At 41.1% G+C, this 57671-nt stretch carries 50 protein-coding genes (1 of these 50 running past the window's edge); 30 read left to right on the top strand and 20 right to left on the bottom strand.

What is annotated here, in order from left to right; translation table 11 throughout:
- The 7 genes from AY607_RS10695 to AY607_RS10665 form a co-directional block, all read right to left on the bottom strand.
- A protein-coding gene (locus AY607_RS10695; RefSeq protein WP_081408815.1) for a Shedu immune nuclease family protein crosses the window boundary here: on the bottom strand, nt 1-988 show its 5' portion. Its footprint begins 152 nt before the window's first position; 988 of the gene's 1140 nt are visible here — the first part of the coding sequence; its start codon is at nt 986-988; the stop codon falls past the left edge of the window.
- A gap of 232 nt (nt 989-1220) precedes the next feature.
- Nucleotides 1221-3230 carry a helix-turn-helix domain-containing protein gene (locus tag AY607_RS10690; protein ID WP_064102509.1) on the bottom strand — a complete coding sequence of 670 codons (2010 nt, stop codon included), beginning with the start codon at nt 3228-3230 and terminating at the stop codon, nt 1221-1223.
- 4 nt (nt 3231-3234) lie between these two features.
- Nucleotides 3235-4173: a TniB family NTP-binding protein gene (locus tag AY607_RS10685; RefSeq protein ID WP_064102508.1), complete on the bottom strand. Its 939-nt coding sequence runs from the start codon at nt 4171-4173 to the stop codon at nt 3235-3237.
- The gene (locus AY607_RS10680; RefSeq protein ID WP_064102507.1) at nt 4166-6052 is read right to left on the bottom strand and encodes a DDE-type integrase/transposase/recombinase; all 1887 of its coding nucleotides are present in this window, start codon (nt 6050-6052) and stop codon (nt 4166-4168) included. The genes AY607_RS10685 and AY607_RS10680 overlap by 8 nt, the downstream gene beginning before the upstream one ends.
- Nucleotides 6053-6054: 2 nt before the next feature.
- Entirely contained in the window at nt 6055-6726 is a 672-nt protein-coding gene (locus tag AY607_RS10675; RefSeq protein ID WP_064102506.1) for a TnsA endonuclease N-terminal domain-containing protein, read from the bottom strand.
- 173 nt (nt 6727-6899) lie between these two features.
- Nucleotides 6900-7094: a hypothetical protein gene (locus AY607_RS10670; protein ID WP_064102505.1), complete on the bottom strand. Its 195-nt coding sequence runs from the start codon at nt 7092-7094 to the stop codon at nt 6900-6902.
- 129 nt (nt 7095-7223) lie between these two features.
- Entirely contained in the window at nt 7224-7706 is a 483-nt protein-coding gene (locus AY607_RS10665) for a hypothetical protein (RefSeq protein WP_064102504.1), read from the bottom strand.
- Nucleotides 7707-7874: 168 nt separating this feature from the next.
- Between AY607_RS10665 and AY607_RS10660 the strand changes: the two genes are divergently transcribed.
- Nucleotides 7875-8087 carry a helix-turn-helix domain-containing protein gene (locus tag AY607_RS10660; RefSeq protein ID WP_004281769.1) on the top strand — a complete coding sequence of 71 codons (213 nt, stop codon included), beginning with the start codon at nt 7875-7877 and terminating at the stop codon, nt 8085-8087.
- Between the two features lie 89 nt (nt 8088-8176).
- On the opposite strand, the gene AY607_RS10655 is transcribed toward AY607_RS10660, so the two are convergent.
- The 3 genes from AY607_RS10655 to AY607_RS10645 all read right to left on the bottom strand — a co-directional run bounded on the left by AY607_RS10655 (nt 8177) and on the right by AY607_RS10645 (nt 11351).
- Nucleotides 8177-8431, bottom strand: coding sequence for a hypothetical protein (locus tag AY607_RS10655; protein WP_064102503.1), 255 nt, complete (start codon nt 8429-8431; stop codon nt 8177-8179).
- A 74-nt stretch (nt 8432-8505) separates the two neighbouring features.
- Complete coding sequence (locus tag AY607_RS10650) at nt 8506-9933, bottom strand: argonaute/piwi family protein (protein ID WP_064102502.1); 1428 nt, start codon at nt 9931-9933, stop codon at nt 8506-8508.
- A complete protein-coding gene (locus AY607_RS10645) occupies nt 9930-11351 on the bottom strand; it encodes an SMEK domain-containing protein (protein WP_171255302.1) in 1422 nt (473 codons plus the stop codon). The genes AY607_RS10650 and AY607_RS10645 overlap by 4 nt, the downstream gene beginning before the upstream one ends.
- Nucleotides 11352-11680: 329 nt before the next feature.
- Between AY607_RS10645 and hsdR the strand changes: the two genes are divergently transcribed.
- Genes hsdR through AY607_RS10620 form a run of 5 tightly spaced genes read left to right on the top strand, consistent with a single transcriptional unit; the run spans nt 11681 to nt 20975 of the window.
- Nucleotides 11681-15196, top strand: a complete 3516-nt coding sequence (gene hsdR, locus AY607_RS10640) for a type I restriction-modification system endonuclease (protein WP_155858360.1) — start codon at nt 11681-11683, stop codon at nt 15194-15196.
- Nucleotides 15197-15215: 19 nt separating this feature from the next.
- Complete coding sequence (locus AY607_RS10635) at nt 15216-16778, top strand: N-6 DNA methylase (protein ID WP_064102500.1); 1563 nt, start codon at nt 15216-15218, stop codon at nt 16776-16778.
- Entirely contained in the window at nt 16778-18178 is a 1401-nt protein-coding gene (locus tag AY607_RS10630; protein ID WP_064102499.1) for a restriction endonuclease subunit S, read from the top strand. The genes AY607_RS10635 and AY607_RS10630 overlap by 1 nt, the downstream gene beginning before the upstream one ends.
- Nucleotides 18178-19848: an AAA family ATPase gene (locus AY607_RS10625; protein ID WP_064102498.1), complete on the top strand. Its 1671-nt coding sequence runs from the start codon at nt 18178-18180 to the stop codon at nt 19846-19848. Before AY607_RS10630 ends, AY607_RS10625 begins: the two co-directional genes overlap by 1 nt.
- Nucleotides 19848-20975, top strand: a complete 1128-nt coding sequence (locus AY607_RS10620; protein WP_064102497.1) for a hypothetical protein — start codon at nt 19848-19850, stop codon at nt 20973-20975. The genes AY607_RS10625 and AY607_RS10620 overlap by 1 nt, the downstream gene beginning before the upstream one ends.
- Before the next feature lie 229 nt (nt 20976-21204).
- On the opposite strand, the gene AY607_RS10615 is transcribed toward AY607_RS10620, so the two are convergent.
- From AY607_RS10615 to AY607_RS10610, 3 genes are all read right to left on the bottom strand, one after another.
- Nucleotides 21205-22488: a ribonucleotide-diphosphate reductase subunit beta gene (locus AY607_RS10615; protein ID WP_064096468.1), complete on the bottom strand. Its 1284-nt coding sequence runs from the start codon at nt 22486-22488 to the stop codon at nt 21205-21207.
- Nucleotides 22489-22628: 140 nt separating this feature from the next.
- Nucleotides 22629-22757, bottom strand: coding sequence for a hypothetical protein (locus AY607_RS15325; RefSeq protein ID WP_004645881.1), 129 nt, complete (start codon nt 22755-22757; stop codon nt 22629-22631).
- A gap of 129 nt (nt 22758-22886) precedes the next feature.
- Complete coding sequence (locus AY607_RS10610; protein WP_064102496.1) at nt 22887-25724, bottom strand: ribonucleoside-diphosphate reductase subunit alpha; 2838 nt, start codon at nt 25722-25724, stop codon at nt 22887-22889.
- Between the two features lie 567 nt (nt 25725-26291).
- Here AY607_RS10610 and bfmR point away from each other — a divergent pair.
- On the top strand, nt 26292-27008 hold the full coding sequence (gene bfmR / locus AY607_RS10605; protein WP_004280782.1) for a response regulator transcription factor BfmR: 717 nt from the start codon (nt 26292-26294) through the stop codon (nt 27006-27008).
- Between the two features lie 42 nt (nt 27009-27050).
- Nucleotides 27051-28724 carry a sensor histidine kinase BfmS gene (gene bfmS, locus AY607_RS10600; protein ID WP_064096466.1) on the top strand — a complete coding sequence of 558 codons (1674 nt, stop codon included), beginning with the start codon at nt 27051-27053 and terminating at the stop codon, nt 28722-28724.
- A 66-nt stretch (nt 28725-28790) separates the two neighbouring features.
- Here the strand turns inward: bfmS and AY607_RS10595 are convergent, their stop codons facing one another.
- A complete protein-coding gene (locus tag AY607_RS10595) occupies nt 28791-29147 on the bottom strand; it encodes a hypothetical protein (RefSeq protein WP_064096465.1) in 357 nt (118 codons plus the stop codon).
- A gap of 573 nt (nt 29148-29720) precedes the next feature.
- On the opposite strand from AY607_RS10595, the gene AY607_RS10590 reads away from it, so the two are divergent.
- From AY607_RS10590 to AY607_RS10510, 17 genes are all read left to right on the top strand, one after another.
- Nucleotides 29721-30266 (top strand): NADH-quinone oxidoreductase subunit A, encoded by a 546-nt coding sequence (locus AY607_RS10590; RefSeq protein ID WP_064096464.1) that lies wholly within the window; start codon nt 29721-29723, stop codon nt 30264-30266.
- 6 nt (nt 30267-30272) lie between these two features.
- Nucleotides 30273-30953: a NuoB/complex I 20 kDa subunit family protein gene (locus AY607_RS10585; RefSeq protein WP_064096463.1), complete on the top strand. Its 681-nt coding sequence runs from the start codon at nt 30273-30275 to the stop codon at nt 30951-30953.
- A gap of 91 nt (nt 30954-31044) precedes the next feature.
- Nucleotides 31045-32832, top strand: a complete 1788-nt coding sequence (nuoC, locus tag AY607_RS10580) for an NADH-quinone oxidoreductase subunit C/D (protein WP_064096462.1) — start codon at nt 31045-31047, stop codon at nt 32830-32832.
- A 14-nt stretch (nt 32833-32846) separates the two neighbouring features.
- Nucleotides 32847-33356 carry an NADH-quinone oxidoreductase subunit NuoE gene (gene nuoE, locus AY607_RS10575; RefSeq protein WP_004280775.1) on the top strand — a complete coding sequence of 170 codons (510 nt, stop codon included), beginning with the start codon at nt 32847-32849 and terminating at the stop codon, nt 33354-33356.
- Entirely contained in the window at nt 33353-34684 is a 1332-nt protein-coding gene (gene nuoF / locus AY607_RS10570) for an NADH-quinone oxidoreductase subunit NuoF (protein WP_064096461.1), read from the top strand. The genes nuoE and nuoF overlap by 4 nt, the downstream gene beginning before the upstream one ends.
- An 11-nt stretch (nt 34685-34695) precedes the next feature.
- A complete protein-coding gene (gene nuoG, locus AY607_RS10565; protein ID WP_064096460.1) occupies nt 34696-37374 on the top strand; it encodes an NADH-quinone oxidoreductase subunit NuoG in 2679 nt (892 codons plus the stop codon).
- A gap of 3 nt (nt 37375-37377) precedes the next feature.
- On the top strand, nt 37378-38385 hold the full coding sequence (gene nuoH / locus AY607_RS10560; RefSeq protein ID WP_064096459.1) for an NADH-quinone oxidoreductase subunit NuoH: 1008 nt from the start codon (nt 37378-37380) through the stop codon (nt 38383-38385).
- Nucleotides 38386-38401: 16 nt separating this feature from the next.
- Nucleotides 38402-38944, top strand: coding sequence for an NADH-quinone oxidoreductase subunit NuoI (gene nuoI, locus AY607_RS10555; protein ID WP_064096458.1), 543 nt, complete (start codon nt 38402-38404; stop codon nt 38942-38944).
- Complete coding sequence (nuoJ, locus tag AY607_RS10550; protein ID WP_171254965.1) at nt 38944-39462, top strand: NADH-quinone oxidoreductase subunit J; 519 nt, start codon at nt 38944-38946, stop codon at nt 39460-39462. The genes nuoI and nuoJ overlap by 1 nt, the downstream gene beginning before the upstream one ends.
- The gene (nuoK, locus tag AY607_RS10545) at nt 39462-39770 is read left to right on the top strand and encodes an NADH-quinone oxidoreductase subunit NuoK (protein ID WP_004280769.1); all 309 of its coding nucleotides are present in this window, start codon (nt 39462-39464) and stop codon (nt 39768-39770) included. Before nuoJ ends, nuoK begins: the two co-directional genes overlap by 1 nt.
- Nucleotides 39767-41662 (top strand): NADH-quinone oxidoreductase subunit L, encoded by a 1896-nt coding sequence (nuoL, locus tag AY607_RS10540; protein ID WP_064096456.1) that lies wholly within the window; start codon nt 39767-39769, stop codon nt 41660-41662. The genes nuoK and nuoL overlap by 4 nt, the downstream gene beginning before the upstream one ends.
- Before the next feature lies 1 nt (nt 41663).
- Complete coding sequence (gene nuoM / locus AY607_RS10535) at nt 41664-43277, top strand: NADH-quinone oxidoreductase subunit M (protein WP_064102495.1); 1614 nt, start codon at nt 41664-41666, stop codon at nt 43275-43277.
- A gap of 3 nt (nt 43278-43280) precedes the next feature.
- The gene (gene nuoN, locus AY607_RS10530; protein ID WP_064102494.1) at nt 43281-44825 is read left to right on the top strand and encodes an NADH-quinone oxidoreductase subunit NuoN; all 1545 of its coding nucleotides are present in this window, start codon (nt 43281-43283) and stop codon (nt 44823-44825) included.
- 124 nt (nt 44826-44949) lie between these two features.
- Nucleotides 44950-45585: a uracil phosphoribosyltransferase gene (gene upp / locus AY607_RS10525; protein WP_064096453.1), complete on the top strand. Its 636-nt coding sequence runs from the start codon at nt 44950-44952 to the stop codon at nt 45583-45585.
- 84 nt (nt 45586-45669) lie between these two features.
- Nucleotides 45670-45963 carry a cold-shock protein gene (locus AY607_RS10520; RefSeq protein ID WP_064096452.1) on the top strand — a complete coding sequence of 98 codons (294 nt, stop codon included), beginning with the start codon at nt 45670-45672 and terminating at the stop codon, nt 45961-45963.
- A gap of 202 nt (nt 45964-46165) precedes the next feature.
- Nucleotides 46166-46525 carry a hypothetical protein gene (locus tag AY607_RS10515; RefSeq protein ID WP_064096451.1) on the top strand — a complete coding sequence of 120 codons (360 nt, stop codon included), beginning with the start codon at nt 46166-46168 and terminating at the stop codon, nt 46523-46525.
- 170 nt (nt 46526-46695) lie between these two features.
- On the top strand, nt 46696-47418 hold the full coding sequence (locus AY607_RS10510; RefSeq protein WP_064102493.1) for a cold shock domain-containing protein: 723 nt from the start codon (nt 46696-46698) through the stop codon (nt 47416-47418).
- A gap of 41 nt (nt 47419-47459) precedes the next feature.
- Here the strand turns inward: AY607_RS10510 and gigC are convergent, their stop codons facing one another.
- On the bottom strand, nt 47460-48338 hold the full coding sequence (gene gigC / locus AY607_RS10505) for a LysR family transcriptional regulator GigC (RefSeq protein WP_064096449.1): 879 nt from the start codon (nt 48336-48338) through the stop codon (nt 47460-47462).
- Between the two features lie 85 nt (nt 48339-48423).
- On the opposite strand from gigC, the gene AY607_RS10500 reads away from it, so the two are divergent.
- Complete coding sequence (locus AY607_RS10500; RefSeq protein WP_064096448.1) at nt 48424-49185, top strand: ferredoxin--NADP reductase; 762 nt, start codon at nt 48424-48426, stop codon at nt 49183-49185.
- A 71-nt stretch (nt 49186-49256) separates the two neighbouring features.
- On the opposite strand, the gene AY607_RS10495 is transcribed toward AY607_RS10500, so the two are convergent.
- The 5 genes from AY607_RS10495 to AY607_RS10475 form a co-directional block, all read right to left on the bottom strand.
- Complete coding sequence (locus tag AY607_RS10495; RefSeq protein ID WP_171254964.1) at nt 49257-49982, bottom strand: amino acid ABC transporter ATP-binding protein; 726 nt, start codon at nt 49980-49982, stop codon at nt 49257-49259.
- 14 nt (nt 49983-49996) lie between these two features.
- Nucleotides 49997-50680, bottom strand: a complete 684-nt coding sequence (locus AY607_RS10490; RefSeq protein ID WP_064096446.1) for an ABC transporter permease subunit — start codon at nt 50678-50680, stop codon at nt 49997-49999.
- Nucleotides 50680-51423 carry an amino acid ABC transporter permease gene (locus AY607_RS10485; protein WP_064096445.1) on the bottom strand — a complete coding sequence of 248 codons (744 nt, stop codon included), beginning with the start codon at nt 51421-51423 and terminating at the stop codon, nt 50680-50682. The genes AY607_RS10490 and AY607_RS10485 overlap by 1 nt, the downstream gene beginning before the upstream one ends.
- A 62-nt stretch (nt 51424-51485) precedes the next feature.
- The gene (locus tag AY607_RS10480) at nt 51486-52418 is read right to left on the bottom strand and encodes a transporter substrate-binding domain-containing protein (RefSeq protein ID WP_064102492.1); all 933 of its coding nucleotides are present in this window, start codon (nt 52416-52418) and stop codon (nt 51486-51488) included.
- A 277-nt stretch (nt 52419-52695) separates the two neighbouring features.
- Entirely contained in the window at nt 52696-53118 is a 423-nt protein-coding gene (locus AY607_RS10475; RefSeq protein ID WP_064096443.1) for a hypothetical protein, read from the bottom strand.
- 149 nt (nt 53119-53267) lie between these two features.
- On the opposite strand from AY607_RS10475, the gene eat reads away from it, so the two are divergent.
- From eat to AY607_RS10455, 4 genes are all read left to right on the top strand, one after another.
- Nucleotides 53268-54710 (top strand): ethanolamine permease, encoded by a 1443-nt coding sequence (gene eat, locus AY607_RS10470; RefSeq protein WP_064102491.1) that lies wholly within the window; start codon nt 53268-53270, stop codon nt 54708-54710.
- 25 nt (nt 54711-54735) lie between these two features.
- Nucleotides 54736-56121, top strand: a complete 1386-nt coding sequence (locus AY607_RS10465) for an ethanolamine ammonia-lyase subunit EutB (RefSeq protein ID WP_064096441.1) — start codon at nt 54736-54738, stop codon at nt 56119-56121.
- A 9-nt stretch (nt 56122-56130) separates the two neighbouring features.
- The gene (gene eutC, locus AY607_RS10460; protein ID WP_064102490.1) at nt 56131-56946 is read left to right on the top strand and encodes an ethanolamine ammonia-lyase subunit EutC; all 816 of its coding nucleotides are present in this window, start codon (nt 56131-56133) and stop codon (nt 56944-56946) included.
- Nucleotides 56947-57085: 139 nt separating this feature from the next.
- On the top strand, nt 57086-57412 hold the full coding sequence (locus AY607_RS10455) for a hypothetical protein (protein ID WP_064096439.1): 327 nt from the start codon (nt 57086-57088) through the stop codon (nt 57410-57412).
- Nucleotides 57413-57671: the final 259 nt, after the last annotated feature.

Genomic DNA, 57671 nt, shown 5'->3' with positions numbered 1-57671 from the left:
CAATAATTAATATTGTTTTTGAATCGTAAGAGTTCTGTGCGATTGTTTCACCATTATTATTATAGTTAACTGATCCCATTTGAAGTTTAATTTGCCCACATGCTTTATGTTCTAGTATCTGAGAATGTGCATCATATAAATCAGAAGAAAGTCTCCAGCACCCTGAGCGATTCAAACTCTTGGCAAAAAGTTGAGTATCAGGTCTTTTGATTTCAACAAAAGTAGTAAATTTTTTATCGCCAAGCAAGAAGTCTGCTAATACTGCATTTGTTTGATCTAAACAAGGCGTATTTAGATGTACTTCCCTTTGAAGAATTGCTTGAAATTTATAATCTAAGCCATATCCAAATATCCATTCATTGGTTTCAAAAAAATGTTGCCAAACTTTTTCTAAATTTGATTTTTCTAAATTATTATCCTTCTTATAAATTTGGATATACTCTTTATCATTCAAAAGTTTTTCAAATTTTTGCAATGCTAATTTACGATAGCCTGTATTTACTAAATCGCGATCTGAGATTAAACCTTCTTCTAAAAAATGTTGGATTAATTCTGCTTGATCTGTAGAAATCAAACTTTTAGTGATTAGATTGGTAATAGATGTTTTGGGGTTATTATCTGAATCTAATTTTAAAGAAATTTTACGTTGACTGAGTTCAGCAATATTGAGTGCTTTTAGTATCTCTAGAAATTCAATGATATGGCTTAAAGTAAAAGAGGAAAGGAGTATTTCACCTTTTTTCAATCCATTATTATAGGTAGTTAAAGTTAAACCTTTTACGTCATTTTTACAGTAAGCAAGTTTTAGTCGTATTCGGGGACTTATTTGAAACATTAAATCTTCTGAATTTTTTTCGGGAAAAATTATACTTAAAAGTTTACCTGGTTGATTTGTAAGATTTGCTTGATATAAGGTAAATAAATCTGAGCTATGTACATATTCATCATCAGTGGTTTTTAGTGAGCTCATAAATGGTTCATATTTCATAAATTCATCTCATTTATTTGATTTATATAAAAATATTTTTTTAATTTGAATCACAATAAAAAAGGGAGGGATAAACCCTCCCTTTTTTTAGAAATAAATCTACGTTAAATGACAAATAATATGAGATTTATTTAATTAAATAAATCAGTTGTTTATTGGTTCTTTTGACATTCAATCTTAACGAGGTTTTTACACATAAGTTAAGATTTTCTGAGAATCTCTGACACATAAGTTAAGATTTTTTTTGATTACTTTTATAGCCATAACCGGCTTCGAGTAATTTCTCAACGTCCTCCCGTAAGAATAGTCTGATGGAATAATATTTATTTCCTAGAAAAAGAGGCTTAATTAATCCCTGACTTACTAAATTAGTAATGTGAGTTCGATGCATACCTAAATAGTCATTAGCCTCTGAAGCTGTAAAATACTCTTGGTGAATCTTCAAGGCCTTATCAAACTCAGTTTTGGAGAAGGACTGCCAATATCCTATGCGTCGGGGGGTCAAATAACCTGTCATAATCCAATTTTTTTGTAGTTGGTTGTATGAACAATTTAGTGCATGGAGCACCACCTCTACATCAACATAGGTAGGGTCATTCTTTTGCTGAATTAATTTATCGATACTTCTTCTCGGAATACGATAAGGACGTATCTCTAAATTTTCTACTTGAAGCCATTTATGTTGAATAAGTTGAGCAGTTTGAGATGGGGAAATACCCAGAAGTTGAGCTGCTTCATTCAAGCTTACATAAGCATCACTTTTCCTCTTATCTATAGTTCCAGCTTTTTTACGCCCTAAATTATTTTTATAAGTAACTATATTTTCAATCATTGATTTATCCAAATGCTGAATATCTTTCCGCACATAATAGGATGGATAAATTTTATTAATATATATTGGTTCAATTTTTAAACTAGAAAGCTTATCTCTAAGTGTAAGATGAGAAACGCCCAAGTATTTAGCAAGTGGACCTAGAAAAATATATTTTTTATGAAAGTTATTAACAAATTCTTTTGCAAGACAAGACTGTGTATAACGATGGACATATTTTTTTGTCGCTGGAATATCTGGTATTTTAAGAAATAAGCGTGCATTGCTAATATTAATATTTAGTTTTTCCATAATTTCTGGAATAGTAAAATAATCATTAGATTCATCAGCTTGTGGTGGTGGACGATGATATGTATAGGTGCCATTAATATTTTTCTTTTCATTGATTAGCCATTCTTCAAGTATGGAGGCAGGGAAATTAGTTCTATCACTTACACTTAGTTGATCATGATATAACACTCCTGCCTTCAGTCTTTTATGAAATGCTGCAAAACTAACTCCAAGTATATGAGTAGCTTCTTTCTTGTTAAATTTTCGTTTAATACATTTTGAGGCAGGGAGTTTATAATCACTAAAGTGATTTAGAATTTTATCTAGAATAGATTTAAATCTAGATTTATTTTCTAAAAAGGGAAGAAGTTGAATTCTTGGATGAGCATAATCTAGGTTGCTTTTGATTTCATTTATAAGGCTAGAAATAAATTTATCCTCATTATGAAAATATTCATGGGATAAATTTAAAATATAAGATCGGTTTTTAAATATTTCTAAGTTAGAAAAGTACTCGCATAAAGCTATCCAGATATCAAAAAAAATTTCATTAAAAGTTTTATCAGTCCCTTGAAAGCTATCTAAGAACCATGTATTAATCTGGATATCTTCTAGTGTAGATTGCTGCTTTTGGCTCTTACGTAAATCAAAAGTACAAGTTGAACATTCAAATAGTGATTTTCGGCTAGTCTCTAATGGATTATCGCATTCAGGGCATTTTTCTATCAAATCAATATGGTGATCTAGACAAACTGTTAAGGGGGTTAATAACCAATTTTTCTTCCAATAACCCTTATCTTCTAAACAGGATGAGCAAAATTTATGGAGGCCAATATTAAGTAATTTACGATGAATTACTTGAGTTTTTGTCCAGAAGAAATTTTGAAATGTTGGAGGAGTCTTTTTTATTACCAGATCTAGTAAGTCATCTGAAAGTCCCAACTGTTCAATAACTTCTTTAAACTTATCTTCATTGGTAAATAATGCCTCGTAAGATTTTTTATATATGGAAATACCTGCGCTGTTTAGCATTTGTTCAGGAAATTCATAGCCATTTATATATGAAGCTCTAAGGAGAAAGCTTGCTAAAAATTCATCAGAAAATGGGATTGGAGTATGAGAAAGAGATAATTTTTTCATGATATTAAATTAAGATTTCAGTAATTTGAGAGGGATTAAGTAAAAAAAGATCTTTGTTAGTCATGGGTTTATATAAGATACTTTTTAATGCATAAGCTTTATGAAAGTCATTCATTGAAACAACCGTACGATTATCGCTTAGTGCATTCAGACAGCTTTGATGTATCAGCTGCATGACATAGGCTTGGAAGCCACTAGTGGCTAAAAATATGCGCTTAGATAAATCTTTTGAGAAAATTTCGGGATCAAAGCTAAGATTGAAGTTCTTTGCTATGTATAGAGAGGTCTGTTTCAAAAAGGGCATAAGTGTCCCAGATTGATCATATTTATTTAAGGTCAAAGGATTGAGTTGTAAGACACAAGAAAATCTGCGTGCTAGTTGACTGTCAATAAAAAGATTATCTTGAATAGTAGGTAACCCGACCAAACATATAGATATTTTAGTTTCATCAGCTAATGTTTTAATCCAGTTGGCTACATTTTCAGATGTTTTATTCTTTTGGGCACTCGAGCTATAAATATGATGAAATTCATCCAGCATGATAAGTTGTGTCTTACATTCTTTTAAGAGAATGCGTAATCGATAGTTTAATTGCTCACTTGTACCTCTATGATCTGTACATCCTAGCTCTTCAAGCATTCGAATGGCTAGGCTTTTAATAGTGATTGGTGAAGGAACAGGAAAGTAAAAAGCCGGTACTATTAACTTCTCAAAGTTATCCTCTATACATTTATAAGGCTTATGTCTGCTTTTAATAAGCTTACATATAGTAGATTTACCTACACCCCCTGCACCAAGTAACAAGGAGCCAATAGGTCGATTTTCCATGTAACTCATTTGCATGCACTCATCAATAGACGTTAAAGCTTTTGAGAAGTCTGAATGATGACAAATGAAGTTCCGTAACTTAGAGAGAGTTTCAATGTTTTTATTACTATTCATCAAAATTTACCTCCTCATAGAAAAAATCAGTTAAATCTGGAGGTAAATTGTCAAATGTAAGGGAAGGGGTTGTTTTTGAGTTGCACTGTGTTTTGATAGCTTTATCTTCCTCACTTAATGTTACTAAATTTAAGTGTCTTTCAAAGCTCGTAATCATTGAAGGCAGATCATTCTTAACCTGTCTAAAACGTTTATTTCTTCGATTAAGCTTTTGTATTTTTTCTAGAAAATTTAAACGAGCAAGATATAAAATTTCTTCATTTTTAATCTCATCAGGGTTACATTTATACTTCTCTCGCAATATTTCCTTAGCTTCTAACCATTCAGCTAAAGTTAAATCTTTAGTAGCCTCAGGATATATTGAATCTGCTTGAATCAGATTATGTTTATCAAATGGGTCTTGTATATAAACAGAGCTTAAATCTAGTTGATTAACATAAATCGTGACTTTATCTTTGAAATAATAATTTAATGTGGCGAGGGCTTGAGATTTATACCTTAGACCTTTTAAGTTTATTTGCCCTTTGCTGATTCTATATCGGAACACAGTCCGACATTTTCTTTCAATTTCTAATTCAGGAATGGTTAAAACAGGAAATATTTTAGACGCTTCTTGCCACATTTTTTCAGGTCTTTGATTTGTCCCTGAATGAATTCGCTTATGATATATGTTCTCAATCCATTCATTCACTAAATCTCTTAATGTATCTAATGTATAACAAGCATTTCCTACAGAATCATAATCTCCTCTATGGACTGGTGATGAGTATGTAGTACCCTTAAGTTTATGAATAATGCTCATATTTAATGACCTAAAAAAACTTTCAATATGAGCTTTATTATTGGGAGAGTAAGGCTGTGATTCTGACTTAGTAATATTAAAATTATTACAAAAATTAGCTAAAGCATTATTATTAAACTCGCAACCATTGTCTGGGATTATTACTGTTGGAAGTCCTCCTATTTTTCCGAGATGAGGTCTCATCAACATATTTTTAAGTGTAAGTAATGTTTTTGTTGCTGAGGGAGGTAACATACACAAGTGCCAACCTACTATACCTCGAGTATAAACATCTATCGCAATGCAAAGTTGTGGTCTACCAAGTACATTTCCGCTTTTATCTAATATGATGCAATCAATCTCATGTGTATCGATTTGAACTATTGCAAGTAAACCAGGCGATACTAAGCTCCGACCAGATGCCTTAAATTGTCTATTTGCTTCTTTTGATCCATTTTTATTCTTAACTACAATATAGGGATCAAGTCTCTCAAAACGCCGAGATATAGTTCGTTCAGATGGTATTTTAGCGTTTAGATTAAGTGATAATATTCGATCTTTAATAATTAAATGAGCATCACTTGGACTGAAGTTTTCTCTTTCTTTAATGAAATCAAAAATGACTTCATTAATAATTTCTTCAATTTCAATCGAGAATCTTAAACTTCTGTTTCCACCAGTTCCTTGATAAAAATCATGAAAGGAATTTGAGTTATCACGATATATCTTTATATACCTCGCCAAAGTGCTTGCAGATATTTTTCTAAGTTTAGGATTTTCTTTAGTTATATTTATAATTGCAACTTTCAAATGCTTGATCGAACATGGAATTTTGTTTGAGAAAATGTAGTTAAGATACTTGAAAATTTCCTCAATTGTCAGAGCCTTATTTTTGTGAAATTGCGGAATGCTTAAATTAGTTAACTTTATATCTCCATTTAAGATTTTCTGAATTAAATCATCTCTTGTTATGAAATACATATTTCCACTAATGACATTAGAGTAGCGGATAATTTCATTTTCTATGTGGCATATTTCATAAAGTTCATCACGATATTTAAATCGATCACCAATTTTTAATTTAGTGTTATTTCTCATAATTAAATCCCTAAAATTTTTTTATAAAAAATGAAATAATCAGAAATCAGTGGGTCTAAATTGTTGAAATTCATTAAATTATATAGATCTATTTTATTTTTGAATTTATTTTTTCTAATAATAGTGTCTGCTTTTTCTAAATCAATTTTATTTATTTTTTTATAATTTGCTCTTTGATAGCTGATACTTAAGAAAAGGTATTCTTGTTTTGAAAGAAGAGTAGTACGGTCAAAAGTTTTAAATTTAATTGAATAACTATTTAAAATGTTTTTAGCTAATTTAAATCTTGTAATATTTTTTTCTGAAAGTGTTTTTAAATTAGGTTTAATTTCATGAACTTCATATCCATTCAACGTTTTTATAATGAAGTCTGGAATAATAAAGTGTCGATCATTAATAAAGATCTGAACAGCTTGCGTTCTGTATTGAAGTATATCTTCATTACGCTCCAAAGCTATAGCATGGGCTAGTTCCAAATTACTCTCAAGACATATTAATCCTTGATTTTTGACACTTGGAAAGAGTGATACACGACTACCTATACGTGACTTTACTCTACGTTCACCAATGAATTTGGATGATACATGAGTCTGTTTTTGAAAAGCATCTTCAAATTTTCCTAATAGGTTCTGATTGAGGAGCTTAGTTTTCTGTTCTAGATAATTGGATTGCATTGCTGTTCTCACATTTTTTAGGATGAGATAAAGCTTTGAGCAATTTGATTTTATTGCTCAAGACTTGACGGAACATTGCAATCAAGAGATACTAAAAATACGACTAGTTAGCTTTCTCTTGATTGCAAACGGGTAGAGCGGATTCTATGAATCCGCTTTATTTTTTTTCTAAATCATTTTGCTTTCTCCTCCTCTGTAATTAATCCAAGCGCAATAGCAATTCTTTTACTCTCACCACGCTTGGGCAAACGATTTGTATTGAGAATTCTATAAACTAAATCTCTAGAAAAATTATGTTTTAAGCTCCAATCGGAAATGCTAATTCCAGCTTGCTCAAAATCATCTTTAATTTGCTGATTGGTTTTCATGATAGTAGTAAAAATAATTAGAAATTAATCTAAAAATAGAGGTTTTTTTTAGTTTTGCAAGCACTTATTATAATGGATTAATTTTTTTTATTTTAATTAATAAAACGTTAAGATAATATTTTATTTATTTTAATAAACTAATAAATCAATGTCTTTAATAATATTAGATATAATTTTTTTCTTATTTTGTATTTTTGATATTAGGTTGTTTCGGTCTCTTATATAGTTTTTGAAGCAATAATTAATTTCCGGTAATTGTTTGCATAGTTCATTAGTTTCCTGTATTTCCAAGTTTTTTTCTAACTCCTCTTGTTTAAGTAAGCTTAATTTTTTAGTTAATACTTTCACCGCTTTTTCTTTACAGTGAGTAATTCTAAAATCAGTTAATTTATCAGTTTCTGAATAAAATTGATTTCCTTCATCATCATATTCTTTTCTTAAGTAGCCAAATTTCAATAATTGTTTAATTAACGAATATGTTTGCCATTTTAGTGAATCAGGAGCACCTTTAAAGCGTATCCAAAGATCTTTAGGTTTGAACAAGAATAAGAGAATGTCATTCTCAATAACTACAAGAAACTGCTCTTTTAGAGGGTGCTTAATTTCAATCATTTAAAAGTAATACGTAAAAATAAAGGGGATTATAATCCGTTTTTCTGTCTTATTTAAGGTTTTATTTTTAAATATAAAATTTTAAAATCTAATGCTTATGAGGATTATAAGCCGTGGATACTTAGTCCTCAAAAATGAATAGTTCTATTCTTTATAGGAATAGAACTTATGAACGATTTAGCACAGAAAATTGGACATGCTATTCGGAATTGTCGAATTGAGCAGAAAATTACTCAAGAAAAATTAGCATTACTTTGCAATATCGATCGTAGTTATGTGGGACGTATTGAGCGAGGAGAAGTAAATATCACGGTACTAAAGCTCTATGAGATTGCACAAATTCTTAAAGTTGCACCACATGATTTGCTGCCTAAAGACTAATGAGGCTTCTAGCTATTTCTTAATTTACTATTATTTTTATAATTATCTATCTTGAAGACGGATAGTATGCGTTCAAAGATAGACTACTATTAGGTAATAAAATCATTATCACGTTTTTTAATTTTGTAAGTCCCTCGGCCAGCAAACCTTTTCGCAAGATCCGGATTGCGTCCAGATAACTTTTTAACCAATACAGGTTCGCTATTGGGAGCTTTGCTCCATACAATATCATTCTCTACATAGAGTACTGTTTTAGTACGTGCAACTTCAATAAAGCGTTTTTGAAGTATAAGAGCTGCTGCCTTAGCTATTTCACGTTCATTTACTAAGTCTTCAATTGTCATAATTAAAACCTTTGCTTGATTTAGTTGATATATTGTTTATGTGATAGATAATTTAACCTTAATATCAACTTGTTTTACATATAAAAACTGTAATTCACCTGAGGTTTTTCATGAGGAGGAATGTATTTAATGATATCTCCAACTTTTTGAGCACATTCTAAGGTGATAGGGAGTCGGCCATCTAGTTGGGTATTATTCCAATTCATTTTCGTTAATCCTAAAACCTCTTTGCATAATTCTTCTAAGGAGGAATCATTCTCGTAAACTGAAACTAATATTGGATTTGGGATATACATTCCAGGATAGGTTTTATAGAAGTCTACAAACCCCTTGGTATACAGTATAGCCGTATTATCATCGAGAGACATAAGAGTTCCTCTGTGAGGAGGGTAATGTCCTTCTCCGAAAAGTCTAATACTAGTATTTGTAATTGATACGAAATCTTTAGATCGAATTCCTTTTTCCTGAATTGCTCTAGAAAATCCTTTAATTTCAGAATCCCTAAACTTACTAGATTTATGAATAACAATTCTTGCTGGCATTTGATGTAAGGCGCGATCATATTCTGTTAGTGCATTCAACAATAGTTCATATGCTTGTTCTTCATTCATGTATGGACGCTTATTATCTTTATCTAATGATACAGGGCTACCTCGAAGAATAACTCCGTGTCCAAACTCATCAAAAACTTGTGCTAAGCTTGTAGAAACAGTTTCTCTATCACGGCTATAGTAAAATCCTACCCCTATATAGCATGTCTTAGGTTTGTATTTATCTTCTACTAATCGCCAAGGAACAGTTCTATTGCCTTTGTAATATAGGGCTGTGCAAAAATTCCAAGCTCTAGTAGCAACATCTTGACGACCAGCTAACTTGTCTTTGTCGAGGCTATTTTCCTGGGCAAGCTGTAATGGTATACCTAAATGCATGCATTTAGCCTTTAATAATCGACGAAAGTTAAATTCAATTTCTTCTTGATTATTGCTCTCATTTTTATTAATTGGTTCAGTTGAGAGAGTTTCCTTTGTAAGAGCTTTATACAAATCGTCTGGAATTGCACAAATAATTACATCAATCGAGCGATTCTCAGATAAGAATCTAATTTGATCATAATAAAGTTCAACACAACTTTGTATCCGTTCATTCTGAGTAGGCAAATTTATTACTTTCAGAATTTCAGTACGTTGAATTGTTCTAGAAAATTGTGGAGAGCGAATTAGACGAGTATAAAATCCATAAGTTTGGTTAATTCCTCCAAAACCACGAAATAAATTGGGATATGATGTTTCAGCCTTACCGAGAATTGCATGTGTACAATAATCAAGCCAGACATCAAGTTTGTCGATACCTTCACCACGGCCTACCATACCAATACGTAGCTCATTGCGTCTTAGTTCATCTTTTTTATCGTAAACACCTTGAGTTTCAATACCAGCTTTAGGGCAAATATGTACGCCATTTCCAAACTCAAGACTTGGCTCATCTAAAATTTTAAGTTTCATTCTATACCCTCCCAAATAGTTTCTTCAGTCTCTTCAACGGCTAATAGAGCATCTGTTAAGATTGCTCCTGTCTCACTTGTCATTTCTAAGAGGTTTTTATAAGTTATTTCAGTATCTTTATTAGGATCATCATTAGCGAGGAAATAGGCTAAAAATCTTACTAAATTTTTTACGGATTGATTATGTTCAAGACGTTTCTGTTTAGAAAGTAGATCCTCATGAAAACGTGATTTTTTATAACCGTTATATGTATAGAGCCAACTAGGAATAATATTACCAAACCATTGGTCTTCAATATTAATGAAGGATAGTGAAAAGCTGAGATGTTTATGATGGGAAATTTTAGTAGGATCTTTTTTAGATAAAACCTTTTCATAAACAGTACGAGTAGCTTTCTTCTTTCCAATCCATGTTTCTAATCTATTCTCTTGTTCAGAAGTAAAATAGAAATTTTTATTTTCTTGACTCCAACGTACATTTCTAAGTTTGAGTCTTTCAATAGTTGCTTTATGAAGTAACTGTTTGAAAATATTTAGATTATCTAAACTAGTACTAAGATAAAGATCTTGTGATGACAAGATCTCTATATTGTTCTGGTCAATTATTCCGCTAAATATACTAGAATCTTTTTCTAAGTTGATAAAAGTGAAGAGTTTATTTTCATAACAAACCCAAGCATCTGAAGATTTGTTGGCTAACACTAATGCAAGTTTTACGATAAGGCTCTTGTTAGCTCTAGATTTTTTAAAATTAAGCTGTGCTCTAGCTTCCTTAATGATTTCTTTATCATCAATAATTAAGTCAGCAACATAGATGTTTTTAGGAAATTCAATAGATACAAGATTGCTTAGTAAATTATGAGTTTTTTCTTCGTTATCTATTAGGTAAGCTATTTTTGAGTCTATTTCTCCCAAAATTAGTTTAAATTCATTAAGTATTCTTTCTTGAGTTGGTATTCGTAAGCCTGTGATGCGTTCAAGTAAGTCACCTAAATCAATAATATGTTCAGCGGTTTTAAAACTAAATAAATCTTCTGTTATTTGGTCAATAGCACTTTGGCTATAAGAAGATTGTTTTTTAGTAAGCATTAAAATAAATAATTCATCAAAGGAGTTATAGAATTTTTTATCCTTAAATTGAGTTATTGTCTTTTTTACTTTTTCTAAGTTAGTACTTGATGTGATTTGGAATGCTACTCGATCAAACTCATCTCCAAGATCGATACCAGGATAATTTTTTTGTTTACGATTAAGATTTACAAGGTTACTTAAATTAAAAATTGATTTAAGAATAGGAATAAATGCATCTTCGAGTGCTAAATTAATGTCATATCTATTTTGTTTGGTGGATAGTTCTACTTGAGTAATAATTCTACTTACAACATCTCTTAGTTCATTTTCTATTACCAAAATTTGCAAGTGGCACCCCTGGATATAAGTAAGCGTTGAGTAAAAATTATTAAAATATATTTTGTTGATATATTAGCCTTTTAGAATCTTAACTCGATCTTATGCTTTGTCTAGATTTAAAAATGATTTAACTAGGGTAATCTAAAATTTGTACGACATCTTGTGTCGTAAGGTGACCTCTATAATTTGTAGAAATATTTATAATTTATTGATCTACATAAGTCATTGTTGGGCTAATATAAAAGAAGATAGTTACTAAGCATAGGTCATCAGATTATGGGTTAATGCTTGAGTAACGGATTATTACTTTTGACAAAAATAAGACAGAGAGGCTTAACGTGCCACCTGAATCAACAAATTTTGATTTTTTAGCCGAGTACGACCCTTTATTTGTTGAACTGGCTGGGACTGCGGAAAGAGCTTTTTATAGTGATCCAAATATAACACTTATCAAACTTCGTCAATTGGGTGAAGCTATAGCTCAACACATGGCTGTGAATCTGGGCATTGAGTTTGATGAAAAAACTACGCAGGCTGATTTGATCTATAAGATAAGTAATGAGCTGAAGTTAGATAAAGTTGTACGTGACTTATTTCATACTTTAAGAATTGAGGGGAATAAAGCCAATCATCAATTTAGAACAAAACATAAAGAAGCGATAAGTGGTTTAGTTATAGCGCGAAATCTAGCAATTTGGTTCCATCGTTCTTTTGGTAAAGCTGGGCCAGACTTTAAACCTGAACCTTTTGTGCCTCCTGTTGATCCTAGTCAACAATTGCGAGATTTACAGGCTGAAATATCGGAATTACGAAATGATCTGCAAAAAGCCAATGTTCAGCTAGATTCTAGCCAGCAGTTAAATGATTTAATTGTTAAGGAAAAGTCAGAATATGAAGCATTAGCTTTAGCAATGGATGAAGCTGCTCAGAAATTTTCGGCTCAAGCTAAAGTACATGAAGAAGCTCTTGCAAAGCAACAACGAGAATATGACGAGAAGGTCAAGGAGTTACAGCAACAACTTTCAAATCAGAATGAAAAAGATGTTTCTGTTAAACGTCAACAAATTGGTCGCAATGTAAGGGCTGCAAGTCAATCTATTGTATTAGACGAAAAGCTGACTCGTATTTTGATTGATCAGCAATTACAAGAGGCTGGTTGGGAAGCAGATACACAAGAACTGGATTATTGTAAAGGTGCTCGTCCTGAAAAAGGGCGGAATATGGCAATTGCTGAATGGCCGATGAAGGGAAATTTTAACGGTCAACGTGCTGATTATGTGCTCTTTATAGGATTAACTCCAATTGCTGTAGTTGAGGCAAAAAAAGAAAATCTGAATGTAGCTGGTGCAATCACACAAGCTGAACGTTATAGCCGAGGGATAAGCATTGAAGCCCCATTGCAAGGAGCTTGGTTATTTGAAGGACTATCACAACCTTGGTCTGACGGTGTTGATAGCTTCTATCGTATTCCATTTGCATATTCTTGTAATGGTCGCGAGTATTTTAAACAATCGGCAGAACAGTCTGGAACTTGGTTTAGAGATGTACGCAATGTGAGTAACACTAGACGTCCATTACAATCCTTTCATACTCCAGAAGGTTTATTAGATATACTTAAACGAAGTAAAGAAGAGGCACAGCAAAAATTAAAAGATGAGCCATTCGGTTATCTAAAAGTTCGTGATTATCAACAAAAAGCTATTATTGCTGTTGAAAATGTCTTGGCCCAAGGGGTGAGATCTGCCTTGTTAGCAATGGCAACTGGTACAGGAAAAACTCGTACCATCATTGGATTAATGTACCGTTTTTTAAAAGCTGAACGTTTTAAGCGAATTTTATTTTTAGTGGATCGTACAGCATTAGGGAATCAGGCTTTAGATGCGTTTAATGAAGCACCTTTAGAGCAAAACTATACTTTATCAAAAATTTATAATGTAGCTGAACTGGGTGACATGGTGGCTGAGGCTGAAACTCGGGTGCAAGTTGCAACTGTTCAAGCTATGTTTAAGCGAATTTTTATGAGTGATAACCCGCCGCCAGTTGATCAATTTGACTGCATCATCGTCGATGAGGCTCACCGTGGTTATAACCTTGATCAAGAAATGACAGAAGGTGAAATTGCCACTCGAGATGTAGCTCAGTATCTATCAAGCTATCGTAGAGTATTAGAGTATTTTGATGCTGTTAAGGTCGGTTTGACAGCCACTCCCGCAAAACATACCAGTGAGATTTTTGGTAAACCAGTTTATACCTACTCATATCGTGAGGCTGTTGCGGAGGATTGGTTGATTGATCATGAACCTCCTATTAGATATGAAACTTTATTAACTAAAAATGGAATCAAATTTAATAAAGGCGCAAAAGTTAGTGCCATTAATACACAAACAGGTTCAATTGAAAGTGCGGAATTAGAAGATGAACTGAAGTTTGAGGTGGAATCCTTCAATCGTCAGGTCATTAATGAAAACTTTAACCGAGTGATTTGCGAACAACTGGCACAAGAGATTGATCCGTTTGGTGATGAAAAAACCATGATCTTTTGTGCCACTGATTCCCATGCTGATATGGTGAAGCGTCTTTTAGATGATGCTTTCAAAGAGATTTATAGCGATGAATATAATCAGGCTGCTGTCGCAAAAATCACTGGTAAAAGTGACAAGGTAGACTTACTCATTCGCCAGTATAAAAATGAAAGGTATCCAAATATAGCGATAACTGTTGATTTACTAACTACAGGAATAGATGTTCCTAAAATCTGTAATCTAGTATTCATGCGCCGTGTAAAGTCAAGAATTTTATACGAGCAAATGATTGGACGTGCAACCCGTCGTTGTGATGAGATTGGTAAAACTGTTTTTCGTATTTATGATCCAGTTGATATCTATGCGGCTTTGCAGGAGGTCAATACGATGAAACCTCTTGTGAAAGACCCTAACATTACGATCGAACAACTGGTAAATGAACTAACAGACCCTGAATTATTAAATAAATCTTTGAAAATTTCAGGAGAACAATCAGGGCAAACTCATGCCCATCTCGTTCTTGATCAACTTAGTCAGAAGTTGATGAGAGTATTACGTAAAGCTGATAAGAAAGCTGAAAGTAAGCTTGTATTAAAACAAAAGTTAGATGAACTTCAACAACAATGGGGTATAGAGCCTAAATTATTACACCAACATTTGCACAAAATTGGTCCTAAGAATGCAGCTAGGTTTTTAGTACAGCATGCAAATTTACTTACTCAGATCGCAAGTATTAACGAGCTAATAGGATCTGAAAGGAAACCAGTAATTTCCGAGCATGCTGATGAATTACTAAATAGAGAACAGACTTATGGACAATATAAGAAACCCGAAGATTATTTAGACCAATTCAATCAATTTATTCGTGATCAGTTAAATCAGTCAGTTGCTTTAGCTGTAGTAGTGAACAGACCGAAAGATTTAACTAGAGAACAGTTGAAAGAAGTTAAGTTGTTACTAAATAACAATGGCTATAATGAAGCGACTTTAAGAAGTGCAGTACTAAAGCAAACGAATCAAGACATTGCTGCGAGTATTGTCGGCCATATCCGACGAGCAGCTTTGGGTGAGGCATTGATTCCTTTTGAACAACGTGTTTCGCAAGGTATGCAACGGATTTATAATCTGCACTCTTGGACACCTGCACAACGTAAGTGGTTAGAGCGGTTAGCAAAACAACTTGTACATGAAGTCATTATTGATCGTGAATTTGTAAATAACCGTTTTAGTGATCAAGGTGGTGCTAAGCAAATGGATAAGTTGCTTGGCAATCAACTTGATACTGTATTAAATCAATTAAGTGAGGCCATTTGGCTTCCTCACAGCGCATAAATTATTTATTGGATAGACCATGACCAACAATGACATTGTTCAAAAACTTTGGAATCTTTGTGATGTATTACGTGATGACGGGATTAATTACTCAGATTACGTGACTGAACTCGTGTTATTGCTGTTTATAAAAATGGTTCATGAGAATACAGAGGCTGGAATATTAAAGAAGCTTCCTTTACCAGAAGGTTGTCGCTGGACAGACTTGCAAGGTAAATCTGGTTTGAATTTGTTGAACGATTACAAACGTATTCTTCTGAGTTTATCTACGGGTAAAGATCATGAGGGTAAGCAAATTCATGAAGATCCACTCATTTCAGCAATTTATGCAAATGCGCAGACACGTTTGCGTGAACCACGTCATTTAGAACAAATGATTAAAACACTAGATAAGATTGATTGGTTCAGTGCACAAAGAGATGGTTTAGGTGATTTATACGAAGGCTTACTAGAAAAAAATGCAAGTGAAACAAAGTCTGGTGCAGGGCAATACTTTACTCCACGACCATTAATTAACAGTATGGTACGTTGTTTAAAACCTCAAGCTGGTGAGACTATCCAAGATCCAGCAGCAGGTACAGCAGGATTTTTAATTGCAGCAGATCAATATATTAAAGAACAGACAGACGATTTATTTGAGTTAACCAGTCAGCAGCAGCAATTCCAAAAAAATAAAGCTTTCATTGGTGTTGAACTTGTTCCAAGTACGCGTCGTCTAGCATTAATGAACTGTTTACTACACGGCATGGAAGGTGATAACGAAGGTGTTGTTCATTTGGGAAATTCCCTTGGTCAAGTTGGAGAAAAACTAGAGAAAGTAGATATCATTCTTGCTAACCCACCTTTTGGGACATCTAAGGGGGGCGAGGCAAGTATTACGCGTGATGACTTAACTTACCCAACCAGTAACAAGCAATTGGCCTTTTTACAGCATATTTATCGTGGTTTGAAACCAGGTGGACGAGCAGCAGTAGTTCTTCCAGATAACGTTTTATTCGAAGCTAATACAGGCACGGATATTCGTCGAGATTTGATGAATAAATGTAACTTACATACGATTCTGCGTTTGCCAACGGGCATTTTTTACGCGCAAGGTGTAAAAACGAATGTGTTGTTTTTCACTAAAGGTAGTCCTGAAGATAAATACCAAGAAGAAAATTGTACCAAGCAAGTTTGGATCTATGATTTGCGTACTAATATGCCAAGTTTTGGTAAGCGTACACCATTTACGGAGCAACATTTAAAACCATTTGAAGATGTTTATGGAGATGATCCTAAAGGACTAAGCCTACGACAAGAAGATGAATATAGTTTTGATGCTTTATCGGTAGAGTTAGCGAATGATGATGCAAATCGAAATGTAAATAAAGAGTTAGCGCATAGTCGCTGGCGTTGTTTTAGCCGTGAATGGATTGCTGAGAATAAAAATGATTCATTAGATATTAGCTGGCTGAAAGATAAAGATAGTGTAGATGCTGCGAATTTGCCTGAACCAGAGGTTTTAGCACGTGAAGCTAAAGAGGAGCTTGTAGCTGCATTAGCTGAGCTGGATTCGTTATTAGCTGCTTTAGGGGCTAATTGATGAGTCAGTTTGAATTGCCAGACAGCTGGGCTCTTGCAACTATTTCAGAAGTGGCAATAAAGGGTGATCAGAGAGCACCGGATCAAGACGAAACATTTACGTATGTCGATATTGGCAGTATTGATCGTGTTTTAAAGAGAATTAGTGACCCTCAAATCTTGATGGGTAAGAATGCCCCTAGTCGAGCACGAAAAGCTATCAGAAATGGTGATGTGCTTGTGTCGTTAACACGCCCAAATCTAAATGCTGTTGCACTTGTCACAAGTGAGTTTGATGGGCAGATTGCGTCTACAGGATTTGAAGTAATACGACCTTGTTTAGTTGATAGTAGATATATCTTTGGATTAACTCGGTCAAAAGAATTTATTGATTCAATTAGTGGAGCCGTTCAAGGGGCTTTATATCCTGCTGCTAAGTCCTCGGATGTACAAGGGTTTAAGTTTCCACTTCCTCCTCTAGCCGAACAAAAAGTCATTGCAGATAAGCTTGATACTTTGCTTGCTCAAATTGAAAGCATTAAAGCACGTTTAGAGCGTATCCCTGAAATTCTTAAACAATTCCGCCAGTCTGTGCTTGCGGCTGCCGTGAGTGGAAAGTTGACTGAGGAGTGGCGGGGAAATAGTGATAGTAGGATTATTGAAGAGTATTCAAAATGGGATTGGGGGAGTGGGGTGCCAATTAATTGGGATGTTGATATTTACCCTCACCTTGTAAAAAGCCGATTAGGCAAAATGCTTGATAAGCAAAAAAATGAAGGAAAACCGACAAAGTATTTAGGTAATATCAATGTTCGATGGGCTTCTTTCGATTTAGAGAATATACAAGAAATATTAGTATCTGAAAAAGAGCAAATTGAGTTAGCTGTTCAAGTTGGGGATGTACTGATTTGTGAGGGTGGGGAGCCCGGACGATGTGCGATCTGGAAAAGTGATTATAATGAACCAATTATATTTCAGAAAGCGTTGCATAGAGCTAGGGTTTCAGATCGATTACTGCCAGAGTGGTTAGTTTTTAATTTAAAAAATGATGCTGATAGAAATACATTGGATCAGCTATTTACTGGAACTACGATTAAACATTTAACAGGAGCTGCTCTTAAAAGCTATCCATTACGAGTCCCTCCAATTAATGAGCAGAAAGAAATCCTTAATAGAGTTAATAGCTTATTTTTTAAAGCCGATGTATTTGAAGATCAAGTCAAAAGTGCTTTAGATCGAGTAAACAACCTTGCACAGTCCATCCTTGCCAAAGCATTTCGTGGTGAACTTACTACAGAGTGGCGTAAAGCTAATCCAGAGTTGATCAGTGGTGAGAACAGTGCTGAAGCGTTATTAAAACGAATAAAGGCAGAGCGTGAATTAGCTAAACCTCCTACAAAGCGTGGTCGAGGTAAAGCATAATGCGTTTACTGTCTTTAGAGCTAATTGGGCAATATAAGGGCTTAAAGGATCAGTATTTCGATTTTCGAAATACTGATGGAAATATACTTGCATTAATTGGTCTAAATGGTTCTGGGAAGTCACAATTACTAGAGTTAATCGCAGAAACCTTTGCTTATCTAGAGCGGAAGCAGCGAGAAGATTTTATTACACGTACTCCATTACCATTTGGGGTAAATGTTCAGTATTCAATCAAAAATCAGAATCAAACGGAAGATATGATTTTGGTGAATATTGATCAACAAGGTAATGTAAATTCCTATAAAAATACTGAAAATGGCGATCGGCATCCACTGCTTTTGGGAGCTCCATTACCTGATTTTATTGTGGGATATGCTTCTGGTCTAAATGAAAATCTTCAGCGTGCTTTTATGAAAAACTCATTACAGTACTTTGAAATTAAAAGAATTAGTGCAAAACGCCAAAAACAGTTAAGTAATGATGTTAATGAAGAGCAAATTTCTGAAATTAATCAACAATACCTTAAAAAATATCCTCATATATTTGAGAATATTTATTCTAAAGAAAATGAGCAGCAAATGGATGCTGAAGTAATTAAGCAGAATAATTATTTAAGTCTTCGAGAGGTTAATCCTAAGCTAAGTAATCATATATATATTGACTACGATAGTGCAGGCCTTTTGTTGCTAAGTTTAGTGATATTGCCATCAGAGAGAACTGAACAAGTATTAAGTGCGTTAGGATTCAAACATCCTATAAAAGCAAAGATTTATTACGATTTGAGATCTGGTGTAATAGACAGTGATGTGATTCGTGATATTCAAATGCTGAAAAGCTTTGTAGAGCAAGATAATTTCACTCCCATAGGTAATATGACTAGTGATGAACAATTTGAACAGTTTGAACTTGATTATTTAGCTGGAATAATTGAACTTGATTTTAGTAATTCAAATATCCTAAATAATTTACGCGAAGCTAATTATCATGATCCTAGATCATTTTTCCTAAGATTGTTGAAGTTGCAACAATTAGGGAATAAGAAGTGGCCTATTGCTAACAGAAGAAAATTAGCTAAAGATGACTTTATTGAAACAGTCAAAACACCTTTAAAAACTCAGTTACCTCTAAGTGTGGTTGAGTTGAGATTTCTGAATAATAAGAATCAGGAAGTATGTTTTGATGATCTTTCGGATGGTGAAGCTCAACTTATGCAGGTGTTAGCAGCTTCGACTATTTTTGGTCTCGGGCAGTCTCTCTTTCTATTTGATGAACCTGAAACACATCTTAATCCGTCATGGCGAACTTATTTCCACACGTATCTTGAAAATGCCTTGAACATAAATGGGGAAAATGCAGAAGATTCTCAAATATTTTTATCAACACATTCACCATTTATGATTTCTTCACTTAAAAAAGAGAATGTGTTCTTTTTTGAAAGAAATCATAATGGTTTGATTGATTTAAAACCAGTTAATGAAGAAACTTATGGGGCCTCTTTTGATGTGATTATTAAGAGGTATTTTGGGCTGAAGTCTTTGATTTCTCATAGTGTCATTGATGAGATACGCGAGCAATTAAAGCTTGGTGATGCTCAAGCGAAGCAATGGATTGAAGATAATTTGGGTCTTTCAGCTGAACGTGCATATTTGATTAAAAAGTTGAGTGATTAATGCTTTTTAAATTACATCCAGATACCCCTAAATTTCAGGTTTTTGTACTTCTAAATCAGGAGTTAATTTATTTTTTAAACAAATCTATTAAGCAAAAGTCTTTTGGGAAAGGATTATTTAGTCGTACGTCTGTAGGTCGTGCCTGTTGGAGCAATGTTAAAAGTTCTCCAAAAAAGAATGATTTAACTCGAGATAAATTTCAAAAGTTATTTGAAAATTTAAAAAGTGAGACAGAGGCTACTCGTGAGCAATTACATCGAATAGTAGTTGATAATCAAGATTTATCATCATTTTTTCTAACACCTAATCCGGCTTTGTTAGAATTTCTTCATCCGAATACTTTTGAAGCATTTAAAGTATTGGCTGCTCATTTATATGGAGCAACTAAAGATCTACAGCCAATAATTGATGCGGCTGGTGGAGTAAATATCCATAGACATTTTGAAGCTTTCCGTGTGGAAACGTTAAACGGTAATATTTGTAAAGCTTGTGGTATGGAAAAGCTTGCACCATTTAGAGCAAATATCGGTGTAGAGAACCAATGGCGAGCAGATTACGATCATCAATTATGCAAATCTAAATATCCCTTATTTGCAGTTCATCCTGATAATTTAATCCCACTATGTGATGTATGTAATCAGGATGCAAAAAAAGCAAAAGATTTATTTGTAGCGGAAGATACAAGTCTTAGATATAGCTTCTACCCATTTAGCGAAGAAGCTCATAATTATGTCTTATTGAAAATTGAAAACTTAAAAGATCCTAATCCTAGCGTTAAAGTGAGTTGGAATACGAGTGATAGTATTTGTATTAGTAAATTAGATACATGGGACAATATCTATGAAATTAGAAATAGAGTTGAAGGTGAGTTCCGTAATTTAGATCAGATTATAGAAAATGAAATTCAGCCTGAGAACTATACTGAGTTTGAGCATGAAGTAAGCAGAAAAACTAGGGCTATTCCGGATCAAACTCTTAAAAGTAAACCTTGGGCATATTGGTATCATAAATTTTTTTGTGAATTGGATTCAATTGATAAAGAGGCTTTTTGGGAAAGAAGTAAATTTGTTCAAAGTATGGCAATGGATGGTGGGGATTATATTTTACTTTCACGAGTATCATCATAGTTAGATTATTCATACTACAATGGAATATCAAACGTTTCGTATTCACAAAAAAGCCCATCTAGATAGATGGGCTTTCTTTAGGAAATTTTGTATTTTGTATTAAGTAGCAAAAAAATAGAGCCATTAGGCTCTATTTTTTTGCTTTAGCATAGCTGATTAAGTTTGTAACAATCTCGAAATATGTGTCAAAAATCTCACATTATCTGTCATTCAGCGATCTAAAAAAACTTTACCAGCTTAACGCACCGCCAGTTTGGTAATCTGTTACGCGCGTCTCGAAGAAATTCTTCTCTTTACGCAAGTCCATCATTTCTGACATCCACTGGAACGGGTTGTTCACACCAGCGAACTGTTCAGGCAAGCCTAACTGCGCCAGACGACGGTTGGCAATGAACTTCAGGTATTCTTCCATCATGCCAGCATTCATGCCAAGTACACCGCGTGGCATGGTATCACGTGCATATTCGATTTCCAGCATTGTACCTTCAAGAATCATCTGGATGATTTCTTCCTGGAATTCAGTCGTCCATAGACCCGGGTTTTCGATCTTGATCTGGTTGATCATGTCGATACCAAAGTTCAGATGCATAGACTCGTCACGCAGGATGTACTGGAATTGCTCGGCTACACCATTCATCTTGTTACGACGACCCATAGACAGGATCTGGCTGAAACCACAGTAGAAGAAGATACCTTCAAGTACACAGTAGAACGCGATCAGGTTGCGAAGCAGGATCTGGTCGTTTTCAGGTGTACCAGTTTTAAAAGTAGGATCACTTAAAGACTGGGTATATTTCAGGCCCCACGCCGCTTTACGTGCAACACTTGGTACTTCGCGGTACATATTGAAGACTTCGCCTTCATCCATGCCTAAAGACTCGATACAGTATTGGTAAGCATGCGTGTGAATCGCTTCTTCAAATGCCTGACGCAAGATGTACTGACGGCATTCAGGGTTGGTAATGTGACGATAAATCGCCAGTACCAGATTGTTTGCAACCAGTGAATCGGCAGTCGAGAAGAAACCAAGTGAACGCATCACGATGGTACGTTCATCTTCAGTCAAGCCATTTTCAGACTTCCACAGCGCAATGTCGTGGTTCATGTTGACTTCTTGTGGCATCCAGTGGTTTGCACATCCGTCCAGATACTTCTGCCAAGCCCATTCGTATTTGAACGGTACAAGCTGGTTCAAGTCTGCACGACAGTTGATCATCGCCTTATCATCAACCTGAACACGTTGTGCACCCATTTCAAGCTCTTCAAGGCCTGGAGCAACATCAAGTTGATCTAGGGAAGCAGATGCTCTTGCCAGCGAATCGGTTGGATTTGATCCTCGGTTTTGAGTGGCTCTAAGGGGTTGTGCAGCTGCCACATCCGGCGATGCGTTGCCTGCATCAGATACCATCTGTGAATTAGTCGCTTTTTGCGGCTCGACGGGCGCAGGCTGCTGTTCAGGTGCAGCCGGTTTTTGCGAATCATCTTCGAAATCGTCCCAACTTAGGATAGACATATCAATTCTCTCTACGTTGCTTTATATCTTTTATGAGACATTCAGCTTGGCTGAGATGTCTTACTATACGCTTAATTTGTGTAAGCAAAATTAAGTTTTGTCGATGAGTGTTATGAATTTATACATAAGCACAATCCCCACTACTTATTTTGCTTACGCTGCTGGCGAACTTTGAACCAGAAATAAGCAATCGGTAAATAAAAGGTAATACCAAAGGAAATCAGCAATGCCGCAAGTCCTAACATGTAGTTATGAGTCATATGAGGCATTGAGGTTTCCTTTGTTTGTTATTTTAATCTCCCTAAATCCCTCTTTTAAAAAGAGGGACTTTCACATGTCAGATGACTGAGCTGTGATCCCCCTCCTTTTAGGAGGGGTTAGGGGAGGTCAAGCGAAGCTTATTGACAAGCTTCACAATCAGGATTGTCAATTGAACATGCCATTGGCACTGGAGCTGCTTGCGCAAAACCTTCTTCCTCTACAGAAGCCTCAGGTTTTTGTGCTTCAACGACAGGAGCTGCTGCTACAACAGGAGCCGCAACAGTTGCAGGTTTAACTGCATTCAATGCGCCAGTGTTGATTGTAGATTTCTCAGCAGAAGTCGCACCCAATGCACGAAGGTAATAAGTCGTTTTAAGACCACGTAACCATGCCATCTTGTAAGTGATGTCCAGTTTCTTACCGTTTGCACCAGCGATGTAAAGGTTAAGAGACTGCGCTTGGTCGATCCATTTTTGACGACGTGATGCAGCATCCACGATCCAGCGAGTTTCAACTTCAAACGCAGTCGCGAAGATGGCTTTAAGCTCTTCAGGAATACGGGAAATCTTTTGCACAGAACCTTCGAAGTGTTTCAGGTCGTTGACCATTACCGCATCCCAAAGACCACGTTCTTTCAACGCACGTACCAGGTACGGGTTAATCACGGTGAATTCACCAGACAGGTTTGATTTCACATACAGGTTCTGGAAGGTTGGCTCAATAGATTGAGACACGCCACAAATGTTTGAAATCGTAGCAGTCGGAGCAATTGCCATCACATTCGAGTTACGCATACCGTCTTTTTGAACTTTGGCACGTAAAGTGTCCCAGTCCAGACGTTGAGTGCGGTCGACTTCGAACATGCGTTCAGGACGAGTTTTCGCAACCAGATCAAGCGAGTCGATTGGCAGGATACCTTGATCCCACAATGAACCCTTGAATGTTTCGTATGTACCACGTTCAACAGCCAAATCGCTTGAGGTTGAAATCGCGTAGTACGAAATCACTTCCATCGATTCATCAGCAAACTCAACCGCAGCATCAGAACCATAAGCCAGGTTCATTTCGTATAACGCATCCTGGAAGCCCATGATACCCATACCGACTGGACGGTGTTTCAGGTTCGAGTTGCGCGCTTGTGGAACAGCGTAGTAGTTGATGTCGATCACGTTGTCGAGCATACGAACCGCAGTTTTTACTGTACGCGCCAGTTTTTCGCGATCTAACACACCACCTTGAACGTGTTGTACCAGGTTGATTGAACCCAGGTTACATACCGCGATTTCTTCTTTGCTGGTGTTCAGCGTGATTTCTGTACACAGGTTAGAAGAGTGCACCACACCTACGTGTTGTTGTGGTGAACGCAGGTTACATACGTCTTTGAATGTGATCCAAGGATGACCAGTTTCAAACAACATAGACAGCATTTTGCGCCACAAATCTTTTGCACGGATTTTCTTGTGCAACATGTTTGTTTCTTTGGCAATCGCTTCGTAGTGTGCATAACGCTCAGCGAATTCAGCACCAGTCAAATCATGCAGATCAGGCGTTTCAGAAGGCGTGAATAAAGTCCATTCCGCATCTTCGAATACACGTTGCATGAACAGGTCAGGAACCCAGTTCGCAGTGTTCATGTCATGGGTACGACGACGGTCATCACCGGTGTTCTTACGCAGTTCAAGGAATTCTTCGATGTCCAGGTGCCAGGTTTCCAGGTATGCACATACTGCACCTTTACGCTTGCCACCCTGGTTAACCGCAACAGCTGTATCGTTCGCTACTTTCAGGAACGGAACAACACCTTGAGACTTGCCGTTAGTACCTTTGATGTATGAGTTCAAGGCACGAACTGGTGTCCAGTCATTACCTAAACCGCCTGCCCATTTAGACAGCATTGCGTTATCACGCATCGCGCCATAAATGTCATACAGATCATCATCAATCGTGGTCAAATAACAGCTAGACAATTGTGGACGTAACGTACCTGAGTTAAACAGGGTAGGCGTCGAAGCCATGTAGTCGAAGCTAGACAACAGGTTATAGAATTCGATTGCACGTTCTTCACGGTTTTCTTCATTGAGCGACAAGCCCATAGAAACACGCATAAAGAACAATTGCGGAAGTTCGAAACGTACGCCATCTGAATGGATGAAGTAGCGGTCAAATAAGGTTTGCAGACCTAAGTAGGTGAACTGGTTAGAGCGTTCCGGTTGAATCGCAGCAGCCAGTTTGGCCAGGTCAAAGTTCAGCAATTCTGGAGAAAGCAACTCAAGCTCGATCCCTTTTTTCAGGAAAGTTTCAAGCGCATCGCCTTCATTGGTGTCTGTCGGAAGACCCAAAAACTCTAAACCGGTGGCTACTAGGTCATCACGCAACAGACGTGCAGTCACATAAGTATAGTTTGGTTCCTGTTCGATCCGGGTACGGGTCGCCATCATCATGGTGGTAGAGATATCAGACTCTTTTACACCGTTGTAGAGGTTTTTCACGGTCTCATCGATGATCGCCTGAACATCAATCCCTTCCAGACCTTGAGCAGCTTTTTCTACAGTCGCAGTCAACTCGCTGAGATCCAAAGGTTTTAATTTTCCTTCAGCATCAGTGATTTGTAGCGTCGGGTGATGATTTGCACCTAACTGTTTACGCGCTTCAGAACGTTGTTCACGGTAAATAACATATGAGCGTGCAACTTTCTGTTCGCCCGTACGCATTAGCGCAAGTTCAACTTGGTCTTGAATTTCTTCAATATGAATCGTTCCGCCAGAAGGTAAACGACGTTTAAAGGTATTTAATACCATTTCCGTCAGTTGCTCGATACGATCATGAATTCGGCTCGAGTCAGCGCTTTGTTGGCCTTCAACCGCCAAAAATGCTTTACCAATTGCGACAGAAATTTTTTCTGCATCAAAAGCGGCAACATCACCGGTGCGTTTAATCACCTGAAGTTGACCAGGAGTTGAAGTGATTACGCTCATGTTAGCATAGCTCCATTGTCATCTATTTTTATGTTTATGGACCGTTTGAACCGGGCAAAATTCGTGCCACAGTATTTGAGGAATAAACACAAGACCTAGTGGTTTTAAAATTAATTGAACACAAGATACGGGAAAATTTAGGGTAGATCAATATTGACATTCAGCTAAATATTTTTCTTTAGTTGTGCTTTAATCATTGCAAAAATATCGCTATTTTTATTGATTTTTGTATAAGCCTTATCAGGCAAGGCATAGCATAACAAAGTCCAAAGAAAGTGCTTATAGATAACATTGTGGATAACTAAAAAGCGCTCAATCAAGCAGTCATATTTTGTTCATGTAATAGTTGTGTAAGCCCCAACTCAGATCTAAGCCACTGTTTCAAGCACAACTGCCCAAAAAATGCACGATAAAATATTACAAAATGCTATCTTGATGTATCAGTTTGGTGAACGCCATCTTGTTTACAATGTAAACGTGTGTATATTGCAAGCATATTAAAAACGTATCTATTGGATTTCAAAAGGATACGCCTATAGCGTAGATCCACCATATAAGGGGCAATACATGAGCCAAGAAGAAAAGTTACCCAAGATTTTAATTGTTGAAGATGACGAGCGTCTTGCCCGTTTAACGCAAGAATACCTCATCCGTAACGGACTTGAGGTGGGGGTAGAGCCGGATGGCAACCGTGCCATTCGTCGGATTATTGCTGAACAGCCAGATATGGTGGTGCTGGATGTGATGTTGCCAGGTGCGGATGGCTTGACCATTTGCCGTGAAGTACGTCCACATTATCATCAACCGATTTTGATGTTGACAGCACGTACTGAAGATATGGATCAGGTTCTGGGCCTAGAGATGGGTGCAGATGACTACGTTGCTAAACCGGTTCAGCCGCGTGTATTGCTGGCGCGTATCCGCGCATTGCTGCGTCGTACAGACAAGGTGCCTGAAGATGAAGTGGCACAGCGTATCGAATTTGATGATCTGGTGATCGACAATGGCGGGCGTTCGGTAACCCTAAATGGCGATCTGGTTGATTTTACCAGCGCAGAATATGACCTGTTGTGGTTGCTCGCATCGAATGCAGGTCGTATCCTTTCCCGCGAAGATATTTTCGAACGTTTACGCGGTATTGAATATGACGGTCAAGACCGTTCAATCGATGTACGTATTTCGCGTATCCGTCCAAAAATTGGTGACGATCCAGAAAATCCGAAGCGTATTAAAACAGTACGTAGTAAAGGTTATCTTTTCGTTAAAGAGACTAATGGACTTTAAGCAAATGAGGTTTTTTGCTTGAACAAGCAGGATAAATTATAGGTGTTTAAACACAGTATATTTTTGCGTATCTATGCAGGACTCGTCATCCTTGTCGTCTTGGTGGCGGTGTTCGGCTATTTGTTGGTACAGATTATCAACTATCAGCGTGCGCAAGAATATCGCGAATCCCTGACTGATGGCATGGCATATATCATCAGTGAGGGAGTTGCACGTCAGCCAAATCTCCAGCAGAAGATGGATTGGATTTCTGATGCCTCCGATCTGCTGGAATTGCCCATTCATTATGTAGATGCCAGCAAGGTAGATATTACCCGTGCTGAAGCGAGACGTATTGCTGATCGAAAGGCTGTAGTGCGCTGGGATGCCGAGTCCGGTATCGCTTATATTGTGGTGGGACTGCGTGATGATCCAGATCATTACCTTTATATAAAGGCTGACAACATCACTGAACGCCAGATGAAGGCCTTGGCGGTCTTTATTCTGGATTATCTAGTTTATTATCCGGGTCAGGAAAAAGAATACCTAGCCCGTATCCAGGATTATTTCTCCTATCCGGTTTCCATTGAAAATGTCCAATCTCTGCCTTTGGACTCCGAGCAGATCGGACGTTTGCGTCTGGATCACAGTATTATTTTATATCGCGATAATGCTTCTATTCGTGGTACGACCATTTCAATTATTTCGCCAATTCCAGGTTCGACCTCTCAGGTCTTGGTCATGGGGCCAGTACCGTTATTTAACTGGATGCCATTCCAGTTGGCGACCGGTATTACCTTATTAAGCCTGTTTGTACTGAGTTTGGGTGTTTATGGCCTTCTGGTTCCGATGCAGCGTAAGCTGCGTGAAGTGAGCTATGCCTTAAACAAGATGAAGACGGGGAATATGTCATTGCGTCTTCCGGTGGATGGTAGTGATGAGATGTCTACACTGGCTTCCAGTTATAACAATATGTCAGACCATATCCAGCGCTTGATCGAAGCGCAGCGGGAGTTGATGCGTGCGGTTTCGCATGAATTGCGTACACCGGTGGCACGGATCCGTTTTGGTGTGGAAATGATGGCAGATGAAGATGACTACGAGTATCGTCTGCAACAGGTTGAGCAGATTGATAAGGATATTGAAGCGCTGAATACCTTGATTGATGAGATCATGACCTATGCCAAACTGGAACAGGGTATGCCATCGATTGAGTTTGAGCAGATTGATCTGTATGACGTGCTGAATCAGGTGATGGTGGAAACCCAAGCACTGAAAACCCATAAAATTATTGAATTACACCCAATGCCTGTGGCTGTGGTAGTCGAGGCGGAGCGTCGTTATCTGCATCGCGTGATTCAGAATCTGGTAGGGAATGCCATCCGTTATTGTGATAATAAGGTATTAATCAGCGGTGGTCTGGATCAGGACGGCCAAGCCTATGTGTGTGTGGAAGATGATGGTCCCGGAATTCCGGAAGTAGATCGTGCCCGTATTTTTGAAGCCTTCGCCCGTTTGGATGATAGCCGCACCCGAGCTTCAGGTGGTTATGGCTTGGGTCTATCCATTGTCAGCCGGATTGCCTACTGGTTTGGTGGTTCCATTCAGGTGGATCAAAGTCCAACCTTGGGCGGTGCACGTTTTATCATGACCTGGCCGGCACAGCGTTATGTGAAAAAGAATAAACGCAAGTTGCTGGAAAAAAAGACTGAGGAAAGCAGTGATCATTCAGTTTAATACGATGTAAATAATGTCTTGCCCATAAAAAACGATGCTGATGCATCGTTTTTTATAAGTAGTAATTTACTCTTGGATGGTGGCATCTGGTTCAATGAGTGGCTTTCCATCTCTTAAGCTTTGTAATGCTTCAGGGTTACAATCGATCAGCAGTTGGGCATTTTTCACATCGACGTTATAGTGCTGAATCAATTTCTGGTCGCCTGATAGGGTTTCGACTTTATATTCATCAGCGATATTCATAATCCCATCCAGATTGACGCTGACAGACGCAAAATCATCCTGAAATAGTGCATTAATCTCATTTAATTCAAAAACAAGCTGGCTGGTGTTCTGGTTTTTCTGGACGTAATTTTGGATATGTCGAACGATTAATTGAGCATATAAAAAATAATTTGGTTTATGGGCATAATGCAGAGACATGCAGGGACTCCTTTATTGTTACTTTATAAAGTCATAATGGGAACTAAGAAATACAAATAACATATTCTGAATCAGTCTGTTGAGTGTGTTGCAAAAAGACACAAATGCTTGTTTAACATTACGATAGAGCAGATGAACGTTAAATAGATGTTAAACCTGCATATTCAGCTAAAGAGCCTGTAAGAGAGTTAAAGCTTGGTCGGGATTTTGGAACCCTGTAATAAGTTTTAATCAGATTGGACTTGGATTTGGTTGATAAAAGGACTATATCTAAACAAATGGCTAGGAGTGCTGCAAATCGGAATGCGAGTGGTTTTGCATCCCCTTTTATAGAAAAATAAATAAAAATTTAAAATTTTATTCAATAAAACGATAAAAGCGGGTTCTGGGTGATGAAAGTGAAATTAAATGCTGAAATGCTTAAAAAATCATCCCAAAGACTAAGGCTTATAAACTAGCAAGTGAAATCATAAATCAGGTACAATTGGCGGGATTAATTTTGTGTATGGTGTATTTGAAGGCCAATACATACATTCTTTGTTAACAAATAGGCCTGCCAGGAGTTATCCCCGCATGAGTGCTATTACTCCATACGAATGGGCAATTATTGCCTTCGTGATCGGCGTTACATTTTTATGCGTCTTTATGCTGACTGTCCCGTTACTCCTTGGGGGTAAATCATGGGGCCGTGCCAAGCAGGAGCAGTTTGAGTCAGGTGTAGTTAGTGCAGGTGGAGCTCGTATCCGCTTGTCTGCAAAATTCTATTTAGTTGCAATATTCTTCGTAGTGTTTGATTTGGAAGCACTTTATCTATATGCATGGGCAGTTTCTGTTCGTGAAGTGGGTTGGATTGGTTTTGCAACTGCAGCTATCTTTATTTTAGTTTTACTTGTTGGTTTGATTTACGAATTATCGACAGGCGCACTCAATTGGGCACCTTCGGACAGACGTAAGGCAGCAGGAATTAAAGCTAAGATTGGTTCGCCAAATATGGATCTTGCAGAAATTACGCGTTTCAACTCGGTTGAAGAATTGGTGATGGATCCTACGGGTCAAATCCCGGCTCAATCATCTGGTTTTGTGAAAAAATCACAAGCTCAATTATCTGATAAGGAGTAATACGGGATGAAATATACATTAACCCGTGCGAATCCGAATGCTGATCAATATCCACTTCAGGAACGCATTGTTGTAGAAGATCCGTTGCTAGAAGAAGAAGTGAATAAAAATGTATTCATGACTCGCTTAGAGGATGTAGTACATACAGCAGTCAACTGGGGGCGTAAAAACTCAGTTTGGCCATTTAACTTTGGTACATCTTGCTGCTACGTAGAGTATGCGACGACTTTGACAGGCGTACATGACCTGTCACGTTTCGGTGCAGAGGTTATTCGTGCTTCACCGCGTCAGGCCGATTTGATGATCGTTGCCGGTACCTGCTTCGTAAAAATGGCACCAGTAATTCAACGTTTGTATGAACAAATGCTTGAGCCGAAATGGGTTATTTCTATGGGTGCATGTGCCAACTCAGGTGGTATGTACGACATCTATTCGGTTGTACAAGGTGTGGATAAAATCATCCCTGTGGATGTGTATGTTCCAGGCTGCCCACCACGTCCTGAAGCTTTAATTCAGGCATTGATGCTGTTGCAAGACCAGATTCAACTAGAGCGACGTCCGCTTTCTGCGGTAATCGGTGATGATCTTAAGCCAGTGTATAAGCCAAAGATGATGCCGGAACGTGACCGTAAGAAAGACCAGCGTGTTGCTGTGAAAAACTTACGCTCTATGGATGAAATTAAATAATTTAAACGACAGGTTTTTTTGTTGTGCACCCGCTATGGGTGTAGTTGTCGTTTAGGTTGACTGAATTTGTATTAAATAGGAAGCCAAGCCAATGGCTGAAACTGACATTGCTATGCCAGAATCAACGCCTGTTGATTCACGCCCAGCATTTGCGATCATTGAAGAGCTCAAAACCAAATTTGGTGAGAACTTCTTTGTGCAAACGACTTTCGAGGATTTTCCGACAGTCTGGGTTGAGCGCGCACGTGTACAAGAAGTTTTAATGTTCTTGCGTACAGTGTCACGTCCTTACGTGATGTTGTTCGACCTGTCAGCGGTAGATGAGCGTCTGCGTACGCACCGCGACGGTTTACCTGCGTCTGACTTCACCGTGTTCTATCACCTGTTGTCGCTCGAGCGTAATACTGACATTCGTATTAAAGTTGCCTTAGCAGAAAGCGATTTGAATCTTCCAACGGCAACCAATATCTGGCCAAATGCCAACTGGTACGAACGTGAAGCTTACGATATGTTCGGGATCAATTTCGAAGGGCATCCAATGCTCCGTCGTATCTTGTTGCCAACCTATTGGGAAGGTCATCCGCTACGTAAAGAATATTCTGCGCGTGCGACCGAATATACGCCGTATCTGCAAGATAAAGCCAAACAGGACTACGAACAGGAACATCTTCGTTTCGTTCCTGAAGATTGGGGTATGAAGCGCGGCAATGCTGACGAAGACTTCATGTTCCTGAACCTGGGTCCGAACCATCCATCTGCGCATGGTGCTTTCCGTGTGATCTTGCAGCTGGACGGTGAAGAAGTTAAAGACTGTGTGCCTGACATCGGTTATCACCACCGTGGTGTGGAAAAGATGGCTGAACGTCAAACCTGGCATTCATTCATTCCATATACAGACCGTGTCGACTACCTCGGTGGCTGTGCACAGAACATGCCTTATGTGATGGGCGTGGAACAAATGGCGGGTATTACTGTACCTGACCGTGCCCAGTGTATCCGTGTCATGTTGTCGGAGTTGTTCCGTATCAATAACCACTTGCTGTTTATTGGTACCGCGATTCAGGATGCCGGCGGTATGACGCCAGTGTTCTACATGTTCGCCGACCGTCAGAAAGTCTACGATATCGTAGAAGCGATTACGGGTTATCGTATGCACCCGGCATGGTTCCGTATTGGCGGTACTGCCCACGACCTGCCAAATGGTTGGGACAAGCTGGTTCGAGATTTACTTGACTGGATGCCAAAACGTATGAATGAATACTACAAGGCTGCTTTACGCAACTCGGTATTTATGGGGCGTACCCAGGGTGTGGCGCAATACGATGCGAAATCGGCATTGGCTTGGGGTGTAACGGGTACAGGTCTGCGTGCTACAGGTATTGATTTCGACGTTCGTAAATACCGTCCATATAGCGGCTATGAAAACTACGACTTCGAAGTGCCTTTAGAGTACGAAGGCGATGCCTATGCACGTGTTATGGTGCATTTCCGTGAAATCGAAGAATCACTGAAAATTGTCAAGCAATGCTTAGACAACATGCCGTCTGGTGCATATAAAGCAGACCATCCACTGGCTGTTCCACCACCAAAAGACAAGACATTACAAGATATTGAAACCTTGATTACGCACTTCCTGAGCGTGTCTTGGGGTCCTGTAATGCCGGCAGGTGAAGCATCTGTGATGGCAGAAGTGGTAAAAGGCGCGTCGAACTACTACTTGACTTCAGACAAGTCAACCATGAGTTACCGTACCCGTATCCGTACACCAACCTTCACGCATTTACAGCAAATGCCTTCTGTGATTAACGGCAGCCTAATGTCTGACTTAATCATTTATTTAGCGACCATTGACGTCGTAATGGCTGACGTGGATCGCTAAGGGGTAAACGCATTATGATGATTTTGACTGATAAAAAGCCACGTGTGAATGTTGAAGGAATTTTGACTGCGGACGAAATTCACGATATTGAACATCACATGGGGCACTATCCATACCCACGTGCAGCGTGTCTGGATGCGCTGAAGTGTGTACAACGCCGTAATGGCTGGGTAGATGATGCGCAAATGAATGCCATCGCACAAATGCTGAGCATGAGCGTTGCAGATCTGGAAGGTGTAGCGACGTTCTATAACCGTATTTACCGTCAGCCGGTCGGTCGTCACGTAATTTTGTTATGTGACTCGATTGCGTGTTTCCTGATGGGTGCGGAAACTTTGGCAGAAGCATTCCAGCGCGAATTAGGCATTCAGTTTGGTCAAACGACTGCAGATGGTCGTTTCACTTTGTTGCCAATTTGTTGTCTGGGCAACTGTGACAAAGGTCCAACCTTAATGATTGATGAAGACACGCACGGTCTGGTTGAAGTGACTTCGGTGAAACAGCTGTTGGAGAAGTATGTATGAATACTGAACCAAAACCAATTTATGGTGACGGTAACCCGGAAACTCATCCGCTTACCTGGCGTTTAAGCAAGCAGGCCAACGTTCGTAATGCTGATGATTACGAAGCGCTGGAAGGTTATGCAGGCTTTAAAAAAGCCCTGTCTATGTCGCCTAAAGATGTATTGGAAGTGGTTAAGGCAGCGACTGTAAAAGGTCGTGGTGGTGCAGGCTTCCCGGCAGGCATTAAATGGTCATTGATGGCGCCAAATGACAACTCGGGTCCACGTTACCTGATTTGTAATGCCGATGAGATGGAACCAGGTACCTTCAAAGACCGTTTGCTGATGGAAGATCTTCCTCATCAATTGATCGAAGGTATGCTGATTGCAGGCTATACGCTGGAAGCGACCCATGGTTATATCTTTATCCGTGGCGAGTACATCGAAGCTGCAAAATACTTAAATGAAGCACTTGAGCAAGTTCGTGCCAAAGGCTACTTAGGGGACAACATCCTCGGTACTGGCTGGAACTTCGAGTTGCATGTGCATACCGGTGCGGGCCGTTATATCTGTGGTGAAGAAACTGCATTGATTAACTCGCTTGAGGGCCGCCGTGCCAACCCGCGTACTAAACCGCCATTTCCACAGGTTGCAGGTGCTTGGGGTCGTCCTACGATTGTCAACAACGTAGAGACCTACAATAACTTGCCAGCTATTATGCTGCGCGGTCCTGAATGGTATATCAACCTGTCTGCGGGTAAGTCGAAAGATCCGGGCACCAAGATTTATGGTGCATCAGGTAAGGTGAAATTCCCGGGTTTATGGGAACTGCCATTTGGTACAACAGCGCGTGAAGTGATTGAAGAACACGCTGGTGGTATGCGCGACGGTTTGAAACTGAAAGCATGGTTACCAGGCGGTGCATCAACTGACTTCCTGGCTGCCGAGCATATTGATCTTCCTATGGATGCGGAAAGCATCATGAAAGCAGGTTCACGTTTAGGTACCTGTCTGCTCATGGTGGTTGATGAAACCCAGTGTATGGTTTCAGCGACACGTAACCTCGAAGAATTCTTTGCACGTGAATCATGTGGTTTCTGTACACCTTGTCGTGATGGCTTGCCTTGGGCTGTGAAAGCACTAAAAGCACTCGAAGATGGCACAGGTAAGAAAGAAGATATCGATCACTTACAAGAACTGACTCGTAAGCTTTGGATTGGTAAAACTTTCTGTGCGCATGCTCCTGGTGCAATGGAGCCGCTTATGGGTGCACTCAAACATTTCCGTGGTGAATTTGAAGCGAAGGTCATCAATGCCGCCGCTCAAGTTAGCTCCGTAGAACAAGCTTAAGGAATTCGACTATGGCTACAATTCATGTCGATGGCAAATCGTATGAAGTCAACGGCTCGGAAAACTTGCTACAAGCATGTTTGAGTCTTGGCATTGATATCCCATACTTTTGTTGGCATCCATCCTTAGGTTCTGTCGGCTCTTGCCGTCAATGTGCCGTGACCCAGTACGCGAATCCAGAAGATACGCGTGGTCGTTTGGTCATGTCATGTATGACACCTGCAGCAGACAATACCTACATCTCGATTGAAGACAAAGAAGCCAAGGATTTCCGCGCTTCGATTGTTGAATTCTTGATGACCAACCACCCGCACGACTGTCCCGTCTGTGAAGAGGGTGGTCACTGTCATTTACAAGATATGACTGTAATGACACAGCATGACCGTCGTCGCTACCGTTTCACCAAACGTACGCATTACAACCAGGAACTTGGTTCGTTTATTGCGCACGAGATGAACCGTTGTATTGCATGCTACCGTTGTGTGCGTTACTACAAAGACTACGCAGGTGGTACCGACTTTGGCGTGTATGCCAACGCATCACGCGTGTATTTCGGTCGTCCAGAATCAGGCACCTTAGAGTCTGAATTCTCGGGTAACCTGACTGAAGTGTGTCCGACTGGTGTATTCACAGATAAGACTCACTCTGAACGCTACAACCGTAAGTGGGACATGCAGTATGCACCAAGCGTATGCCAGGGCTGTTCTTCAGGCTGTAACATCTCTCCGGGTGAACGTTATGGCGAACTTCGTCGTGTAGAAAACCGTTTTAACGGTGAAGTGAACCAATACTTCCTATGCGACAAAGGCCGTTTCGGTACTGGTTATGTGAACCGTGCAGACCGTCCACGTCAGCCACAATTCCGTAATGGTGCTACTGTTGAAACTGTTTCAGTTGATGCAGCACTCGATACGGTTATTGCAAATATCCAAGGCAAAAAAGTACTGGGTATTGGTTCGCCGCGAGCGTCTCTTGAATCGAACTACGCACTTCTTGAGCTGGTTGGTCAAGATCGCTTCTCAACCGGTCTGTCTCAAAAAGAGCACAACCTGGTTGAACTGGCTGCTTCTATCATGCAAACCGAGGGTGTATACAACCCTAACATGCGTGAAATTGAGAGCTATGATGCGGTACTGATTCTGGGTGAAGACCTGACTCAAACTGCACCTCGTATGGCTTTATCTGTTCGCCAGGCTGCGAAAAATAAAGGCAAAGAGATGGCAGCAGAGCGCCGTACCCAAGAATGGTTAGCTGAACCGGTACAACGTATTGCGCAAGATGCCAAATCTCCGATTTACATTCTGGCTGCGACTCAAACCCGTTTGTCTGATGTTGCTGAAGGGGAAGTGGTTGCGTCTCCAAACGACATCGCGCGTTTAGGTTTTGCGATTGCGGCAGGCGTGAAAGGTGAGAGCATTCTTGGTTTAGACGATGACGCGAAAGCATTTGCACAAACGATTGCAGACACTTTAAAAGCTGCCAAGAAACCACTGATCATTTCGGGTACAAGCCTGCAAGATCCTGCCATTATGGAAGCTGCGGCACAAGTTGCACAGAATCTGGGTAATGCCGGTTTGACCTTGACGGTTCCTGAAGTGAACTCGATGGGTATGGCAATCTTTGGTGGTCAAAGCCTGGAGCAAGCATTTGCACAAGATTACGATACTGTCATCGTAGTTGAAAATGACCTTTACCGTCGTCTTCCTGCTGCACAGGTCGATGCTGCACTTGCAGGTAAAGAAGTGATCGTACTGGATCACTCTGAAACTGAAACAGTGAAAAAAGCCGACATTGTGCTTTCTGCTGCAAGCTTCGCGGAAGGTGATGGTACGGTTGTATCGCAAGAAGGCCGTGCACAACGTTTCTACCAAGTGTATGACCCAAGCTACTACAATCCTGAGCTGGCGATTAAAGAATCTTGGCGCTGGTTACACGCTCTGGAAACAGGCGTGAAAGGCAAAGCGATTTCTTGGACTTTGCTGGATGACGTGATCGAGTCAGTGGCAAAAAACATTCCAGCGCTGGAAGGCATTCTGGATGTTGCACCTGATGCGGGCTTCCGTGTACATGGTCTGAAAGTGGCACGTGAACCACGTCGTTACTCAGGCCGTACTTCGATGCGTGCGCCATTGTCTGTCCACGAGCCGAAACAGCCAACCGATATCGATTCTGCATTAACATTCTCTATGGAAGGTTATGTGGGTAATGAAACACCATCTCCACTGATTCCATTTGCCTGGTCTGCAGGCTGGAACTCTCCACAAGCCTGGAACAAGTACCAGAATGAAGTGGGTGGTCACTTAAAAGGTGGTGATTCAGGTGTTCGTCTATTCGACCGTTTACCAAAACGTCCAGCACGCAGTTTTGTTGCACCGGCACCTGTTTTGGTGAATGCTGAGAGCTTCCGTTTGGTGCCAATGCACCATATCTTTGGTTCAGGTGAATTCACCGTAAAAACACCAGCGATGGAAACCCGTATTCCTGAACCGGTATTTGCAGTAGGTGAACAGGATGCTGCTCGCTTGAATGTTCAAGATGGTCAGCGGATTACAGTTAAAGCAGGTGAGACCTCGATTGTTCTTCCTGTACAAGTAATCGAATACTTACCAACAGGTTATATTGGTTACCCAATCGGTCTGGCACCGACGGTATCTCTTGCAGAGCCTGTTTCAGTCGCGGTAGGAGCGTAATTCATGGAACAAGAATTAATCCGTCAAACGCCGCTGTGGGCTGAAAACTGGCCAATCGCCTATTCAGTCATTCAAGCGATCGTGATCTTGCTGGTTGTGGTACTGATCGCTGCGTTGATGTCTTTTATTGAACGTCGTTTACTCGGCTTGTGGCAAGACCGTTACGGTCCGAACCGTGTTGGTCCGGGCGGTATGTTCCAGATTGTTGCCGACATGCTGAAAATCATGTTCAAGGAAGACTGGACCCCCAAATTTGCTGACAAATTGACTTTCCGGATGGCGCCAGCAGTTGCGATGGCAACTGCGGTGCTGTCGTTCATGGTTATTCCTGTTTCACCGTATTTGGGTGTTGCAGACATGAACATCGGCCTGTTGTTCTTTATGGCAATGGCAGGGATTGCAGTCTATGCAGTCCTGTTCGGTGGCTGGTCATCCAACAACAAATATGCCTTACTGGGCGGTTTGCGTTCTGCAGCTCAAACTATTTCGTACGAAGTGTTCCTAGGTATCTCACTCATGGGTGTGGTGGCAATTGCCGGCTCATTCAACATGCGTGAAATCGTTGAAGCACAAAAAGACGTCTGGTTTGTGATTCCTCAGTTCCTTGGCTTCCTGATTTTTGTGGTTGCGGGTGTGGCGGTAACGCATCGTCATCCATTTGACCAACCAGAAGCGGAACAGGAACTGGCGGAAGGTTACCATGTCGAATATGGCGGTATGAAATGGGGGATGTTCTTCGTTGCGGAATACGTTAACGTGGTACTGATCTCTGCATTGATCGTGACTCTATTCTTTGGTGGCTGGCTTGCGCCATTCAACCTTGATATTCCGTTCCTTCCAGCAGCATTCTGGTTCATTATCAAAACAGCTTTCTTTGTAATGATGTTTGTACTGGCGCGTGGTTCATTAATGCGTCCACGTTATGACCAGGTAATGAACTTTGGTTGGAAAATTTGCTTGCCATTAGCTCTAGTTAACCTGTTGGTAACTGGCGCGGTTATCTTGTGGTAAGGGCAGGGAGAACAAAATGTTTAAATTTCTAGCCGGGTTTGGATCGATTGTTCGTTCGCTTTGGATGGTGTTCAGCCATGCAACGCGTAAACGTGACACTATTCTTTACCCAGAAGTACCAGCCGAAGAAATCGTGCCACCACGTTTTCGTGGTCGTATCGTATTGACACGCGACCCTGATGGCGAAGAACGCTGCGTGGCATGTAACCTGTGTGCGGTTGCCTGTCCGGTAGGCTGTATTTCATTACAAAAAGCAGAACGTGAAGACGGTCGCTGGTATCCGGAATTTTTCCGTATCAACTTCTCGCGCTGTATTTTCTGCGGTATGTGTGAAGAAGCGTGTCCAACCACTGCAATTCAAATGACGCCTGACTTCGAGCTTGGCGAATATGTTCGTCAGGACTTGGTTTATGAAAAAGAACACCTGCTGATTTCTGGTCCTGGTAAATATCCTGACTATAACTTCTACCGTGTAGCCGGTATGGCAATTGCAGGCAAGGACAAAGGTCAGGCACAGCGTGAAAGTGCACCTGTTGATGTACGGAGTCTATTACCATGATGTGGCCATTTTATTTAATGGCCCTTGTGGCCATTGTCTCTACGGTTCGCGTGGTCACTAACGCGAATCCGGTACATGCTTTATTAAGCCTGATCGTATCCCTGCTTGCAGTCGCAGGCATGTTCCTGATTGTCGGTGCGCCTTTTGCGGGTGCACTGGAAGTCATCGTTTATGCGGGCGCGATCATGGTATTGTTCGTATTCGTCGTAATGATGCTGAACCTGGGTGAGCAGACTGTTGAACAAGAACGTAAATGGTTGACTTCATCAGCCTGGGCTTATCCTGCGTTGATGAGCTTCCTGATCGGTCTGGTGCTGGTGTGGGTATTAAGTTCTGACTACACGCAAGCTTCACTGGTGATGGGTACAGAAATGGTGGGCCCGAAAGCAGTGGGTCAAGCACTCTTTACGCAGTACTTGTTGTTGGTTGAAGTTGCCGCGATGTTATTGCTTGCTGCATTAGTAGCTGCATTCCATTTAGGTAAACGTGAACCAGATGCAGAAGAGGAAAAAGAATAATGGGCAACATCCCTTTAGAGCATGGTTTGATCGTTGCATCTATTCTCTTTGCACTGGGTTTTTACGGTGTAATGGTGCGACGCAACCTACTATTTATTTTAATGAGCCTTGAAATCATGATGAATGCTGCTGCTCTGGCGTTCGTCTTGGCGGGCAGTGCATGGGCACAGCCAGACGGTCAGATCATGTTTATCCTGATTTTGACACTTGCTGCGGCAGAGGCTTGTATTGGTCTTGCGATCGTCCTTCAGTTCTATCATCGCTTCCATCACCTGGATGTGGATGCTGCTAGTGAGATGCGCGGATGAGTTATTTATATCTAACAATTTTATTTCCGCTCATTGGTTTTGTCCTGTTAGCGGCGGGGCGCAACAAGCTTCCGGAATCTGTTGCAGCCATTATTGGTGTTGGTGCCGTCGGTTTATCTGCGCTGTTCGCATTGATTGCAGGTATGGACTTTGTTAACAATGGTTCAACTGCAGTAGTACAACATCTCTGGACCTGGTTCAGTGTTGGTGGTTTTGCACCGGGCATCAGCTTGCAACTGGATGGTCTATCTTTATTGATGCTGGGTATGGTGACAGGTGTGGGTTTCTTGATTCACATCTTTGCATCATGGTACATGCGCGGTGAAGAAGACTTTGCACGTTTCTTCTCTTACTTCAACCTGTTCGTTGCTAGCATGTTGTTGCTGGTATTGGGTGACAACCTGGCGTTGTTATTCCTGGGTTGGGAAGGCGTAGGTCTGTGTTCATACCTGCTGATCGGTTATTACTACCAGAACCCTGCAAATGGTCTGGCGGCAATCAAGGCATTTACCGTGACCCGTATCGGTGACGTATTCCTGCTGATTGCCATGTTCCTGATCTTCCAGCAATTTGGTACCTTGAACATTCAGTACATCGTTGAAAATGCAGCGACTGTAATGACCCAAAGTTCATCTTTGACCATCTGGACAGCATTGTTATTGTTCTTGGGTGCGGCGGGTAAATCTGCACAGATCCCGTTACAAACATGGTTAGCCGATGCGATGGCAGGTCCGACACCTGTTTCTGCATTGATCCATGCTGCGACCATGGTAACCGCAGGTGTTTACCTGTGCTGCCGTATGTTCGCAGTATTTGAACTTGCACCAGAAGTGATGGTATTTATTTCGATCACAGGTGCGGTGACATTGCTTGTAGCTGGTTTTGCTGCACTGGTTCAAACCGACATCAAACGTATTCTGGCTTACTCAACTATGAGTCAGCTGGGTTATATGTTTATGGCTGTAGGTGCTGAAGCGTATCAGGCAGGCCTATTCCACATGCTGACACACGCATTCTTCAAGGCACTCTTGTTCTTGTCGTCTGGTGCGGTGATTCTGGCTTACCATCACGAACAAAACATCTTCAAGATGGGCGGTCTGTTCTACAAGAACAAATTCCTGTTTGCATGTTTCGCGATTGGTGGCGGTGCATTGGCAGCGATCCCATTCCTGACCATTGGTTTCTTCTCAAAAGACGCGATTCTTGCTGCAGTCTGGACGCAAAGTCATGTTGCCGGTTTGCCGGTATATAACACGCTGTACTGGGTTGGTGTTGCAGGTGCATTCTTAACGTCTATTTATACATTCCGCTTAATCTGGGTTGTATTCTTCGGCAAAGAAAACACGCCTTATCACGAAATCAAAGGTGCAACATACTGGGCGCCATTGGCGATTCTTGCTGTACTTTCTACAGGTCTTGCGATCGTTCTGAAAGCACCAGTAATGAGCATTCTGGATGCTGCACGAATTCCAGCCTTTATTATTCCTGAAGCGCTTGAAGCAGGTGCACATGGTGCTGAATACATCGCAATCGCTGTTGCTTTGACAGGACTGGTAGTCGGTGTAGTACTGTTCGCTTTTGCTTACAGTGCCGTAAAACGTTTTGCAGCTACTTCTGTGGGTGCTGGTCTGGTCAATATCTGCCGTAATGCATTAGGTTTCGATACGCTTTATGACATCATTTTCGTGAAGCCATACTTATTGTTCGCGAAGATCTTTGGTCGTGATCCGATTGATGGCCTGTGGCTGGTACTTCCTGCACTTGTTAAAGGTGGTAACAGCTTTACAAGTTCACGTCAAACCGGTTTAGTACGTGAATATGCATCTAGTATGGGGCTCGGTGTCGTTGTCCTGCTGATGATCTTGATCGTGATTCAGGTTGTGGGGAAATAAAATGGAAGCTCCAAACAATATTATTTTGCCGGCTCTGATCCTCATTCCGTTCATTGCAGGTTTCATATGCTGGTTGGTCGATAAACTCGACCAGCACTTGCCGCGTTATATCGCGTTGATCGGTATGCTGGTGACGTTGGTCTTGACTATCGTCCTTTGGCAGACTGGTACTTATAACTATGAATTGGGCGGTGCTACACCTTCGTGGGCTGCCGAATTCAAACTGCCTTGGATTCAAACCCTGGGCATTAACATTCACCTTGCAGTGGATGGTTTATCACTTCTTATGGTTGGTTTGACTGCACTTCTAGGTGTTTTGGCAGTCGGCTGTTCATGGGGTGAGATTCAAAAGAATGTGGGTTTCTTCCACCTGAACCTGTTATGGTCTTTGGGTGGTGTCATCGGTGTATTCCTTGCGATTGACCTGTTCCTGTTCTTCTTCTTCTGGGAGATGATGCTGGTGCCAATCTACTTCCTGATTGCCCTTTGGGGTCATAAAGGGGCAGAAGGCAAGTCACGCGTATATGCAGCAACCAAGTTCTTCATCTACACGCAGGTTGCAGGTCTGGTGATGCTGATTGGTATCCTGGGTCTGGTGACTGTAGGCTACACCCTGACTGGCGAAATCCGTTTCGACTACAACTATTTATTAGGTGTGGCGAATACGCTTGATGCTCAGGCTCCAGCAGTTGCTTATGCATTCATGATCTGTTTATTCATCGGTTTTGCGGTAAAACTTCCAGTTTTCCCATTACACGGCTGGTTGCCAGATGCACATGCACAAGCACCAACAGCGGGTTCTGTCGATCTTGCAGGTATCTTGATTAAGACAGCTGCATACGGTCTGCTTCGTTTTGTGATTCCATTCTTCCCGGCAGCATCTGCACAGTTTGCAGACTTCGCGATCATTCTGGGTTTAATCGGTATCTTCTACGGTGCTTGGTGTGCTTTCCAGCAAACCGACATGAAACGCCTGTTGGCTTATACCTCTATTTCACACATGGGCTTCGTTTTACTTGCGATCTACGCAGGTAACATCCTGACCTTCCAGGGTTTGATGATCATGATGTTGGCACATGGTATTTCATCTGCTGCACTGTTCATTATGTGTGGTCAGGTATACGAGCGTGTGCATACGCGTGATATGCGTTTGATGGGTGGTATGCGTGGTCAGTTCCCGTATCTTGCATTCTTCCTGATGTTCTTCGTTGCGGCATTGGTGGGTATTCCAGGTCTAGGTAACTTCATTGGCGAGTTCCTGATCCTAATGGGTGCTTATGCACAATTCCCGGCGTTTACCATTCTTGCTGCGATCAGCTTGGTGTTTGCGGGTCTGTACGGTTTGATCCTGATTCACAAAGCCCTGTTTGGTGTACCAAGTGAAGCACAAAAGCAGCACTATACAAATCCGTTAAAAGATCTAAATGCACGTGAAACTGTATTATTGCTGATCTGTGCGTTTGGTCTACTTTGGCTTGGTCTATATCCACAAAGCTTCCTTGATATTTCAAACTCAAGCATGGCGTGGTTAGCGAATAGCTACATTCCAGTTCAAGAAGTGGTTGAAGTTACTAATCAAGTAACGACTCAACTTGAAAATGTGGAGATCCAATAAGCCATGAACTTCACAATGTCTTTTTCTGAGCTTATGCCTCTAGCACCTGTGATGATCGTGTCGTTAACTGCGATCGTCGTGATGTTGCTGACCGCAATCAAGCGTAACCATAATCTGGTGGCTACAACCACAGTGATTGGTTTAAACCTTGCTGCGATTTATATCATTTTCGTTTTGTTGGCGGGCGTATTTACACCTGCCAATGTGATGAATCTGTTCCTCGTAGATCCGTTTACGATGCTATACCAGTTTGTGATCCTGATTGCTGCACTTGCATGCAGCACTCTGTCACATGCCTATATCGAAACTTATAAAGATAACCGTGAAGAGCTGTATATCTTGATGCTGATATCCGTTGCGGGTGCCATGCTGATGGTAGCAAGCTCGCACTATGCATCATTCTTTATCAGCCTTGAATTGATGTCGATTCCTGTATACGGCTTGTTGGCATATACACATCAACGTTCTCAATCGCTTGAAGCAGGTGTGAAATATCTGGTGCTTTCAGCAACGGCATCTGCAATGCTGTTGATGGGTATGGCCTATGTTTATGCTTATACCGGCAGCTTAAGTTTCGTTGCAGAACCGGGCAAGCTGTTTACTGCATTCAGCCAACCGGCTGTAGTGATTGGTCTGGCATTAATTGTATTTGCTGTGGCATTTAAATTATCGCTGGCACCATTCCACAAATGGACACCAGACGTATACGCGGGTGCGCCAGCGCCAATCGCGACTTTCCTTGCGACAGTAGCGAAAGTAGCCATGATTGGTCTGTTTGTTCGTTATGCTTTGTCTTCAGGCCTAATCCTGGCGGACAGCTTCGTCACCATCATTTCGATTATTGCGGTTCTGTCTATCCTTGCAGGTAACTTACTGGCGGTTCGTCAGGTGAACTTGAAACGTATCCTGGCATACTCTTCAATTGCACACTTTGGTTATTTGCTGGTTGCTATCGTTACTTCGCGTAATACCGATTTCTTGCAGGTTCAAGGTTTTGCGACTTTTGAAAGTGTAAACGTCTACGTGATTACCTATGTGTTAACGACGATTGGTGCGTTCGGTGTCGTGACACTCATGTCTAGTCCGTATAACAATACGGATGAAGCGGGTAGTCTGGCTGAATACCGTGGTCTGTTCTGGCGCCGTCCGGTATTGACTGCTGTATTAACCGTCATGATGCTGTCTCTTGCAGGTATTCCTTTAACTGCCGGCTTTATCGGTAAGTTCCTGGTGATTAAAACTGCGGTTGCAGGCGAAGCCTGGTTCCTGAGTGCCATGGTCATCCTGGGCTCTGGTATCGGTTTGTATTATTACCTGCGTGTAATGGTTGTACTTTATATGACACCGCCTGAAACACCACGTCTAGATGCGGTGAATCATTGGGGTCAAAAAGTCGGCGGTATTATGGTGCTTCTTGCTGCGCTTGCGGTACTTGTGATTGGTGTCTACCCAGATCCAGTGATTGCAGTATCTAAGTATGCGTTCTTTGCAATGTCACCTGAATTACAGCAGTTCATTTTTACTCTGGTACAAAGTGGTTTTAACTAATATCTGCAAAGATTAATGTTATTACAAAAAAAGCCTCCATGATTGGGGGCTTTTTTATTTATACAAACGAATAAATGCCTTTATAATAGCGGAAATTTATCTTTAACCTTTTAGGTGTTCTCCCGTGGCAATCCATGAAATCCGTCATCCGCTCATCCGACATAAACTTGGTTTACTCCGTCGTGCAGATATCAGTACCAAGAACTTCCGTGAGTTAGCTCAAGAAGTGACGATGCTTCTGACTTATGAAGCGACCAAAGACCTGCCAATGGTTGAACACGACATTAACGGCTGGAATGGGGCTGTAACGGTTGACCGTATTGCCGGTAAAAAAATCACGGTTGTGCCGATTCTACGTGCCGGTATTGGCATGCTCGATGGTTTCCTTAACCTGATCCCAAGCGCAAAAGTATCTGTACTTGGTTTAGAGCGTGATGAAGAAACCCTGGAAGCACGTACTTACTATAAAAAACTGGTTCCAGACGTACAAAACCGTATCGCAATGATCATTGATCCAATGTTGGCGACAGGTTCTTCTCTTGTAGCGGCAATTGACGTGCTGAAAGCCAGCGGTTGTAAAGACATTCGTGTGATGGTTCTGGTGGCTGCGCCGGAAGGGATTAAACGTGTAGAAGCTGCACACCCGGATGTCATTATGTTTACTGCATCCATTGACAGCGGTTTAAATGAAAATGGTTATATCGTTCCGGGTCTTGGCGATGCTGGCGATAAAATCTTCGGTTCAGTTCAAAAAGACTAATTTTTGAATAGAATGAAAAAAGGGGCTACTACAGCCTCTTTTTTATATAATGTAGAAAAGGCATTTTCAGAATAGGACAACAGCATGAAAGATGAATTGTATCAGGGCAAAATCAAGAAGTATGATTCTGCCAAAGGTTTCGGTTTTATTGGCTGCACTGAAGGAGATGTCTTCTTCCATATTTCAGACTTCCCTGCAGCAGAAGGGGAACCAAAACGCAATGAACGCGTGAAATTTAATGTGGTTGAAAATGGCGACAAATATAAAGCGATCAAGATTGAACGTGTCGAAGACAAATCAAAGAAAGCTAAAAAATCTAAGGTTGCTGCACATAACCAGTCAATTACTTCTGCATTATTATCAAACCTTAAGCGCTAGTCTGCGATGGGTAGGGCTAAATAAAGAGGCATTCGTGCCTCTTTATTTATATAAGAATTTGTCAGTGGTAGGTTTAAAGCAGGCTTTGTAACCTAAAGCCTGCTTTTCTTTACGCAAACAATAAAATTTCCACCAAAGCTCTACAATCCTCCCTATTTCTCCTCAATTAAAATACATTTGTTGATTAATAGAGATAAATGTCATGTTTAAGGATGGAAAAATTAAAGCTTATGATTGCGAAGGTGCTTTAGGTATTCTGGAGATCACAGGAGAAGCTAAAGAATTAGGTTTTAAGCTACAGGATTTACCTTCGCCTGAAATTGAACCACAAATCGGAGAGCGACTTAAATTTAGAGTCATTGTCGACCAAGGTCAGATGAAACTGGACAATATGGTGCGCCTTGATATTAAAGTGCAGGATGAGTTTGTGCCAGATATTGTTGCCTTACAGTCCTTGGCACCAACAGTGTCTGTTCCGCTACGCAATTCAATTTTCTTTAGTCCAACATTATGGCTGGCATTGGTATCAGCTGTTGGTTTTATGATTTTTGGTGAAGTTTAAAGTTACGCTAGAGAGTGCCTATTTTCTATTTTTAACTTGGAATTTATCTATTCTTCAATTTTAACAGGCACCTTGCGGTGCTTTTTTGTTTCAGCATCAAAAAAATCAAGAAAGCTTTATAGTCTCTTTTTCATTACAATTATTAAAAATATTAAAGATAAGAGTGAATTATGTTTCAAGAGGGGAAAATTAAAACTTTTCACGAAGAGCGTGGTTTTGGTTTTATTCAGATCGAAGGGCAATCTAAAGATTTATTTTTTCATGTCACAGACTTTCCTAATAAAAATATTCCACCAAGAATTGGGGAAAAATTAAAGTTTCTGATTGTAGAAGATAATGGAAAGTTTAAGGCAGACCATATTGCTCGACTGGATATTAAATCAAAGGTAGCTGTTGAGCAGAATGATGATCAGTATGAAGATCCTGAAATACATACTTCCCCACATTATGAAAAGGCAAAATCATCGACTACATCAAAAATAATTACACTATCAGGGCTGTTTGTTATTTTGACCCTTGCTGGTCTTGTTTATAACCAATACCAAAGCTACCAAATTCAAAAACAGCAAAAGCTGGAAGAATTGATATTAGAGCAGCAACGAATTGTCGCTGAGCAGCGAGCAGCGCAAGGCGATCTGCCAATACAAGGATTATCGGAGCAGGGCCGGAAGAACTTGGAAAATCACGGGACTGATCTACGAAGTCAAGTCAACTCCGTCAATCTGAAAACTTCAGAAATGACTTCGCCATCTGTTTCTCAATTTAAATGCGATGGTCGAGAACACTGTAGTCAGATGAGTTCTTATGAGGAAGCATTATTTTTTATTCGTAACTGCGCAAATACTAAAATGGATGGCGACGGCGATGGTATTCCATGTGAAAGTCAGTTTTAATGAGTCATAAAAAAAAGCACCTTCAGGTGCTTTTTTTATTGTTAGCTTTCACAAAAATTCATAAAGGCTTTTAGCCCTGGGCCCTGATATTTCTGGCGATGCACCAGCATGAACAGCGGACGAGTCAACGACCAGAACGGGGTATCCAGAATCACCAATTGACCTTTTTCACGTAATGGTTCAATCGCAAGTTTGGAAATACAGGACATGCCGATTCCACCTGCTACAATTTTCAAGATGGCTTCATTATGACCGAGAGTGAGACGAATGCTGGCATCCGGCACATCTTTTAAAATGGCATTGTCAAACACTTCACGGGTACCTGAACCTTCTTCACGCAAAATCCATTCCACAGATTTGAAGTCTTCAGCGGTCAGCTCACGGTTCAATTGTGCAAGGGGATGATCCGGTGCACAGCATACAGCCAGCTCATCATCACGCCAATGGATACATTGTAACTGCGGAAGATGACAGGAGCCTTCGATCAGGGCAAGATCCAGCTGGAACTGATTTACCGCTTCAATCATTTGACGGGTATTGCCAACCTGAAGCTGTAAATGGGTTTGCGGCTGAATTTTCAGGAAATCGGCCATCAGGTCAGGAATCAGATAATCTGAAATCGTCAGAGTTGCGCCTAAACGTAAATCGATACTTTGCAGCTCGCCTTTGGCGACTTGTTCAAACGATTCACAACGACCTAAAATTTCCAGGGCTTGAGGGAGAAGAAAGCGCCCTAGATCATTCAGCTGTAAGCGTTTGCCCAGACGGTCAAATAGTGGAGCACCCAGACCATCTTCCAGATCTGCTAACGCCATACTAGCCGCACTTTGTGTAAGCTTGACGGCATCGCTAGCCTTCGTTACGGTACCCTCTTGTGCCACTGCTACAAAAACAGCCAATTGGCGTAAAGTCATGCGCATGAGTAGAGCCTTAACATTTAAAAAATATTAATAAATTATGCTGCCATGCTACCATGAGCACAGTCTTTCATGCCACGTTGAAATCATGTCAATTGAAAAATTTACCCAAGAAAAAGTTTTATCTGTACATCGTTGGACCAATACATTATTTAGTTTTACGATGACGCGCCCGGCACATTTCAAGTTTACGGCCGGACAGTTTGCGCGTATTGGCCTGCAGGTGGGAGATGAACTGGTAGTTCGTGCCTATTCAGTGGTTTCATCACCTTTTGATGAAATCCTGGAGTTTTTCTCGGTAGTCGTACCCGAAGGTAAATTTACTTCCAATTTACAGCATCTCAAAGTCGGGGATGAGCTGTTTCTGGAAAAAATTTCTTATGGCTATCTGACTCTGGCACGTTATCAGTTGCCTTTACCGAAAGACCTGTGGCTAATGGGTACTGGGACGGGTCTGGCACCATTTATCTGCATGTTGCAAGACTTTGAAACCTGGAGCAAATACGAAAAGATCAATCTGGTTTATAGTGTACGCACCCGGGATGAACTTGCTTATATAGAGCGGATTCAGGAAATTGCCCAGACCTTTGGCGAAGGGCATAGCGGTTTTAAATTTATCCCGGTGATTACCCGTGAACCTGATGCACCTTTGCACGACCGTTTGCCGGTCCTGATTGCCAATGGTGAACTGGAAAAGGTAGCGGGTTTAACGTTTAATCCGGAAACGACCCATGTCATGCTTTGCGGTAATCCGGAGATGGTGAACGACACCAAAGAAGCTTTAAAGGCCCGTGGCCTAACCATGAACCGCCGTGGTGAAGGAAATATTGCAGTAGAAAATTACTGGTAAGCAAAAAGCTTAGACTCAAAGCTCCTTCTGAAAATTGAAGGAGCTTTGAGATGAAAGATGACGAATAAAGCTTAATGCAAAATCTTGTTCAGGAATTGCTGGGCACGCTCACCACGCGGTGTATTGAAGAAATCGTCCTTACTGCAATCTTCCACAATTTTACCTTGATCCATAAAGATTACCCTATTTGCGACTTGTCGGGCAAAGCCCATTTCATGCGTAACACACATCATGGTCATACCTTCTTGGGCCAGTCCGACCATGACATCGAGCACTTCATTAATCATCTCAGGATCAAGTGCAGAAGTTGGTTCATCAAATAACATGGCAATCGGATCCATACTCAGTGCACGGGCAATCGCAACACGTTGCTGCTGTCCTCCAGAAAGTTGTGCCGGATATTTATTGGCTTGCGCACTTAGGCCGACACGATCCAAATAGGCAAGACCTTTCTGTTTGGCTTCGGCTTCAGAACGGCCCAATACCTTGATCTGGGCAATGCTCAGGTTCTCGGTAATGCTGAGATGCGGGAACAATTCAAAATGTTGGAAGACCATGCCGACGCGACTGCGTAATTTATTCAAATTGGTTTTCGGATCATTAATTTTAATCCCATCGACCAGAATATTGCCTTGCTGGATAGGTTCTAGGCCATTGACGGTTTTAATCAGGGTGGATTTTCCTGAGCCTGAAGGACCGCAGACAACGACAACTTCACCTTGCCGGATCTGCGTCGTGCAGTCAGTCAGTACTTGAAAATCTTTATACCATTTACTGACATGCTGGAGGTCAATCATGACTTTGGCTTCGTTCATACAGTTAACCTCCGCTGTAATTTTTTCACGATATACGTGGCAATCAGGCTAACGGTGAAATACACCAAGCCGGCAAAAAGAATATATTGGGTCAGTAAAGACATCAGGTCCCCCCGGACATAGCTGGTACGGAAAAAGTCCAGCAGGCCAATGGCATAGACCATGGTCGAGTCCTGAAACAGAATAATAGTCTGTTGTAATAACAGCGGTGTCATCTTGCGAAAGGCTTGAGGCAGAACAATCAGTCGCATGGACTGGCCATAACTCATCCCCAGTGCAGAGGCAGCATCGGTTTGACCCTTCGGAATGGACTGAATCCCGGCACGGACAATTTCCGAAAAATAGGCGGCTTCAAACAGCATAAAGGCGACAATACTGGATACCAGGGCTGTATCCATAGTCAGGTATTTGCCAGTCAGCCCGGTATAGATAAAGGGCACAGCAAAATAGAACCACATCAGCACCAGCAGCAGGGGAATGGAGCGAAACAGATTCACATAGCCTTTGGCAAGCCATTTCAATACCCGGATTGATGACAGCCGCATCAAAGCAAGCAAGGTACCAATCAGAATCCCGCCAACCGTGGCAAAACATACAACTTTTAAAGTGATACTGAAACCATGCCAGAGTGCTGGTGCGGAAAGCTGTAAATCCTGAAAAAATGCAGTGAACCCTTCCATTATTTCACTCCTGCAATTAGTCCAGGTACCTGAAAGCGCTTTTCCAGAAAATTCATGAAACTGATTAAGCAGACATTAATCAGGATAAAAATCAGGGTGACGTAGGTGTAAATCTCGATGGTATTCTGGGTGTATTCACTGATGGTTTTCATCTGGGAAATGATTTCTGCAACCCCGACCAATGAAGCCACCGAGGTATTCTTGACGCAGTTGGTCAGTTCAGAACTGAGCGGTGGCAAAATCAAACGGAAAGACTGCGGTAAGATCACATAGCGATATAATTGTGCAGTGCTAAAACCCATGGCATAGCCGGCATTGACCTGTCCGCTTGGAATAGCTTCAATCCCGGTACGTACCTGTTCGCAAACCCGCGCTGCGGTAAACAGCCCCAAGCCGATACTGGCAGAAATTAGTGCCGTGGTATTGGCGCCTAAATCATTGATCCACCAGTTATGAATATAGCTGGGCAGAAAGTTGGGCACCACATAAAACCAGATAAATAACTGGATCAGTAAAGGCACATTACGGAAAATGGTCACATAGGCCGTTCCAATAGCCCGAGCTGTAGGACTGGGTAAGGTCCGCATGATGCCTAAGAGGCTACCCAGCAGCATGGCAATTGACCAGGCGACAATCGCAATCACAGCCAACCAGCCGATACCCGTCATGATCCAGTTCAGATAGGTGGTATCCCCAATCCCGGTCGGTTGCAATAAGACACCCCAATTCCAGCTATAATTCATCGCAACTCCAACAAAGATCCTTAAACATATTAGGCTTAAGTAAGGTGGATAAGATTCAATGCTTATTGATCACGGTCATGCGGGTTGCTGATCAAATTTTTTAACGCATCAGACATGGCATAGTTCAAGTTGATATTCTTAGGTGGAATAGGCGACTGGAACCATTTTTTATACATATTGTTGATTTCACCGGAGCTATACGTGGCTTTAATAGCATCATCCACAACCTGCTTAAACTCGGGGTCACCCTTACGCAGCATACAGCCATAAATTTCATGAATCGGGGCAGTGCCAACAATGTGCCACTTCTCCGGATTTTTAGCCTTGGATTTTTCTCCGGCCAGCAGAATGTCATCCATCATGAAGGCTGCAGCCCGGCCATTTTGCAGCATTAAAAAGGATTCTGCATGATCTTTGGCAGAAATAATTTCACCAATACCCAGTTCTTTTTCGTGCTGGCGGATATAACGTTCAGATGTGGTGCCGGCAGTGGTGACGACCTTTTTACCTTTAAGATCGCTAAAGTCCTTGATTCCGGAATCGGTTGCGGTTAACAGGCGGGAACCCACTTCAAAGAAGCCGACTGAGAAATCGACCTGTTGCTGACGTTCTTTGTTGTTAGTTGTCGATCCACATTCCAGATCAACCGTACCATTGGAAACCAGAGGAATCCGATTCTGGCTGGTTACCAGGTTATAACGGATTTTTAGATCAGGCATGTTCAGCTTCTGTTTGACGGCTTCGACCACTTTTAGTTGCAGATCATGCGCATAGCCGACGGGTTGATTCGGGTTGTCGGCAATATAGGAAAATGGAATCGAGGAGTCGCGATAACCTAAAACAATGGTGCCGGACTGTTTGATTTTATTGAGTGTGCCGGAAGCCTTCTCGCCGCTTTGCTGAGTATTTGGCGCCTGATTATCACTACAGGCACTCAGTCCCAAGATCAGCGGGGTGGCACACAGCAAGGTAGCCAATTGAGATTTTAATTTCATCGTAAAACTCCATTTTTCCATTATTATGATCGAGCCTATTTTTGTGCTAAGACTGTATTAAGATTATTGCTATAAAGTCTAAATGCTCGTTTATATTCATCTTAGTGGATAATTCCAGCAGGACTCAAGCTGAATTTATTGCTGAAATGTTACTGACTTAAAAAGAAAACCTGGTGGATCAGGGACAAGATGCAAATAGGTATGAGGCTTAGGTTCAAAAGACGAAAAAACAATAAGTCATAAAAAACCTCCATTGCGGAGGTTTTTTGTTTCAAGCTTAATGTACAAACATATCCATGGATTCACGGATTTCCTGAATGGCGGTTTCGACATCGGAGCTGAGCCAGGTCGGTTCAAAGAATCCTGCATAGTGCTCAATACGGTCTGCAGGCACGACCAGACGCACTGGACAGTCTTCTTCCAGTAAGCGCCACGGAATAATTGGCACTTCATTATCCAGCCATGCCGTTACATCTCGAATATCGATAATCATTGCATTGACACAGTCCGGAAAAGGCATCACGGAAAATTCCTCGGTACGACGACGGAAATATTCCAGATCCTGCCAGCGAAGCAGGAAGCTTGGCTTGCTGAATTCAATAATTCCAATCAGATGCTGATCGCGGCTGTAGTGCAGCATGCATTGATGTGTGACGTCAGTATCAAGATCAAGCGATACACTTTGTTGACGATACGCCATATAACTCGGGTGTATAAATGAAAAGGTGGATAATTATAACGCATTTCATCGCTGAAAGGCAGCGTTCCGGATGTCTTCGCTGTAGCTCCCGTAACTGGTACGACTTATGCATATTTTCAGGGAACAACGATAAAAATAACGAGGTTGCTATGTCAGAATCAAAAAGTGTGATTGATACCGGTGTGACTGAAACAGCAGTACAGGAAGATTATTTTGCCTTGCGACAGCTCAAGAAAGGTGCTGTAGGCTGGTTGCTTCTTGTTGGTCTGGGGGTCGCGTATGTGATTTCCGGTGATTTTGCCGGCTGGAATTTCGGTCTGGCACAGGCGGGCTGGGGAGGTATGTTTATTGCGACCATTGTAGTGGCATTCATGTATCTGTGTATGTGCTTGGCCATGTCTGAAATGTCCACCATGCTGCCTACCGCCGGTGGGGGATACAGTTTTGCCCGGACTGCTTTTGGTCCCTTTGGCGGCTATCTGACCGGAAGTGCCATCCTGATTGAGTATGCCATCGCTCCGGCAGCAATTGCCTGTTTTATTGGCGCCTATTGCGAGGCCTTGTTTGGTATTGGCGGCTGGATCATTTATCTGGTGAGCTATCTGGTTTTTATGGGCTTGCATCTGAAAGGTGCAGGTGAAGCACTCAAAATCATGTTTGTGATCACCGCCATTGCCGCGATTGCCTTGATGGTGTTTATCTTTGGCATGTTGCCCTATTTTGATAGTGCAAACCTGTTTGATATTGCAGTCAGTAAGAAAGCAGTTGGTGCAAGCAGTTTCCTGCCATTGGGTTATCTGGGTATCTGGGCAGCAGTGCCTTATGCGATCTGGTTTTTTCTGGCAGTTGAAGGGGTGCCACTGGCAGCCGAGGAGGCCAAAGAGCCAGCCAAATCCTTGCCGCGTGGCCTGATTGGTTCCATGCTGATTCTGGCATTCTTTGCCCTGAGTATTTTGCTGCTCGGTCCTGGCGCAGCAGGTGCAGATACGCTGAAAGATTCTGGTGCACCACTGGTGGATGCCTTGGTTGCAGTGTATGGCGCCAATACCTGGATGGCAAGTTTCGTGAATTTTGTCGGGCTGGCGGGTCTGATCGCCAGTTTCTTCTCGATTATCTATGCCTATTCCCGTCAAATTTTTGCACTCTCACGTGCCGGTTATTTACCGAAAAAACTGTCCTTGACCAACAGCAATCATGCACCTTATTTGGCCATTATTATTCCGGGGATTATTGGCTTCCTGTTGTCCCTTTCGGGTGAAGGTGATCTGCTGATTCTGATGGCAGTCTTTGGTGCCACTATTTCCTATGTGCTGATGATGATGGCTTATATCAAACTTAAACTGTCCCGGCCGAATCTGGCACGTCCTTATCAGGCACCAGGTGGTATTGTCACGGCATCGATTGCTTTAGTGCTTGCAGCCATTGCAGTGGTCGCAGGCTTTCTGGTTGATCCAAAAGTCTGGTTAATGGCAGCTGCCATTTACGTGGCACTGATTCTCTATTTCCTGCTGTATAGCCGTCATCATCTAGTGGCAGGTACACCGGAAGAAGAATTTGCCCGTATCGAGGCAGCAGAAAAGGAATTGAAATAAATTATCTAGCATGGAGAACACGCTTATGCTGTATCAGATCAATGTGGCCAGTCAGTATTATGTTTTTGAGGATTTAAAAACCCTGTTGGCCAAGGCTACGCCTGAACGTTCTGGTGATCAGCTGGCAGGGATTGCGGCCACTGATGCAACCGAGCGGGTCGCTGCACAAATGTGTCTGGCAGAAGTGCCGTTACAGCAGTTTTTGCAAGAAGCAGTGGTTCCTTATGAAAAGGACGAGGTCACCCGCCTGATCATGGATGAACATGATGCTGATGCCTTTTATCCGATCTCGCATTTTACTGTTGGAGATTTTCGTAACTGGCTGCTCAGTGCAGATGCCACCACAGAAAAACTTGCTGCTTTAAAAATGGGTCTGATTCCGGAAATGGTCGCGGCAGTGAGCAAGATTATGCGCAATCAGGATCTGATTCTAGTGGCAAAAAAATGTCGTGTAATCACACGTTTTAGAAATACCATTGGTCTGAAAGGGCATCTTTCCACCCGCTTGCAGCCGAACCATCCGACTGATGATTTGATGGGAATCTCAGCTTCGATTCTGGATGGACTGATGTATGGCAATGGAGATGCGGTCATCGGAATCAACCCGGCGACAGATAATCTGCAGAATTTGACTGAGCTGCTCAAACTGCTCGATCATATTATCCAGGAATATAAGATTCCGACCCAGTCTTGTGTTTTGACCCATATCACGTCCGGCATTCAGCTGGCAAATAAAAATGTTCCGATTGATTTAATGTTCCAGTCCATTGCGGGAACCGAAAAAGCCAATACCGGTTTCGGCATCAATCTGGCGCTGTTGCAGGAAGGTTATGAGGCGACCTTAAGCCTGCAACGCGGCACCGTGGGCCAAAATGTCATGTATTTTGAAACCGGACAGGGCAGTGCCTTGTCTAGCAATGGCCATCATGGCGTGGATCAACAGACTGTGGAAGCGCGTGCCTACGCCGTGGCACGTAAGTTTAATCCCTTGCTGGTCAATACTGTAGTCGGCTTTATCGGGCCGGAATATCTGTATAACGGCAAGCAGATTATCCGGGCCGGACTGGAAGACCATTTTTGTGGCAAGCTGCTCGGTGTGCCAATGGGCTGCGATATTTGCTACACCAACCATGCCGATGCCGATCAGGATGATATGGATGTACTGCTGACCTTGCTTGCCAATGCCGGACTGAATTTTATCATGGGTATTCCCGGTTCAGATGATGTGATGCTGAATTATCAGACGACCTCCTTTCATGATGCGCTCTACATCCGGCAATTACTGGGATTAAAAGCGGCCCCCGAATTTGACCACTGGCTGGAGCAGCAGGGAATTTTGGCGCAACAGTCCAATCAGCTGCACTGGCCGACCGAGCTACCGAAGCAATTTTCACGTCTAATCCTGTCTTGAGGAAGTACTATGAAACTGATTGCCGATGTGAAATTTGAGTCCCAATTACAGGATAATCCCTGGCAGAAATTGAAAGCTTTTACTGATGCACGGATTGCCTTAGGCCGAACTGGTGGCAGCTTGCCGACTCGACCAAGTCTGGAATTTCAGCTAGCGCATGCTCAGGCCAAAGATGCCGTACTGAAGCCACTTGATGTTGAATCGTTAAAAGCGGGTTTGAGTAAAACAGGACTACCCATTCTGGAAATTGACAGTCAGGCGGTAGAGAAAGATCTTTATCTTAAACGTCCCGATCTCGGGCGTGTGCTTTCACAACAATCCAAAACGATGTTGCAGCAATACCGGGCCGAACATCAGCAACATTGGGATGTAGCCATTGTGCTGGGAGATGGGCTGTCGGCGCGTGCTATTGAGGAAAATGCACCTTATTTTGTTCCAGCCTTGATAGACGCTTGCAAGGAGGGAGGCTGGAAGGTTGCGCCCATGGTAATTGCACAAGGCAGTCGGGTCGCTTTAGGGGATGAAGTCGCAGAAATCTTGAAAGCCAAAATGCTGGTTATGCTGATTGGTGAGCGGCCAGGCTTAAGCTCACCAGACAGTATGGGTATTTACTATACTTATAATGCTTTTAAAGGCTGTCATGATGCCTTGCGTAACTGTATTTCCAATGTGCGGCCTGCAGGTCTGGCATATCCAATTGCCATTCAGCGACTGGTGGCATTGATGCGTAAATCCTGCGAACTTAAGCTTTCAGGGGTGCAGTTGAAAGATGAACACCAAACCCCAGTCGATATGCAACATACCTCAGTAAAACGGCTATTTTAACCAAGGCATCAATGAGAGAATTCTGAGGGATTAGTGACTTACATCTCGTCACCATCTCACCATGTTTTGTCACAGAAGCCTTATTCACAGCTTGTTATTCTAAAAATCTACTTATGAATAACAAAGAGTGAGGATGGTTATGGTCGATGATTTCAATAAAAAACCACCTTTGAATCATCAGGCAGACGTGACGCAGAAAAAGCGTATCCCTGTTTATATCTTGATTTTGGTCGGTATTTTTTTACTTGCCCTACTGTTTTATATGTTTTCTGACATGAAGCCAGATGCAAGTGATGCGCCTGCTGGGCATCCAAATCCAAATGTGCAGCCTGCTACCCCAAATAATTCGACCCCAGTCGGTGAGCCTACACAAGGCACTGCTACCACGAATAATGGAACTGAAGCAACTGCAACTGATGGTACAGAAGCAACTGCAACCGCGACTGACGGGCAGGCCACCCAATAACTAAAAATACCTGAAAAGCTCTAGTGAACCACTGGGGCTTTTTTGCAATGGAGCATGATGTTTGAAGGTAGTGCCATCTACCTGGTGTAAGTCTGAAAACATCAAATCCAAATATGAATCCGGAAGAAGAAGGGGCTGATTGCTTCAGGGACATGCCCCGATTTCAGATAAATAGCTTAATAACAATGAGGGTAGAACAACATGAATGATTATATGAGAAGCCCGCGTGGTGGCTTCGATGCAATGTACTATTGGGATC

Source organism: Acinetobacter sp. SFA (assembly GCF_001647535.1).
GTDB classification, from domain to species: Bacteria; Pseudomonadota; Gammaproteobacteria; order Pseudomonadales; family Moraxellaceae; genus Acinetobacter; species Acinetobacter pecorum.
This window is presented reverse-complemented; position numbering and strand designations above follow the sequence as displayed.

Bases quoted from the DNA above. Each gene is read 5' to 3' on its own strand.
- AY607_RS10690 (WP_064102509.1), bottom strand. From the start codon at position 3,230: ATGAAAAAATTATCTCTTTCTCATACTCCAATCCCATTTTCTGATGAA.
- AY607_RS10685 (WP_064102508.1), bottom strand. From the start codon at position 4,173: ATGAATAGTAATAAAAACATTGAAACTCTCTCTAAGTTACGGAACTTC.
- AY607_RS10680 (WP_064102507.1), bottom strand. From the start codon at position 6,052: ATGAGAAATAACACTAAATTAAAAATTGGTGATCGATTTAAATATCGT.
- AY607_RS10675 (WP_064102506.1), bottom strand. From the start codon at position 6,726: ATGCAATCCAATTATCTAGAACAGAAAACTAAGCTCCTCAATCAGAAC.
- AY607_RS10670 (WP_064102505.1), bottom strand. From the start codon at position 7,094: ATGAAAACCAATCAGCAAATTAAAGATGATTTTGAGCAAGCTGGAATT.
- AY607_RS10665 (WP_064102504.1), bottom strand. From the start codon at position 7,706: ATGATTGAAATTAAGCACCCTCTAAAAGAGCAGTTTCTTGTAGTTATT.
- AY607_RS10660 (WP_004281769.1), top strand. From the start codon at position 7,875: ATGAACGATTTAGCACAGAAAATTGGACATGCTATTCGGAATTGTCGA.
- AY607_RS10655 (WP_064102503.1), bottom strand. From the start codon at position 8,431: ATGACAATTGAAGACTTAGTAAATGAACGTGAAATAGCTAAGGCAGCA.
- AY607_RS10650 (WP_064102502.1), bottom strand. From the start codon at position 9,933: ATGAAACTTAAAATTTTAGATGAGCCAAGTCTTGAGTTTGGAAATGGC.
- AY607_RS10635 (WP_064102500.1), top strand. From the start codon at position 15,216: ATGACCAACAATGACATTGTTCAAAAACTTTGGAATCTTTGTGATGTA.
- AY607_RS10630 (WP_064102499.1), top strand. From the start codon at position 16,778: ATGAGTCAGTTTGAATTGCCAGACAGCTGGGCTCTTGCAACTATTTCA.
- AY607_RS10625 (WP_064102498.1), top strand. From the start codon at position 18,178: ATGCGTTTACTGTCTTTAGAGCTAATTGGGCAATATAAGGGCTTAAAG.
- AY607_RS10620 (WP_064102497.1), top strand. From the start codon at position 19,848: ATGCTTTTTAAATTACATCCAGATACCCCTAAATTTCAGGTTTTTGTA.
- AY607_RS10615 (WP_064096468.1), bottom strand. From the start codon at position 22,488: ATGTCTATCCTAAGTTGGGACGATTTCGAAGATGATTCGCAAAAACCG.
- AY607_RS15325 (WP_004645881.1), bottom strand. From the start codon at position 22,757: ATGCCTCATATGACTCATAACTACATGTTAGGACTTGCGGCATTGCTG.
- AY607_RS10610 (WP_064102496.1), bottom strand. From the start codon at position 25,724: ATGAGCGTAATCACTTCAACTCCTGGTCAACTTCAGGTGATTAAACGC.
- bfmR (WP_004280782.1), top strand. From the start codon at position 26,292: ATGAGCCAAGAAGAAAAGTTACCCAAGATTTTAATTGTTGAAGATGAC.
- AY607_RS10595 (WP_064096465.1), bottom strand. From the start codon at position 29,147: ATGTCTCTGCATTATGCCCATAAACCAAATTATTTTTTATATGCTCAA.
- AY607_RS10590 (WP_064096464.1), top strand. From the start codon at position 29,721: ATGAGTGCTATTACTCCATACGAATGGGCAATTATTGCCTTCGTGATC.
- AY607_RS10585 (WP_064096463.1), top strand. From the start codon at position 30,273: ATGAAATATACATTAACCCGTGCGAATCCGAATGCTGATCAATATCCA.
- nuoC (WP_064096462.1), top strand. From the start codon at position 31,045: ATGGCTGAAACTGACATTGCTATGCCAGAATCAACGCCTGTTGATTCA.
- nuoE (WP_004280775.1), top strand. From the start codon at position 32,847: ATGATGATTTTGACTGATAAAAAGCCACGTGTGAATGTTGAAGGAATT.
- nuoF (WP_064096461.1), top strand. From the start codon at position 33,353: ATGAATACTGAACCAAAACCAATTTATGGTGACGGTAACCCGGAAACT.
- nuoG (WP_064096460.1), top strand. From the start codon at position 34,696: ATGGCTACAATTCATGTCGATGGCAAATCGTATGAAGTCAACGGCTCG.
- nuoH (WP_064096459.1), top strand. From the start codon at position 37,378: ATGGAACAAGAATTAATCCGTCAAACGCCGCTGTGGGCTGAAAACTGG.
- nuoI (WP_064096458.1), top strand. From the start codon at position 38,402: ATGTTTAAATTTCTAGCCGGGTTTGGATCGATTGTTCGTTCGCTTTGG.
- nuoJ (WP_171254965.1), top strand. From the start codon at position 38,944: ATGTGGCCATTTTATTTAATGGCCCTTGTGGCCATTGTCTCTACGGTT.
- nuoK (WP_004280769.1), top strand. From the start codon at position 39,462: ATGGGCAACATCCCTTTAGAGCATGGTTTGATCGTTGCATCTATTCTC.
- nuoL (WP_064096456.1), top strand. From the start codon at position 39,767: ATGAGTTATTTATATCTAACAATTTTATTTCCGCTCATTGGTTTTGTC.
- nuoM (WP_064102495.1), top strand. From the start codon at position 41,664: ATGGAAGCTCCAAACAATATTATTTTGCCGGCTCTGATCCTCATTCCG.
- nuoN (WP_064102494.1), top strand. From the start codon at position 43,281: ATGAACTTCACAATGTCTTTTTCTGAGCTTATGCCTCTAGCACCTGTG.
- AY607_RS10520 (WP_064096452.1), top strand. From the start codon at position 45,670: ATGAAAGATGAATTGTATCAGGGCAAAATCAAGAAGTATGATTCTGCC.
- AY607_RS10515 (WP_064096451.1), top strand. From the start codon at position 46,166: ATGTTTAAGGATGGAAAAATTAAAGCTTATGATTGCGAAGGTGCTTTA.
- AY607_RS10510 (WP_064102493.1), top strand. From the start codon at position 46,696: ATGTTTCAAGAGGGGAAAATTAAAACTTTTCACGAAGAGCGTGGTTTT.
- gigC (WP_064096449.1), bottom strand. From the start codon at position 48,338: ATGCGCATGACTTTACGCCAATTGGCTGTTTTTGTAGCAGTGGCACAA.
- AY607_RS10500 (WP_064096448.1), top strand. From the start codon at position 48,424: ATGTCAATTGAAAAATTTACCCAAGAAAAAGTTTTATCTGTACATCGT.
- AY607_RS10495 (WP_171254964.1), bottom strand. From the start codon at position 49,982: ATGATTGACCTCCAGCATGTCAGTAAATGGTATAAAGATTTTCAAGTA.
- AY607_RS10490 (WP_064096446.1), bottom strand. From the start codon at position 50,680: ATGGAAGGGTTCACTGCATTTTTTCAGGATTTACAGCTTTCCGCACCA.
- AY607_RS10485 (WP_064096445.1), bottom strand. From the start codon at position 51,423: ATGAATTATAGCTGGAATTGGGGTGTCTTATTGCAACCGACCGGGATT.
- AY607_RS10480 (WP_064102492.1), bottom strand. From the start codon at position 52,418: ATGAAATTAAAATCTCAATTGGCTACCTTGCTGTGTGCCACCCCGCTG.
- AY607_RS10475 (WP_064096443.1), bottom strand. From the start codon at position 53,118: ATGGCGTATCGTCAACAAAGTGTATCGCTTGATCTTGATACTGACGTC.
- eat (WP_064102491.1), top strand. From the start codon at position 53,268: ATGTCAGAATCAAAAAGTGTGATTGATACCGGTGTGACTGAAACAGCA.
- AY607_RS10465 (WP_064096441.1), top strand. From the start codon at position 54,736: ATGCTGTATCAGATCAATGTGGCCAGTCAGTATTATGTTTTTGAGGAT.
- eutC (WP_064102490.1), top strand. From the start codon at position 56,131: ATGAAACTGATTGCCGATGTGAAATTTGAGTCCCAATTACAGGATAAT.
- AY607_RS10455 (WP_064096439.1), top strand. From the start codon at position 57,086: ATGGTCGATGATTTCAATAAAAAACCACCTTTGAATCATCAGGCAGAC.